Below are 56,098 nucleotides of genomic sequence, written 5' to 3'. Positions count from 1 at the left end.
ATCGGCGCGACCCAGACGCTCGTGACCGCCAGTGCGATGCCCCAGCCGAAGAAGGTGAGGCCGATGCCGATCGCGCTGAAGCCGAGCGGGAACGGCGAGAACGCCAGCAGCACGAAGAAGCCGATGTTGTAGAACAGGGCGGCGACCGCGAGCACGCCCAGTGCGGGCCGCCCGAGCGCCTTGAACGGTGCGGAGAACGGCACGGGCTGGCGCTTCTCGAACGGGCCGCGCAGCAGCGTGAGCACCGCGATGAAGCCGATCGCCATGAGCACGACCACGCCGAAGAACGGACCCTGCCAGGCGACCTCGCCGAGCAGGCCGCCGAGGAGCGGGCCGATCGCGATGCCGAGCCCCAGAGCCGCCTCGTACAGGATGATCGCCGCGCTGGATCCGCCGCTCGCGGCTCCCACGATCGTGGCGAGCGCGGTCGAGATGAACAGCGCGTTGCCCAGGCCCCAGCCGGCCCGGAAGCCGATGATGGCGTCGACGCTTCCGCTGAGCGCGCAGAAGAGCGCGAAGACGACGATGAGGGCAAGGCCGACCAGGAGCGTGGCCTTGGCGCCGATCCGGCTGGAGATCCAACTGGTGAACAGCATCGCCACGCCCGTGACGAGCAGGTAGCTCGTGAACAGCAGCTCGGTCTGCACCGGCGTCGCCTTCAGCGACTCGGCGATCGCGGGCAGGATCGGGTCGACCAGACCGATCCCCATGAACGCGACGACGCAGGCGAAGGCGACGGCCCACACTTGTGCGGGCTGCCTCCAGATCGATGCCGGGGAAGCGGTGGTGCTCAACGTGCTGTCCTTTCCAGAAGCGAGTGGGTGTGCAGGATCTCCGCGGCGCGGGCCAGGTGCTGCCAGTCCGTGTCGTCGAGATCGCTGAATCGCGGGGCGAGGATCCGCTGCAGCTCGTCGCGCCAGGCGTGCAGGGCGCTGCGTCCCGCCGCCGTGATCGTGACCACGGTGGCGCGGGAGTCCTCGGGGTCGGGGGAGCGGAGCACGAGGCCCTCGTGCTCCAGCTGTCCGATCATGCGGGTCATCCCTGGCTGCGTGGTGCGGCTGGCCTTCGCCAGCTCCCCCACGCGCTGTCCATCCCTGCCGTCGAGCAGGCTGAGGGCCCGCCACTGGGCGGCAGGAGCGTCGTTTCCGGCCTCCTGTGCCGCGATGCGGGTGAGCGCGTGCGTCGAGAAGACGATCGACTGCAGGATCTCGCCGTGATTCATAACTGAAGTATATATCTGATGGTATGTAAATGGCAAGCGTCACGCCGTCGACGCACCTGCGTCGCTCAGCGGGAGGCGCGGCCGGCGATGCGTGCGGACAGCTGGTGCGCGTGCGCGAGAAGGGTGCGTCCGAGCGTCGGCAGGCGATCCGGACCGAAGCGGAACTCGACGCCGGTGAGGCTCAGTGCCCACTCCGGGCGCCCGTCGCGGTCGAACACCGCGGCGCCCATGCCCCAGCTGCCCTCGACGATGAGGCCGGGATTGACCGCGTACCCGCGCGCCTTGGTCTCCGCAAGCCGTCGGCGCAGCGGCGTCGCGGCGTGCGTTCGGCCCCAGCGCTCGCCGAGCTCGGGGTGGCGTTCGAGATAGGCATCCACATCGTGGTCGGGGAGGAAGGAGAGGATCGCGAGGCCGGCGCTGGCGACGCCGAGGGGGAACCGCACGCCCTCGCTGAGCACGAAGGAGCGGATGGGGAAGGCGCCCTCCTCGCGCAGCAGGCAGACGGTCTCGTCCGCCCTGCGCACCGAGAGGAACGCGCTCTCCTCGGTCTTCACGGCGAGCGAGCGCACGATGTCGCGCGCGATCTCGGTGATGTCATAGCGCGCCGCGGCCACTGTTCCCATGAGGTACAGCTCGGGACCGGGCATCCACAGGGCGGTGTGCGGATCCTGGTCCACGAGCCCCTCGGCGCGCAGGGCGGAGAGCAGCCGATGTGCGGTCGAGCGGCTGAGGCCCGAGGTCTCTGCGAGTCGCTGCAGAGACGCGCCGTCCGGCGATGCGGTGACGAGGCGGAGCAGTCCGGCGGCGCGCGCGATCGCCTGCGCGCCCGGCACGGTGCGGCGGGACGAGGGCGTCTGTTCCACGATGTGGACGCTACCGAACGCAGCGCCCACATCGCAAGCTCCGGGTTGAGCGGCTCCGCGCCGAAGCGCAGAGTGTGAGGAGGAACACACGAAGGAGTGGCGAGTGATCGACAAGCAATGGGCGTCGGCCGCGGAGGCGGTCGCCGACATCCCCGACGGTGCGTCGCTCGCCGTCGGCGGGTTCGGGCTGTCCGGCAATCCGAGCGCGCTCATCGAGGCCCTGCTCGCACAGGGCACCTCCGGTCTCAGCGTGGTCAGCAACAACTGCGGAGTGGACGACTGGGGCCTCGGCCTGCTGCTGGGTGCGCACCGCATCCGCAAGATGACCTCGTCGTACGTCGGGGAGAACAAGGAGTTCGAGCGCCAGTTCCTCTCCGGGGAGCTCGAGCTCGAACTGACCCCGCAGGGCACGCTCGCCGAGAAGCTGCGCGCCGGCGGATCCGGCATCGCCGCGTTCTTCACGCAGACCGGCGTCGGCACCCAGGTGGCCGAGGGCGGCCTGCCTCGGCGCTATGCCGCCGACGGCTCGGTGGAGGTCGCGTCGCCCGCCAAGGACGTGCGCACCTTCGAGATGCACGGGCAGCCCCGCGAGTTCGTGCTCGAGGAGGCGATCACCACGGACTACGCACTCGTGCACGCGGCGCTCGGCGACCGGCACGGCAACCTGATCTTCAACAAGGCCGCCCGCAACTTCAACCCGCTCGCCGCGATGGCGGGCCGCGTCTGCATCGCGCAGGTCGAACGGCTCGTCGAGCCGGGGGAGCTGGATCCGGATCGCGTGCACCTGCCCGGCGTCTTCGTGCACCGGGTGGTCGAGGTCGGATCCGACATCGAGAAGCGCATCGAGCGGCGCACCGTGCGCCCTTCGACGGGCGCGGGGACCGGATCCGACTCCGGGAACGGGGAGGCCTGACATGGCTCTGACACGGGACGAGATGGCGGCGCGCGCCGCCCGAGAGCTGTCCGACGGCTCGTACGTGAACCTCGGCATCGGGCTGCCCACGCTCGTGCCCAACCACGTGCCCGACGGGGTGACGGTGGTGCTGCAGTCCGAGAACGGCATCCTCGGCGTCGGCCCCTATCCCGAGGAGCAGGCGGTCGACCCCGACCTCATCAATGCGGGCAAGGAGACCGTCACCACCCTGCCCGGTGCGGCGTTCTTCGACTCAGGGCTCAGCTTCGGCATGATCCGCGGCGGCAAGATCGACGCCGCGATCCTCGGCGCGATGCAGGTGAGCGCCACCGGGGATCTGGCCAACTGGATGATCCCCGGGAAGATGGTCAAGGGCCCCGGCGGCGCGATGGATCTCGTGCACGGTGCGGGACGGGTGATCGTGCTGATGGAGCACGTCGCCAGGGACGGGTCGGCGAAGATCGTCGACGAGTGCTCCCTCCCGCTCACCGGCCGCGCGGTCGTGCACCGGATCATCACCGATCTGGCCGTGATCGACGTCACCCCCGAGGGGCTGCGCCTCGTGGAGCTCGCGCCCGGGGTGAGCGTGCAGGATGTGAAGGATGCGACCCAGCCCCCGCTGCTCGTCGCCGAGGGACTGGAGTGATCATGGGTGCAGAGGACATCGTCATCGTGGCTGCGGCGCGCACGCCGCAGGGCCGCTTGAAGGGGCAGCTGGCGTCGTTCACCGCGCCGCAGCTCGGAGCCCTGGCGATCCGGGGCGCGCTGGAGCAGGGCGGGGTGGACGCGGCGGACGTCGACGCGGTCATCGTCGGTCAGGTCCTGGCCGCGGGGTCGGGGCAGAACGCCGCCCGGCAGGCCGCGATCGGAGCCGGCATCGGATGGGACGTGCCGGCGCACTCGGTGAACAAGGTGTGCCTGTCGGGGCTCACCGCGATCATCGACGCCGCCCGCATGATCCGCACCGGCGACGCGCGCACCGTGGTCGCGGCCGGCATGGAGTCGATGACCCGCGCACCGCACCTGCTGATGGGCTCGCGCGACGGCTGGACTTACGGGTCCGTCGAAGTCCTCGACCACATGGCCTACGACGGCCTCACCGATGCCTACGACGCCGAGAGCATGGGCGCGTCGACCGAGCGGCACAACCCGCGCTTCGGCCTCACCCGCGAGGCGCAGGACGAGGTCGCGGCCCGCTCGCACCAGCGCGCCGCCGCAGCACGCGAGGCGGGGGTGTTCGACGCGGAGATCGTGCCGGTCACCGTGCCCCAGCGCCGCGGCGAGCCCCTGGTCCTGACGGCGGACGAGGGCATCAGGCCGGAGACGACCGTCGAGACGCTCGCCGGGCTCCGTCCGGCGTTCGCCGAAGGCGGCTCGATCACCGCGGGCAACTCCTCGCAGATCTCCGACGGCGCTTCGGCGGTCGTCGTCACCACGCGCGCCGAGGCCGAGGCCCACGGCTGGCCGGTGCTCGTCACGGTCGGCGCCAGCGGACAGACCGCGGGCCCCGACAACTCGCTGCAGGAGCAGCCGGCGCACGCCATCCAGCGCGCCCTCGACAAGCAGGGGATCACGGCGGCGGACGTCGACCTGGTCGAGATCAACGAGGCGTTCGGGGCCGTGGTCGCCCGCTCGGAGGCGGTGCTCGGCCTGGATCCGGAGATCGTCAACGTCCACGGCGGCGGCATCGCGATCGGCCACCCGATCGGCGCGAGCGGCAACCGGCTCGCCGTGCACATGGCCCACGAACTGGTGCGTCGCGGATCGGGCACCGCCGTGGTGGCGCTCTGCGGCGGAGGCGGTCAGGGCGAGGCGCTGATCCTCACCCGCTGAGGAACCGCTCCCGTAGGATCGGCGCATGACGACGATCCATGCGCTCACGGCGGCCGACCGGGACGACTGGCTGCCCCTGTGGCAGGCGTACCTGACGTTCTACGAGACCCCGCTCGCGGAGGACGTCACCGCGTCGACCTTCGCTCGGATCGTGGATCCCGCCGGCGACATCCACGGGGCGATCGCGCGCGACGACGACGGCCGCGCGGTGGGCATCGTGCACTGGCTCGCGCACCCCTCGACCTGGTCGACGCGCCACTACACGTATCTCGAGGACCTGTTCGTCGACCCCTCGGTCCGCGGCGGCGGCGTGGGACGCGCCCTGATCGCGCATGTGACCGAGGCGGCGCGTGCGGCCGGCAGCGACAAGGTCTACTGGCTCACCGCCGAGACCAACACGACGGCGCGGGGCCTCTACGACCGGGTCGCCTCCCGCAGCGGGTTCATCCACTACGAGATCGATCTGGTCTGATCGAACCCGGGCCCCTACTTCTGAGCCTTGCGCTCGGCCTTCTCCTCGGCCTTGAGCGCCTTCTTGGCCCGCTTGAACTGCACCGGCGCGACGGGCGAGTCGGCGGACACCATCTCGCCGCGCTCGTCACGACGGAAGTCGACGATGGCGCCGATCGCGAGCGCGATCGTGATGCCCCAGCTCAGCCAGGCGAGGACCGCGCGCCAGGTGATGGGCGCGTCCCGCGTTCCGCGCAGCAGCGCGATGCCACTCGTGATCGCCCCGAAGAGACCGCTCGCGAAGAGGTAGTTGCGCATACGACCACGCTACCCTGGTGACATCACCGTTGTGCATTACCGGCCGCCGGCTCTTCCGGCGGAAAGCGGCGGCACCTGACTGCGTCTCCTCCCGCGGCGACGCCAGAGACCTCTCCCGCCATGACTTCGCACACCTCGTCCACTCCGGTCCACCCGAGCCTCTTCCGCCGGGTCGGGCTGCCGTACTTCCTCATCGCCTTCATCGCCCGGCTTCCCTTCGCGATGATGGTCGTCGGGGTGCTCACCGTCGTCGTCGCCGCCCGCGAGTCGGTGGCGCTCGGCGGACTCACCTCCGCGGCCGTGGGCATCGGCACCGCCTGCTTCGGTCCGCTGCTGGGCGCCGCGGCCGACCGTCGCGGGCAGCGGATCGTGCTCGGCCTCATCGCCGTCGCCAACGCCGCGGCGCTGATCGGGTTCACGTTCGTCGTCTACTCACCGGCGCCCGAGCCGCTCGTGCTGCTCAGCGCGTTCGCGATCGGCGCCACCGCACCGCAGGTCTCGCCGATGTCGCGGTCGCGCCTGGTCACGATCATCGCCGAGCGGGTTCCTGCCGAGCGTCGCGCCCGCACCACGTCGTCGACGATGTCGTACGAGTCGGCCGCCGACGAGACGGTGTTCGTGTTCGGCCCGTTCCTCGTGGGCGTGCTCGCCACGGCCATCGCGCCCTGGATGCCCCTCGTGATCGCCGCCGCCCTCATCCTCGTGTTCGTGGGCGCTTTCGCCCTGCATCCGACCGCCGCACACGTCTCCGCGCAGCGCGGCGCCGACGGGCACGCGACCTCGCGTGTCTCGGAGCTGTTCCGCCCCCGCCTGCTGATCGTGGTGGTGGGCATGCTCGGGGTCGGCGTGTTCTTCGGCGCCATGCTCACCTCGCTCACCGCGTTCATGACGGAGCACGGCCGGGCCGAGGAGGCGGGCCTGCTCTACGGCGCGCTGGGCGTCGGGTCCGCGATCCTCGCGCTCGGCGTCGCGTTCCTGCCGGCACGGTTCACGCTCGCCGCGCGCTGGCTCGTCTTCGCCGGCGTGCTGTTCGGCGGCAGCCTGATGCTGCCCTGGGTGCACGACGTGGGGGCGATGCTGATCGCCCTGACGGTGATGGGCTGCGGGATCGGCCCGACCCTGGTGACCCAGTTCAGCTTGGGCGCGGCGTTCGGCCCCGCCGATCGATCCGCCACCGTGATGACGATGCTCGGCTCGGCGATGGTGGTCGGTCAGGCGATCGGCGCCGTCACCGCCGGCCAGGTCGCCGATGCCGGCGGTGCGCAGACGGCCCTCGTGCTGCCGGTCGCCGCCGCTGCGCTGGTGCTGGTCGCCGGCGTGGCGAACGCGCTGCGGGCGCGCTCGCGCCGCGCCGCGGACTGACGCGCACCGCCGGTCTGCGTCGGTTGGCTAGCCTGGAGATGCAGCCCCCGCTGCCGTGAGGAGCGTTCCATGCCTTCGTCCACACCGACCGCGCCGTTCGTGATCGTCGCCAACCGTCTTCCCGTCGACCGGGTGCACGGTCCTGACGGCTCCGAGGTCTGGCGGCGTTCGCCCGGCGGCCTCGTGGCCGCGCTCGAGCCCGTCATGCAGGCCGTCGACGGGGCGTGGGTGGGGTGGGCCGGACAACCGGATCTGGAGCTCGACCCGTTCACGGAGGACGGGATCCGCCTGCTCCCCGTGTCGCTGTCGGCCCAGGAGGTCGAGGAGTTCTACGAGGGCTTCTCGAACGACACGATCTGGCCGCTGTATCACGACGTCATCGCGCCGCCGCAGTTCCACCGGGAGTGGTGGGACGCCTACGTCCGGGTGAACCGGCGCTTCGCCGAGCGGGCGGCCCAGGCCGTGTCCGAGGGCGGAACGGTCTGGGTGCACGACTATCAGCTCCAGCTGGTGCCCGCGATGCTGCGCGAGCGCCGTCCCGATCTCACCATCGGGTACTTCCACCACATCCCGTTCCCCGCGCACGGCCTGTACGCGCAGCTGCCCTGGCGCGATCAGGTGCTCCAGGGGCTGCTGGGCGCCGATGTCGTGGGCTTCCAGCGGGCGCAGGACGCCACGAACTTCCTGACGGCCGTGCGCCGCAGGCTGAGGCTGGACGTCAAGGGATCCACGGTGTCCGTGCCCTACGGCGGCGCGCGCACGTCCGTCGCCCGGGCGTTCCCGATCTCCATCGACACGACGCCGTACCTCGAACTCGCGGCGCGCCCGGACGTGCGTGCTCGGGCCGCCGAGATCCGCGAGGGACTCGGCAACCCGAAGAAGATCCTGCTCGGGGTGGACCGCCTCGACTACACCAAGGGGATCCGGCACCGGATCAAGGCGTTCGGCGAGCTGCTGGATCAGGGGCGCATCTCCGTCGAGGACGTCACTCTCGTGCAGGTCGCCAGCCCCAGTCGGGAGCGGGTCGACGCCTATGTGCAGCTGCGGGACGAGATCGAGCTCGCCGTCGCGCGGATCAACGGCGACCACGACACGATCGACCACACGGCGATCCGCTACCTGCACCAGGGCTTCCCGCGCGAGGAGATGGTCGCGCTCTACCTCGCCGCCGACGCGATGCTCGTCACCGCCCTCCGCGACGGCATGAACCTCGTCGCCAAGGAGTACGTCGCCACCCGCGGCGACCACCGCGGGGTGCTCGTGCTCAGCGAGTTCACGGGTGCCGCCGACGAGCTGCGCCAGGCGGTGCTGGTCAACCCGCACGACATCGAGGGGCTCAAGGACGCGATCATGCAGGCCGTCGAGATGCCTCCGCGCGAGCAGGCGCGCCGCATGCGGGCGCTGCGCAAACGGGTGCTGGAGAACGACGTGAACGCCTGGTCGCAGGAGTTCCTCACCGCCCTCGAGGACGTACGGAGCACGCGATGACCCGCGACTGGACCCCCGGAGACCTCGATCCCGCCCTCGCGGCGATCGCGCGCACGCCGCGCCTGCTGGTCGCGCTCGACTTCGACGGCACCGTCTCGCCGCACGTCGCGGACCCGATGTCGGCGCGGGCGCTGCCGGCGGCCGTCGCCGCCGTGGGGCGTCTCGCCGCACTGCCGCAGACCTTCGTCGCCTACGCGTCAGGGCGCAGCCTGCACGACCTCCGCGAGATCACCGAGCACGAGGACGGCTCGCCGATCCTGCTCGCCGGATCCCACGGCGCGCAGTTCTGGTTCCCGGACACGGGGGAGGAGACGGACCTCTCCTCCGAGCCCGCCGATCAGGCGGAGGTCGTCGCCGAGCTGCGCGCGCTGATCGCCGATCTCGACGGCGTGGTCCACGAGCCGAAGACCTTCGGCTTCGGCGTGCACACGCGCACGGCGGCGCCCGGGCAGGAGGAGATCGCGTTCCTCCGCGTGGAGAAGTGGGCCTCCGAGCGCATCCCCTCGTGGCGCCGTCGCACGGGGCACCATCTGCGCGAGTTCTCCTGGCGGGCCGAGGGCAAGGACGCGGCGCTCGCGCGCCTTCGGACGCACGTGCAGGCGACCGGCGTGCTCTTCGCCGGCGACGACGTCACCGACGAGGACGGGATGCGCACGCTCGGCAGTGAGGACCTGGGCGTGCGGATCGGCGCGGGCGAGACGGCCGCGGGACTGCGCGTCGCCGATCCCGCCGCGTTCGCGGGTCTCCTCGACGCCCTGGCCGACGCCAGGGCGAGCGCGCAATAGACTTCTTCCATGCGCGCGCAGGACGAACACGGTCGTCCGTTCGTCGTGCGCATCCGCGTCCTGGACCGCGAGGATCATGCGTTAGGCTTGACGCACGTTCGATGCGTGATCGGCACAACCGGATCACGGATCGGACGCAGAGCTCCGGCGGTCTCGCAGTCCGTCGGGCGCGATGGTGATCTGATTCGGGTCGATATCGCGGCTCGTGCTCTCGGCCCACTCGCCGGGACGCCTGAGCCGGGCTCCTACCGCGACGATGTTCGTCGCGACGTCGAGCCGACTTCCCCGCGCTGCACCCGAGGCGTTCCAGCCCAGCATTCCCGACCCCTGCGGCCCGCTCCCCGCGGACCGGGTCGGAGAGTCGTCCGCGACGGGGCATCGTCCCGCCGCTTCCGCCGATCGTTCATCACCGCAAGGAACCTTCATGACCGCTGATACCGCTCCAGCCGTCCCTCGTCCGCCTGCCCGCCCGGCGGCGGCCCCTGTTCTCACCGGCGCGCAGGCCGTCGTCCGCTCCCTCGAGCTCCTCGGGGTCACGGATGTGTTCGGCATCCCCGGCGGCGCGATCATGGAGGTCTACGACCCGCTGATGGCGTCGACCGAGCTGCGCCACATCCTCGTGCGTCACGAGCAGGGCGGCGGTCACGCCGCCGAGGGCTACGCCACCGCCTCCGGGAAGGTCGGCGTCACCATCGCGACCTCCGGTCCCGGGGCGACCAACCTCGTCACCGCGATCGCGGACGCCTACATGGACTCCATCCCGATCGTCGCGATCACCGGACAGGTGTTCTCCCGGCTGATGGGCACGGACGCGTTCCAGGAGGCGGACATCGTCGGCATCACCATGCCGATCACCAAGCACTCGATCCTCGTCAAGCGTCCGGAGGACATCCCGGGCGCCATCGCCGCGGCGTTCGAGATCGCCGCGACCGGTCGTCCCGGGCCCGTCCTGGTGGACATCACCAAGGACGCGCAGCAGGCGACGGCGCCCTTCGTGTGGCCGCCGAAGTACGACCTGCCCGGCTACCGTCCCGTGACGAAGGCGCACGGCAAGCAGATCCAGGCCGCGGCGACCCTGCTCGCAGAGGCCAAGAAGCCGGTGCTCTACGTCGGCGGCGGCATCATCCGGGGCAACGCCTCGGAGGAGCTGCTGACCCTCGCCGAGCTCACCGGCGCTCCCGTCGTGACCACGCTGATGGCGCGCGGCGCGTTCCCCGACTCGCACCCGCAGCACGTCGGCATGCCCGGCATGCACGGCACGGTGCCGGCGGTGCTCGCGCTGCAGGAGGCCGATCTGCTCGTGGCCCTCGGCACCCGGTTCGACGACCGCGTGACGGGCAAGGCCGAGCTGTTCGCCCCGAACGCGAAGGTCGTTCACGTCGACATCGACCCGGCCGAGATCTCCAAGATCCGCACCGCCGACGTGCCCATCGTGGGCGGCGTGCGCGAGGTCATCACGGATCTCGAGGCCGCGTTCCGCGGGCTCACCGGTGGCGCCAAGGGCGACATCGAGGAGTGGTGGGCCTACCTCGACGGGCTGCGTGCCGAGTTCCCGCTCGGCTACACGCCGCCCGAGGACGGCCTGATGTCCCCGCAGCACGTGATCCAGCGGATCGGCGAGCTCACCGGCCCCGAGGCGGTCTACGCCGCAGGCGTCGGCCAGCATCAGATGTGGGCGGCGCAGTTCATCAAGTACGAGCGCCCCAACTCCTGGCTGAACTCCGGCGGTGCCGGCACCATGGGCTACGCCGTGCCGGCGGCCATGGGCGCCAAGGTCGCCGAGCCCGACCGCGTGGTCTGGGCGATCGACGGCGACGGCTGCTTCCAGATGACCAACCAGGAGCTCGCGACCTGCGTCATCAACGACATCCCGATCAAGGTCGCGATCATCAACAACTCCTCCCTGGGCATGGTCCGCCAGTGGCAGACCCTGTTCTACGAGGGCCGGCACTCGAACACCGACCTGAACACCGGGCACGGGACGATCCGCATCCCCGACTTCGTCAAGCTCGCCGAGGCCTACGGCTGCCTCGCGATCCGGGTGGAGAAGGAGGAGGAGATCGACGCCGCCATCAAGCTCGCCCTCGAGACGAACGATCGCCCCGTCGTGATCGACTTCGTCGTCAGCGCGGATGCCATGGTGTGGCCGATGGTGCCGCAGGGCGTCAGCAACAGCTACATCCAGTACGCGCGCGACCACGCGCCCGCTTTCGACGAGGAGGACTGATCCATGTCCACGCATGTGCTGAGCCTCCTGGTGGAGGACACCCCGGGTATCCTGACCCGCGTCGCCGGACTGTTCGCGCGCCGCGGCTTCAACATCGAGTCGCTCGCCGTGGGCGTGACGGAGGTGCCGGGCATCTCCCGGATCACGGTCGTCGTCGACGTCGAGGAGTTCCCGCTCGAGCAGGTGACCAAGCAGCTGAACAAGCTGATCAACGTCATCAAGATCGTCGAGCTGGAGCAGAGCGCCTCCGTGCAGCGTGAGCACATGCTCATCAAGGTGCGCACGGACAACAACAGCCGTTCGAACGTGCTCGAGGTCGTGAACCTCTTCCGCGCGTCCGTCGTCGACTACGCGCCCGAGGCGCTCGTGGTCGAGGTCACGGGCGACAAGGGCAAGGTCGACGCGCTGCTGCGCGCACTCGAGCCGTTCGGCATCAAGGAGCTCGCCCAGTCGGGCCTGCTCGCGATCGGCCGCGGCGGCAAGAGCATCACGGAGCGCGTGCTGCGCAGCTGACCCCCGCCGGCCCCTGAGCCCGTCGACGGGGCCGGCAGCAGAACTTCCCAGAACCCCAACAAGGAGAAACACACAGTGAGCACCGAGATCTTCTACGACGCAGACGCGGACCTGTCGATCATCCAGAACAAGAAGGTCGCGATCGTCGGCTACGGCTCCCAGGGCCACGCGCACGCGATGAACCTGCGCGACAGCGGCGTCGAGGTCGCGATCGCCCTCAAGGAGGGCTCGCGCTCGATCGCCAAGGCCGAGGAGGCCGGCTTCCCCGTCAAGACCGTCGCCGAGGCGACCCAGTGGGCCGACCTCATCATGATCCTCGCGCCGGACCAGCACCAGCGCGGCATCTACAGCGAGTCGATCGCGCCGAACCTCACCGCGGGCAAGACCCTCGCGTTCGCGCACGGGTTCAACATCCGCTTCGGCTACATCGACGCTCCCGAGGGCGTCGACGTGATCCTCATCGCCCCGAAGGCCCCGGGTCACACCGTGCGCCGCGAGTTCGTCGCCGGCCGCGGCATCCCGGACATCATCGCCGTGGAGCGCGACGCGTCGGGCAACGCCTGGGCGACCGCCCTCTCGTACGCGAAGGCGATCGGCGGCACCCGCGCCGGCGTCATCAAGACCACCTTCACCGAGGAGACCGAGACCGACCTGTTCGGCGAGCAGGCCGTGCTCTGCGGTGGCATGAGCCACCTCGTGCAGGCGGGCTTCGAGACCCTCACCGAGGCGGGCTACCAGCCGCAGATCGCCTACTTCGAGGTGCTGCACGAGCTCAAGCTCATCGTCGACCTGATGTGGGAGGGCGGCATCGCCAAGCAGCGCTGGTCGATCTCCGACACCGCCGAGTTCGGCGACTACGTCTCCGGTCCGCGCATCATCGACGCCGGTGTGAAGGAGCGCATGAAGGAGGTCCTCGCGGACATCCAGTCCGGCGCCTTCGCGACCCGCTTCATCGAGGACCAGGACAACGGCGCGACCGAGTTCCTCGCCCTTCGCGAGAAGGAGCAGGGGCACCCGATCGAGGCCACCGGCAAGGAGCTGCGTGCGCTCTTCGCCTGGAAGTCGCAGGACGAGGACTACGTCGAGGGCAGCGCCGCGCGCTGACCCACGGCTGACGAGAGAACGGGCGTCCCTTCGGGGGCGCCCGTTCTCTCTTCTGTTCCGAGGACGCCGAGCCCGGTCGCGCTGCGCGCGTCCTCGCTCGACGACCCCGGGGCGCGCTACGTCGGGAAGACCACGCCCTCGCCGATCACGCGCAGGGCGATGCGCTGACCGGGGCGGGTGAGGGCCGGGTTGGCGTGCCGGATGACGATCACCGGCGGCTCCGCATCGAGGCGGGGATCCGCGCCGGCGCGGGGCTCCAGCCGGATCCGCGCCGACGTCTCCGACCCGAAGTAGACGCCCGACTCGACGGTCGCCCGGATCGGAGAGTCGGCGACGAGCTGCACCTGCTCCGGGCGCAGCATGAGCTGCACATGCCCCTGGACCGGTGGATTCCGCACCGGCACGTAGCCCAGCGCGCAGGACGCGAGGGATCCGTCCAGCCAGGCGTCCAGCACGATCGCCTCGCCGAGGAACTCCGCCACCCCGCGGTCCGCGGGACGCGTGTACACGACGAACGGGTGCCCCGTCTGCACGAGGCGGCCGTCGCGCATCACGGCCACCTGGTCGGAGAAGCTCAACGCCTCGGACTGGTCGTGCGTGACGAGGATGGTCGTCGTGCCGGCATCGGTCAGGATCCGGGCCACCGCCTCCCGCGTCGCGGCGCGCAGTCCGGTGTCGAGGGCGGAGAACGGCTCGTCCAGCAGCATCAGCTCGGGCTCGCGGGCGAGCGCCCGGGCGATCGCGACGCGCTGCTGCTGTCCGCCGGAGAGCTGGTCCGGGCGGCGATCCGCCACGTCCTGCGGCAGGGCGACGAGAGCCAGCAGCTCGGCCACCCGCCGATCCCGGGCGGCGCGGCCGAGGTCGTCGAGGCCGAAGGAGATGTTGCGCGCGACCGAGAGATGCGGGAACAGGCCGCCGTCCTGCGTCACGTAGCCGATGTCGCGGCGATGGACGGGAACCCAGGTATCGGGACCCGCGACGGAGCGGGATCCCAGCACGACCTCGCCCTGCTCCGGGCGCTCGAAACCGGCGATGATGCGCAGCAGGGTGGTCTTGCCCGACCCCGAGGCGCCGACGATCGCGGTGATCCCGCCCTTCTGCACGGCGAGGTCGACGCCGTGCAGTACGCGATGCCCGCCGTACGACGCAGTGACGCCGGCCACCTGCAGGTGCGCGGTGGGCAGGGGGCCGGTCCCGGGCGAGGGCACGGCGCCGAGCGATCCGAGGTTGCGTGCAGTCATGCGTTCTCCGCGGTCGAGGGGGCGGGCGTCGTCGAGGTGCCGGGGGAGGCGTCGGCGGTGGAGAGCACCGCGGACTGCCGGAAGAGCAGATAGGTCATGGGGGCGGAGAGCAGGATCAGGAGCGTCGCGTACGGCGCGGCACCCGCGAAGTCGATCTCGCTGGACAGGCTCCAGAACCGTGTGGCGAGCGTCTGCACGCCGATCGGCGAGAGCAGCAGGGTCGCGGTCAGTTCCCCGGCCACCGCGAGGAACACCATCGCCAGGGCGGCGGCCGTCGCGGGCGCCACCAGGCGCAGCGTGACCCCGAAGAAGGCCCGCAGCGGCCGGCGGCCGAGCGCCTGCGCGGCTTCCTCGAGGCTCTGCGGCGCCTGTGCGATGCCCGCCTGAAGCGGCACCAGTGCGCGGGGAAGGAACAGCAGGGCATAGGCGAGGAGCAGCAGCGCCGTCGTCTGGTACAGCGCCGGCACGAAGAAGAGCGAGACCGTGACGAGTGCGAGCGCGAGCACGATGCCTGGCATGGAGCTGGTGATGTAGTTCGTGCGCTCGAGCAGCCGGCTGAGCGCGCCGGGACGGCGCACGGCGAGCCAGGACAGCGGGAACGCGGCGACGACGGTGACCACGCCGCCGCCGAGCGCGAGAGCGAGCGTCTGCAGCAGGGTCGGCAGCAGATCGGGCGCCGTCCAGACCGCGGTGCCGCCGTAGGCCAGCCAGCCGCCGATGACGACCGCGGGCACGCCGAGCGCGGCGACGCCGAGGGCGAGCAGGGCGACCTGGGCCGGGAGCTGCCATCCGCGCAGCCGGATCCGGCGGGGCGGCGCTGCCGTACCCGATCCGATCCGTGCGTAGCGGGCGCGTCCGCGGGCGCGGCTCTCCAGCAGCAGCAGCGCGAAGCAGAGCAGCATGAGCACGCCGGACAGCATGCTCCCCGCCGATCCGTTGAACGTGGAGCGGTACTGATCCATGATCGCGGTCGTGAACGTGTCGAAGCGGATCAGGGCGAACGCGCCGTACTCGCTGAGCAGGTGCAGCCCCACGAGCAGCGCGCCGCCGAGCAGCGCGAGTCGCAGCTGGGGCAGCACGGTCCCGAAGAACACGCGCACCGGACCGCGGCCGAGGTTCGCCGCGGCCTGCTCGAGCGAGGGATCCAGGCGCGCGAGCGCGGCGCGCACCGGGAGGTACACGAGCGGGAAGTAGGACAGCGTCGCCAGCAGCACGCCGGATCCGAGTCCGGCGAGCGAGGGGACCGCGGAGACCCAGGCGTAGGAGTTCACGAACGCGGGGATCGCGAGCGGCATCGCGAGCACCGCGCCCCACGCCCCGGCGCCGGCGAGCGACGTCCGTTCGACGAGCCACGCGCCGCCGACCCCGATCACGGCGCAGAGCGGCACGGTGATCGCGACGAGCAGCACGGTGTTCGTCAGCAGCTCGCCGACCCGTGGGCGGAAGATCAGCGCCGCCGACTCGGCCCAGCCGATCTGGGCCGCGGTCGTGACGACGAAGAGCAGCGGAAGCAGCGAGAGCGCCGCGACCACGACGCCGGCGGCGATCACGACCCAGGATCCGGCTCCCCGGGAGACGCCGCGGGGCGGCCGGAGCCGTTGCGCTCCGACCGCCCGTCGGGAAGTGGTCGTGGTGGTGATGTCTGCGCCCTAGAGCAGGCCCGCCTGGGTCATCAGATCGGTGACCTGCTTGGAGTTCAGCGTAGCCGGGTCGATGGTCGGCGCCTGCAGATCCTCGAGGGGAACGAGCTTCGGGTTCGCGGCGACCCCTGATCCGACCGGGTACTCGAACGAGGTTCCGGTCTGCAGGATCTTCTGGCCCTCGGCGCCCGTCACGAACGCGAGGAACTTCTGCGCCGCGGCCCGGTGCTTGCTCGACTTCAGCACGCCGCCCCCGGACACCGAGACGAACGCACCCGGATCCTGGTTCTTGAAGTAGTGCAGCTGCACGTTCTTCGAGTTCTCTCCGGTCGCCGCCTGATCGCCGAACCAGTAGTAGTGGTAGATCACGGCGCCGTCGATCTCACCGGCGTTGACCGCCTTCATCGCGGTGGAGTTGCCCTTGTAGGCGACCGAGTTGGTCTTCATGGCCTTCAGCCACTCCTCGGCGGCGTCGGCGCCCTTGAGCTGCACGAGCGCCGAGACGATGGCCTGGAAGTCGGCGCCGGAGGGCGATGCGGCCCAGCGGCCCTTCCAGGACGGGTCGGCGAGATCCATCAGCGACTTCGGCAGCTGCGCCTCGGTGAGCTTCGACGTGTTGTAGGCGAACACGGTCGAGCGGGCCGCGATGCCGACCCACTTGCCGGAGGACGGGCGGTACTCCGTCGGGACGTTCTTCAGCGCCTCGTCGCCCGGCGACGCGAACAGGCCCGCCTTCTCGACGGCCGACATCGACGGCGAGTTCTCGGTGAGGAACACGTCGGCGGGGGAGCGGTCGCCCTCCTGGATGAGCTGCTGGGACATCTCGGTGTCGTCGCCGTTGCGCACCTGGACCTTGATGCCGGTCGCCTTCGTGAACGCATCGGTCCACGACTTCGTGAGCTCTTCGTGCTGCGCGTTGTAGATCGTGATGGTCTGCCCGGCGAGGTCATCGCCGCCGGTGCTCGCGGCGGGCGTGGAGCCGCCGCCGCTGCAGGCGGTCAAGGCCAGGGCGACGGCGGAGGCTGCTGCCGCAGCGGAGAGCAGGCGGAGGGAACGGTTCACGGAGAGTCCTTCGTGGCGGGGGTGATGCGGAGGTCGCGAATCACATCGTAGGTAAGGCAAGCCTCACTCACCAACCTGATGACATTCCTGAGAACCGTGCGAGGGCTGCCTGAACGGGCGACAGGGCGATCAGCCCACGCCGTAGAACCTCGCCGCGTTGCCCCAGAGGACGGCGTCGGCGTCGATGCCTCGGGCCGCCGCCCACTCCACCACCGTCTCGGCCCAGAGCCCGCGGCTCTCCGGCCGGTACTCGCACGCCTCGCCGGTGATCGCCGAGACGGGCCAGTCGCTGCCCCAGAGCAGGCGGTCGGATCCGAACGCGTCGGCGGCCGCATCGAGGAAGGGGATCACCTGGGCCGGGCTCCAGAGGCCTCCGGCTTCCGCGGGCAGCCCGGAGAGCTTCACGGCGACCCGTGGATGCGCCGCCAGTGCGCGCAGGTCGCGCAGCCAGCCGGCGTCGGGGCGGAGCGGATCCGCGGCGGTGCCGACGGACGGCTTCCCGAGATGGTCCAGCACGATCGGCAGCGCAGGCACCGCCCCGGCGAGATCGGAGACGTCGGGGAGCTGGTGGGCGCGCACGCAGGCGTCGAAGCGGAGCCCGCGCGCGGCCACGGCGGCGGCACCCGCACGGAAGGCGTCGTGGCGGGCGGTGCCGTCGGGCTCGTCCTGGAGGTTGTGCCGCACGCCGACGACCCCGGTGAGGCCGACGAGCGCGTCGAGATGCGCGGTCGTCTGCTCGCCCCGGTCGAGCCGTGCCCCCGCCACGATGCCGATCACGCCGGTGCGCGCGGCGGTCTCGGAGATCCAGCGCACCTCGTCGAGGAACTCCGCCTCGACGCACTCCGCCTGCACGAAGATCGCCGCAGCCCGCTCGGCGCCGGTGACGGACGCCTTGGCGAGCTCCTCGGCGGCGTATCGCTGAGCCAGCGGTCCGTCGAGCCAGGTGTAGTCGAGGCGGGAGGGATCCCACAGGTGCAGGTGGGAGTCGAGGAGACGCATGCTGACATCCTTTCGCAGATCGCGGCCCGTGTGGCGCAGACATCCGATGTTCGCTCCAGCGCCTAGGATGACGCCATGGCAGTCACCGACGAGGCGATCGAGAAGATCAAGGCGATGATCGTGTCGGGCGAGCTCGGCCCCGGCGATCGGCTGCCGCCGGAGAAGGAACTCGCCGAGCGCCTCGGCCTGAGCCGCAACTCGATGCGCGAGGCGGTCAAGGCGCTCGAGGTGATCCGCGTCCTCGACGTGCGCCGCGGGGACGGCACCTATGTGACGAGTCTCGAGCCGCACCTCCTCCTCGAGGCGATCAGCTTCGTCGTCGACATGCACGACGACGACTCCCTGCTCGAGCTGTTCGCGGTGCGTCGCATGCTGGAGTCCCAGGCGACCGGCCTCGCTGCGACCCACGGCGATGATGAGGCGATCGCGACGCTGCAGGCGGAGATCGACGGGATCGACGCCGCCGTCTCGATCGACGACCTCGTGGCTCACGACATCCGCTTCCACCGCGAGATCGTGCAGATGACCGGCAACGGCTATCTCGCCAGCCTCATCGACAGCCTGTCGAGCCAGACCATCCGTGCCCGGGTCTGGCGCGGGCTCACCGAGCAGGGGGCGGTCGAGCGCACGCTGTCAGAGCATCGCGCGATCGCCGATGCGATCGCGCAGCACGACCCCGCCCTCGCGACCTCGCTCGCCACCGCGCACATCGCGGGCGTCGAGCGCTGGCTGCGCCAGGCTGCCCAGGCCTGAGTCCGTTCCCACCGCTCGCGGCGGCTCGAACCGCTCCCGTCGCAGAAGATGTCGTTCTGAACGCCGGTCAGCGACATCTTCTGCGACGGGAGCAGCTCTTCTGCGACGGGAGCAGCGGAAGCCGGTGGGGGAGAGCCGGTCGAAGCGGCCCCGGAGCCCGGCTACTCGGCGCGCAGGCGGAGCTGGGCCATGCCGCCGTCGACCTCGATGGAGGTGCCGGTGGTGGATCCGGAGGTCGGGCTGACGAGGTACAGCACGGCGCCGGCGACCTCGTCCGGCGACACCAGGCGACCGTGCGGCTGGCGGGCGTTGAGCGCGGCGCGCTCCGCGGCGGGGTCGGAGGCGGCGTCGAGCAGCCGTCCCACCCACGGGGTGTCGGCGGTGCCAGGGTTGACCGCGTTGACGCGGATCCCCTCGCGGAGGTGATCCGCCGCCATCGCCCGGGTGAGCGCGGACACGGCGCCCTTCGAGGCGGAGTAGAGCGCGCGCTGCGGCAGCCCCGTGGTCGAGGCGATCGAGGCGGTGTTGCAGATCGCGGCGGCCGGGGACTTCCGCAGCCAGGGCAGTGCCGCGGCGGAGACGCGGGCGATTCCCGTCACGTTGATCGAGAGCACGCGCGCCCACTCGTCGTCGCCGTTCGCGGCGACGTCGCCCTGTGCGCCGATCCCGGCGTTGTTCACCACGATGTCGATGCGGCCGAAGCGCTCGCCGATGGCGGCGACGGCCGCGTCCACGCTCGCGCGGTCCGACACGTCGGCCGTGAAGGCGGCGAAGCGCGGATCCGCGCCGGTCACGTCGCGGTCGAGCACCGCGACCTCGGCGCCCTGCTCGTGCAGCTGCGCGGCGATCGCCGCGCCGATCCCCGATGCGCCGCCCGTGACGATCGCGACGAGCCCTTCCACCTGACCGGTCATGCCTGTGCCTCCCATGCGATGAATTCCTGACGCTGGCTCCCCAGCCCCTCGATGTCGATCTCGACGACGTCCCCGGCGCGGAGGTACGGGAACTTCCCGCCGAACGCGACGCCCTGCGGGGTGCCCGTGAGGATGAGGTCCCCGGGCTCGAGGGTCATGTACTGCGAGATGTGGTGCACGATCTCCGCGACGGGGAAGATCATGTCGTTCGTGTTCGAGTCCTGCCGCGGCTCGCCGTTCACGAAGCTGCGCAGCCGCAGGTTCTGCACGTCGACCTCGTCGGGGGTCACGAGCCACGGCCCGGTCGGGTTGAACCCGAAGGCCGCCTTGCCCTTGGACCACTGCCCGCCGGAGACCTCCATCTGGAAGGCCCGCTCCGAGACGTCGTTGCACACCACGTATCCGGCGATGTGCGCCGCGGAGTCGGCGGGGGAGTCGAGGTAGGCGGCGCGGGATCCGATCACGACGCCGAGCTCCACCTCCCAGTCCGTCTTCTCGCTGCCGCGCGGGATCGTCACCGCGTCGTCGGGACCCACGACGGTGTTCGGCGTCTTCAGGAACAGGATCGGCACGGTGGGCGGCTCCGCGCCCGACTCGCGGGCGTGGGCGGCGTAGTTCTGCCCGACGCAGATCACGGCGCTGGGGCGCGCGATCGGCGCTCCGATGCGCTGCGCGGCGGCGTCGGCCAGTTCGGGGAGGGCTCCGGCATCCAGGGCGGCACGCGTGCGGCCCACCGGGTCGGCGGCGAGGAAGTCGCCGTTCACATCGGAGGTCACGGACCGAAGATCGTAGGTACGGCCCTCGGCGATGACGACCGGGATCTCGGATCCGGGGTCGCCCAGACGCGCGAACTTCATGATTCTCCTGCCTTCTCAGAGGGATGGGTGGATCCGCCGCCGGAACGACGTGAGCGGATGCATCCCGCGTTGACAGTATAGACATCCGATGTTTACACTCCAACTGTCGGGGCCCATCACGGCCTTCCGCGCCACCGCCCCGACTTCGGCCCAGAACAGGAGAACCGTGAGCCGCATCGTCGCGCTGGAGACCAGCGACATCCGATTCCCCACCTCGCTCAGCCTCGACGGCTCCGACGCGATGAACCCCGACCCCGACTACTCCGCGGCCTACGTGATCGTGCGCACCGACGCGGCCGACGGCATCGACGGGCACGCGTTCGTGTTCACGATCGGCCGCGGCAACGACGTGCAGGTCGCGGGCATCGACGCGCTCGCCGGGCATCTCGTGGGCCGCGAGCTGGAGCCGCTGCTCGACGACATGGGCGGCACGTTCCGGGAGATCATCGGCGACTCGCAGCTGCGCTGGCTCGGCCCGGAGAAGGGCGTCATGCACATGGCGATCGGCGCCGTGATCAACGCACTGTGGGACATCAAGGCGAAGCGCGCCGGGCTTCCGCTCTGGCAGCTCCTCTCCCGGATGACGCCGGAGCAGCTCGTCGATCTCGTCGACTTCCGCTACCTCACCAACGCGCTCACCCGCGAGGACGCCCTGGCGATCCTGCGCGCCGCCGAGCCCGGCCGCGCCGAGCGGGAGCAGCAGCTGCTCGCGACCGGGTACCCGGGCTACACGACGAGTCCCGGCTGGCTGGGCTACTCGGACGAGAAGCTCGAGCGCCTCGCCCGGGAGGCGATGGCCGACGGGTTCACGCAGATCAAGCTCAAGGTCGGCGCCGACCTCGACGACGACATCCGGCGGTTCCGCAAGGCCCGCGAGGTGTGCGGCCCCGACTTCCCGATCGCGATCGACGCCAACCAGCGCTGGGAGGTCTCCGAGGCGATCGCCTGGGTGAACGCGCTCGCCGAGTTCCGTCCCGCGTGGATCGAGGAGCCGACGAGCCCCGACGACGTGCTCGGGCACGCCGAGATCGCCCGTGGCGTGGCGCCGATCCGCGTCGCGACCGGCGAGCACGCGCAGAACCGGATGATCTTCAAGCAGCTGCTGCAGGCCGAGGCCATCCAGGTCATGCAGATCGACGCGGTGCGCGTGGCCGGCGTGAACGAGAACATCGCGAACCTGCTGCTCGCCGCGAAGTTCGGCGTGCCGGTGTGCCCGCACGCCGGCGGCGTCGGCCTGTGCGAGGCCGTGCAGCACCTCTCCATGTTCGACTTCGTCGCCGTCTCCGGAAGCCGCGAAGGGCGCATGATCGAGTACGTGGACCACCTGCACGAGCACTTCACGGTGCCGACCGACATCCGCGGCGGTTCCTACACGGCTCCGACGGAGCCCGGCAACGGCATGGAGATGAAGGCGGCGAGCCGCGCGGAGTTCACCTGGACCGGCGAGCACCGGGAGGCGGGCGCTCATGTCTGAGTCCGTCGACGCCACGACGCGGCCCGGCGTCCCGGCTCTGGGATACGGCGCCGCGAACGTCGGCAACCTGTTCCGCGCGCTGACCGACGACGAGGCCTGGGCCGTGCTGGACGCGGCCTGGGAGAACGGGATCCGCCTCTACGACACGGCTCCGCACTACGGGCTCGGGCTCTCGGAGCGACGTCTCGGCGCCTTCCTGCAGACCAAGCCGCGTGACGAGTACGTGCTCTCCACCAAGGCGGGCCGCCTGCTCCGCCCGAATCCCGGCCACGTCGCGGGCGGTCTCGACACCGACAACGACTTCTTCGTGCCGGACGATCTGCAGCGCGTCTGGGACTTCTCGGACGCGGGGATCCGCGCGAGCCTCGACGAGTCGCGCGAGCGCCTCGGGATCGAGCGCATCGACATCCTCTACCTGCACGACCCGGAACGGCACGACCTGGATCTGGCGCTCTCCGAGGCGTTCCCCGCGCTCGAGGCGCTGCGTGCCGAGGGGGAGGTCGGCCGGATCGGCATCGGATCCATGACGGCCGCGGCCCTGACCGCCGCGGTGCGCTCCGCCGACCTCGACACGATCATGGTCGCCGGGCGCTACACCCTGCTCGAGCAGCCTGCGGCGGCGGACGTGATCCCGGCCTGCGCCGAGCGCGGGACCGACATCGTCGCCGCCTCGGTCTTCAACTCGGGCCTGCTCGCGCAGAGCGAGCCGCGCCGTGACGGTCGCTACGAGTACGGGGCGCTGCCGGAGGAGCTCTGGCAGCGTCTCACCCGGATCGCGGACATCTGCCGCGCGCACGGGGTCCCGCTGCCCGCGGCCGCGATACAGTACCCGCTGCAGTCCCCGGTCGTGACGTCGGTCGTGGTGGGCGGGAGCCGTCCGGAGCAGCTGCGCCAGAACGCGCAGCTCGCCGCCCTCGACATCCCCGCGGACCTCTGGCGCGAACTCGCGGCCGAAGCTCTCATCCCTTCCTGAACAGGAGTCCTCATGCTCGAAGGAATCGACCCCCTGCTCACCGGTGAGCTGCTGCTGCACCTCGACCGGATGGGACACTCCGACGCGGTCGTCGTGGCCGACGCGCACTTCCCGGCGTGGGCGCTCGGCGCGCGCGTGGTCGATCTGCCCGGCACCACGACGCCGGCCGTGGTCGCCGCGATCCGCTCGGTGCTGCCCCTCGACGACGCCCCGGGCATGGATCTCATGGAGTCGGCCGACGCGACGGTGCTCGACGTGCAGCGGGAGCTCATGGCGGCCGCCGGCACGGACGAGGAGACCACGCGCTTCGTGGAGCGCTTCGCGTACTACGACGTCGCGCAGGGCGCCTACCTCATGGTGCGCACGGGGGAGACCCGCAAGTACGGCAACGCGCTGCTGCGCAAGGGCGTCGTCGGGCACCCCTCCGCCTGAACCGCACCCACCCGAGGATCGAGGAAGAGGCAGAGATGCGACAGCAGTGGTTCGATGAGGCCCGGTTCGGGATGTTCGTGCATTTCGGCCTCTACAGCGGGGCCGCCCGGCACGAATGGGTGCAGAACTACGAGCGCCTGACGGCGGAGGAGTATCGCGCCTACTTCGACCACTTCGACCCCGACCTGTTCGACGCGACCGCGCTCGCGCGTCGTGCGAAGGCGACGGGGATGGGCTACGTCGTGCTCACCACGAAGCACCACGACGGGTTCTGCCTCTGGGACTCGGCGCTCACCGACTACACGTCGATGACGGCGTGCGGGCGTGATCTGGTGCGCGAGTACGTCGACGCCCTGCGCGCCGAGGGACTGCGGGTGGGTCTGTACCACTCGCTCATCGACTGGCATCACCCGGACTTCACGGTGGATGGGAACCACCCTCGCCGTGCCGACGCGATCGAGCACGAGCGCAACCGCGCGCGGGACATGGATCGCTACCGCGCGTACCTGCACGGGCAGGTGCGCGAGCTGCTCACCCGGTACGGCGACATCGACTACCTGTTCTTCGACTTCACCTACCCTGAGGAGAAGGACGGCTGGGCGGGGAAGGGGCCGGCGGATTGGGACGCGGAGACGCTCCTGGCGCTCTGCCGCGAGCTGCAGCCGCAGATGCTCGTGAACGACCGGCTCGGGATCCCCGCCGACTTCGTGACGCCGGAGCAGTACCAGCCGACCGCCCCGATCGTCGTGGAGGGCGTCCCCCAGGTGTGGGAGGCGTGCCAGACGATCAACGGATCCTGGGGCTATCACCGCGACAACCACGATCAGAAGTCCGCCGTTCTGCTGGCCCAGATGCTCGCGGACTCTGTGGCGATGGACGGCAACATGCTGCTCAACGTCGGCCCGGACGGCCGGGGGAGCATCGCGCCGCGCGACGAGGCCGTGCTCGCCGAGCTGGGCGAGTGGATGCGCCTGCACCGCGACGCGATCGTCGGCGCGGGCCATGCGCCCTTCGCCGCGCCGCGCGAGGGCGTCTACACGCGGCGGGGCGACCGCCTCTACCTGCACCTGTTCTCCTGGCCGCTCGGCTACGTGCACCTCGAGGGGCTCGCGGACCGCGTCACGTACGCGCGTCTGCTGAACGACGGATCCTGGCTGAAGACCTCGGTGACGGATCCGCACCAGCAGGCGTCGCTCATGACTCCGGCGGGGGAGCAGGAGGGCACGCTCACCGTGCACCTGCCCGTGCGGCGCCCCGACGTGCTCATCCCGGTCATCGAGCTGACCCTCGCGCCCGACGCCTGACCGCGGCGGCGCGTCTCAGGCGACGGGGTCGACCAGCTCCATGGCCAGGCGCGCCGCGCCGTAGAGCGCCGCATCGGGGCCCGTGCGGGCGGACTCGATGCGCAGGGTCTGGGTGGCGAGCGGATGGCACGCCTCGTACACGCGGCTGCGGACCGCGGCGAGGAAGGGCTCGCTCGCGCTCATGCTCCCGGTGAGGAACACGGCGTGCGGGTTGAAGAAGTTGACCACGCCGGACAGCACCTGACCGAGGTGCGTGCCGGCCGTGCGCACCAGCGTCGTGGCGATCGGATCGCCGTTGCGCGCCAGCTCCAGCACGTCGGCGGCACCCGCGACGGCGACGCCGCGCTCGCGCATCTGCCGGACGAGGCCCGCACCGCTCGCGATGGTCTCCAGGCAGCCGTGGTTGCCGCAGGAGCAGGGGATGTCCGCGGCCTCGGCGACGCGCGTGTGCGTGATGTCCCCGGCCGCGGACGTGGCGCCGCGGTGCACGGAACCCGCCACGATGATGCCGCTTCCGATCGCGGTCCCCGCCTTGACCGTGATGCTGTGCTGGTCGCGCGTGAGGCTGCGGTGATGCTCGCCCAGGGCCATGAGGTTCGCGTCGTTGTCGACCACGGCCGGAACGCCGAAGCGCCCGGCCAGCGCCTCGCCGACGCGGAATCCGGGCCAGCCCGGCATACGGGAGGGCTGGTCTACGCTGCCGGACTCGAAGTCCACCGGCCCCGGGAGCGCGATGCCCACCGCTCGGATGTCTGCCTCGGCGGCGAGGGCGCGGAGCCCCGCCTCGACGAGGGCGAGCGTCGCCTCGGGGCCGTCCGCGATCGTGATCGGGATCGTCGCGGTCCGGTCGAGGTGACCGCCGAGATCGAGCAGCCCGAGCCGGGCGTGCTCGCCGCCGAGTTCCGCGGCCAGCACGCGATGCGGTGTGCCGCCCAGGGAGAGGCGGCGTGCGCGGCGTCCGCCGGACGACTGCGCCTGACCGTTCTCCCGCAGGATTCCGGCGTCCACGAGCTCCTGCACGCGGAGGGAGACGGTGGACGGGGCGATGCCGAGCAGCCGGGCGAGGTCGGAGCGCGACAGCGCTTCACCGCGCGTCACCAGCTCCACGATCTGCCGGGCGTGGTCGCCGGACGCCGGGGGTTCGCGACGGTCCGGGGACCGGTCTGCGGGATGTGCCATGACACTTCCTTCGAGGTCGAATGAAGATTACTCTAGTGGCGAACGACCAACCAGTTCGGATAAATCACGGAATTCTCACGATCTGAGCCAGACATCCGATGTTCGACTGGAGTTTCGCGTGTCGCTCTGACAGGATGAGGGCATAACCCCGAATTACTTCGTTCGAACTCAAACGAAGCCTGGATCTGTTCGTGCCTGAGGAGGCATTTCAATGAAGAAGACTCACCTCGTCCCCGTGGCGGCGTTCACGGTGGGCGCCGCCCTCGTCCTCACCGGCTGCGGAGGCTCCAGCAGCAGCGCCGGTGGCGACGACAAGACCGTCGTGGTCGACATGTGGGCCGGATCCGCCGACGACACCAAGGCGCTGCAGGCTCAGATCGACGTCGCCAAGAAGCAGAACCCGGACCTCAAGATCGAGCTGCGCACCGCGCCGTGGAACGACTTCTTCACGAAGCTCACCACGAACATGGCCTCGGGCAACATGGCCTGCGTCACGGGCATGAACAGCGGCATGCTCTCCAGCTACACCGCAGGCTTCCAGAAGCTCACCGCGGACGACCTGAAGACCGCGGGCCTCAAGGAGGGCGACTTCGCCTCCGGCACCACCGAGATCCTGAAGAACAAGGGCGAGCTCTACGGCCTGCCGTTCGACACCGCGACCATGCTCGTCTACTACAACGCGGATCAGCTCAAGGCCGCGGGCGCGGCCGACCCGAAGCCGGGCTGGACCTTCGACGACTTCGAGAAGACCGCGAAGGCGGCCACGCGCGACAGCAAGCAGGGCTTCGCCGTCGGTATGGGCGACTTCCAGTGGCAGGCGCTGCCGATCGCCAAGGCGGGCGTGCAGCCGGCGACGCAGGACGGCAAGCTCCAGCTCACCGACAAGAAGTTCTCCGACGCCGCGACCTGGTACGCGGGCCTGGTCACCGACCAGAAGGTGGCGCTCCCCGTCGCCAGCGCCTCGGACGGCGGCTGGGGCGAGGACCAGTACTCCAACGGCAACGCGGCCATGGCCGTCGACGGCACGTGGAACGCGGTCAGCTACCTGAAGAACGAGGCGGGCTTCACCGCGGGCATGGCGCCGCTGCCGGGCGACGGCAAGGACTCGCTGAGCCTCATCCTCGGCTCGGGCTACGGCATCTCCAAGACCTGCAAGAACAAGGACGCCGCGCTCAAGGTGCTCGGATCCCTGCTCAGCAAGGACTCGCAGGACTACATCGCCTCCTCGGGCCGCAGCTACCCGGCGCGCACCGAGAGCCAGCCGCTGTACTTCGAGTCGATCGACGAGAAGTACCGCGCACAGGTCGAGGAGGTCTTCAAGGCCGCGTTCGCGAACGTGCAGGGTCAGTACGTCACCGACAACTGGTCGAAGGTCGGCAGCTACATCCAGCCGCAGCTCGTGAGCGTCTACAACGGTCAGACCCCCATGGCCGACGTGCTCAAGAGCGCGCAGGAGCAGTTCGGCAAGTGATCCCCTCCCGGCCCGGCGGATCCGTCCGCCGGGCCGGGACACCATCCTGGAAGAAGGAGGAACGGTGACCATCGCCGCATCCCGCCGTCGCGCGCCGCAGGACCGCCGCGGCGTCCCGGCCCGCCGCGGATCCCTCGCGCGGACAGAGGGCCGTCAGGCGCTCGGCTTCGCGAGCCCCGCCCTGATCGGCCTCGCCGTGTTCACCGTCGTGCCGGTCGTGCTCTCGATCGTGATGAGCTTCTACAATTGGCCCACGTTCGGCGACAAGACGTTCAACGGCGTCGGGAACTACATCAAGCTCTTCACGTCGAGCCCGGACTTCTGGCCCGCGATGCGCAACACCGCCGTCTTCACGGTCGTCTACGTGCCGCTGAGCATCGTCTGCTCCCTGATCCTGGCGATGTCCCTCGGGCCGCGGATCCGCGGACGCGGCGCGCTGCGCGTGCTCTTCTTCATCCCGGTCGTGACGCCCATGGTCGCGAGCGTCCTGGTGTGGAAGATGATGCTGCAGCCGCAGGGCCTCTTCAACGGGATCGCCCAGGGCTGGTTCGGCATCAAGCTCCCCAACTTCCTCGCCGACCCGTTCTGGGCGATGGCGATGGTCATCATCATGAGCGTCTGGCAGGGGCTCGGCTACAACATGCTCATCTTCTCGGCCGCCCTCGAGCAGCTGCCGGAATCGGTCATCGAGGCGGCGCGGATCGACGGGGCCTCCGGTTTCCGGATGCAGTGGAGCGTCGTGGTCCCGATGATCTCGCCGTCGATCTTCTTCGCGACGATCATGACCATGATCACGTCCCTGCAGGTCTTCGCGCAGCCGCAGCTGCTCACCGGCGGCGGTCCGGGCAACGCGACCCAGCCGCTCGTGCAGTTCATCTACAACCAGGGCTTCAAGTTCCAGGATCTCGGCATCGCCGCCGCCGGCGCGTGGATCCTGTTCGCGCTCATCATCATCATCACCGCGCTGCAGTTCGGAGCGCAGAAGAAGTGGGTGCACTATGAGCACTGATCTGCAGCAGAGCGCCCTCATCGCCTCGGACGAGTCGATCGAGGTCGCGGCCGAGGACCGCACCAAGCGCACCAAGGCGCCGCTCTCCGGCGCCGAGCGGACGCGCCTCATCATCGCCCACGTCTTCGTCTACCTCGCCGCGCTGATCTTCGTGTCGCCGCTGATCTACTCGTTCTTCTCGGCGCTCAAGCCGAACAACGAGATGTTCTCGATGCCGCCGAAGCTCATCGGCTCCGAGCTGCGCTGGTCCAACTTCGCCGACGTGTTCGCGTACGGTCCGTTCCTCACCTACATCGGCAACTCGTTCTTCGTGGCGATCGCCGGAACACTCGTCGTCCTCATCGTCTCCACGACCGCGGGCTACGCCTTCGGGCGTCTGCGCTGGAAGGGTCGCGACGCCGTGTTCGTGCTCTTCCTCGCGACCCTCATGGTCCCCGCCGAGGTGCTCGTCATCCCGATGTTCCAGGTCATGCAGTGGCTGAACTGGGTGGACACCTACCAGGCGCTGATCTTCCCGTTCGCGTTCACCGCCTTCGGCACGTTCCTCATGCGGCAGTTCTTCCGGGGGATCCCCTACGAGCTCGAAGAGGCCGCGCGCGTCGACGGCGCGGGGCCCGTGCGCTCGTTCCTGCAGATCATCCTCCCGCTCGCGAAGTCGGCGGTCGCGGTGCTCTCCGTGTTCACCTTCCTGTCGTTCTGGAACAGCTACCTCTGGCCGCTCATCGTCACGGTCGACTACAACGCGCACGGCACGCTCCCCGTGGGACTCGCGACCTTCTCCGGTCTCACCGGCACGCGCTGGGACCTGCAGATGGCGGCGGCGATCATCTCGATGGTGCCCACGACGATCCTCGTGATCGTGCTGCAGAAGCACCTGGTCAAGGGCATCGCGATGGCGGGGCTCGGCGGACGATGACCCACGACGCACACTCCGGTGCCGAGCCGCACCGGCACACGAGCGCGCCCGTGATCGCGGGCATCGACATCGGCGGGACGAAGATCTCCGCCGTGCTGACCGACGAGTCCGGATCCGTCCTGGCCCGAGGCGTCGTACCGGCGCCGGCCGCGGAGGGCGGTCCCGCGATGGCGGACGCCGCAGCGGGCCTCGTGCTCCGGCTGTGCGGCGTGATCGGAGCGCCCCTGGCCGGCGCCGGCGTCGGCGCGGCCGGTGTGATCGACCAGGAGCGCGGCGTCGTGGTCGCCGCCTCCGCCACGTTCACGGACTGGAGCGGCTTCCCCCTGGCGGAGGAGCTCGAAGGCCGGCTCGGCGCACCCGTGTGGGTCGAGAACGACGTGAACGCGTTCCTCCTCGGCGAGCTGCGCTGGGGTGCGGCCCGCGGCGAGAGCGACGTGCTCGGCATCATGCTCGGCACCGGAGTGGGAGGCGCGATCGCCCTCGGCGGCGCCGTACACCACGGCGTGCACGGCGCGGCGGGGGAGATCGGGCACACGCCGGGATTCAGCGAGCTCGTCTGCACCTGCGGGCAGACTGGGCATCTCGAGACGCTCGCCTCCGGCACCTCGATCACGCGCCGCTATCGCGCGGCCACGGGATCCGACGCCTCCGCTCCGGAGATCGCCGATCGTGCCAGGGACGGCGAGGCCGCTGCGCTCGCCGTCTTCGAAGACGCGGCGCGGGCGACCGCGCTCGCCGCGTCCATCACGGCGTCACTGCTCGACCTCGGCATGGTCGTGGTCGGCGGCGGAGTCCGCGAGGCCTGGGACCTGCTCGAACCCGGCATCCTCGAGACGCTGCGCACCGACGCCCCGGTCTCCGGGTTCCCGCTGCGCATCGTGCCCGCCGAGATCTCGGCCGACGCTGTCGCCCGGGGAGCAGCGGCGCTCGCGTCCGCGCGGCTCGCCGATTCCGTCCCCGCCACCGTCTGAACCGTCCGCACCCCTGAGAAGGAACCCACGCCGTCATGACAGCGCCCACCCCGCACCTCCGCCCCGAGGCCGACACGGTCTGGATGGGGCCGCTCCCGCCCGTCGAGGACGGAGGGCTCGTCCGTCCGCGGATCGGCATCGCCGGGATCTCGATCGAGTCCAGCACCTTCTCGCCGCACATCTCCGGCGACGAGGCCTTCACGATCCGCGAGGGCGCCGAGCTCGTCGGCTACTACCCGTTCCTCGACGAGGAGCGTGAGCTGCGAGCGGCGGCGGAGTGGGTCCCGATCCATCACGGCCGCTCGCTTCCGGGAGGTGCCGTGGCGCCGGCCACCTACCTGCGGATGAAGGAGGCGATCGTTCACGGCATCCGCGCCGAGATCGCCGCGGGCGGTCCGTTCGACGGCTTCTTCTTCGACATCCACGGCGCCATGAGCGTCGTCGGGATGCAGGACGCGGAGGGGGACCTCGCGGCAGCCGTGCGCGCCGAGCTCGGCGACGACGTGCTCGTGTCGACCTCGATGGACCTGCACGGCAACGTGTCGGAGGTGCTGCGCGACGCCCTGGATCTGCTCACCTGCTATCGGATGGCGCCGCACGAGGACTGGATGAACACCAAGGAGCGCGCGGTGTGGAACCTGCTCGCGCGCCTGCGCGGTCCGCACGGATCCGATCCGCTGCTCCGACGCCCCTTCAAGGCATGGGTCCCCGTTCCCGTGCTGCTGCCGGGGGAGAAGACGAGCACCCGACTGGAGCCGGCGCGCGGCATCTACGCGCAGGTGCCGGACGTCGAGGAGCTCGACGGCGTCGTGGACGCGGCGATCTGGGTCGGCTACGCGTGGGCCGACGAGCCGCGCAACATGGCGATCGTGATGGTGACCGGCGACGACCGCGCCGTGATCGCCCGTGAGGCGGAGCGGCTGGCCCGGGAGTACTGGGACGCCCGCGCCGACTTCGTCTTCGTGGGCCCGACCGCGGGCCTCGGCGAGGCGCTCGATCGCGCGCTCGCACCGGGAGCCGCTCGCCCGTACGTGATCTCCGACTCCGGCGACAACCCCACGGCGGGCGGCGCCGGCGACGTGTCCTGGACGCTCGGCGAGCTGCTCGCGCGCCCGGAGCTCGCAGAACCGGGGCGCGTCGTCGTGCACGCCTCCGTCTTCGATCCCGCGGCGGTCGCGCAGGCCGTGGCCGCGGGCGTCGGCGCCGCCGTCGCCCTCGAGGTGGGCGGCCGGGTGGATCCGGGCCCGCGCGGCCCCGTGCCGATCGCGGGCGAGGTCTTCTCGATCACCGAGGGCGATCCCGAGGCGGGCACGCAGGTCGTGATCCGCGCCGGCAGCGTGCACGCGATCGTCACAGAACGCCGCAAGCCCTTCCACCACCTCGACGACTTCCGCATGCTGGGACTGGATCCCGAGGCCGCCGACATCGTGATCGTGAAGATCGGCTACCTCGAGCCCGAGCTGTACGACCTCGCCGCCGACTGGACGCTCGCGCTCACGCCGGGTGGCGTGGACCAGGATCTGCTCCGCCTGGGGCACCACCGGCTCGCACCCGGTGTCTTCCCGTTCGACACCGACGGTGAGCCGGCCCTGACGGCGCACGTGAGCCGTCGCGGAGAGGAGCTGCCCGCATGATGAACTTCGAGAAGCGCACCGGACCCGACTTCGGATCCGCCGCACCCGCCTACCCGGATGCCGCCGTGCCGGACTGGTACCGCGACGCCAAACTCGGCTTCTTCGTGCACTGGGGCCTGTACTCCGTGCCCGCCTGGGCCGTGCAGCACGGCGAGGGCGTGAACATCCCCACCGAGGACGCCTACGCCTGGCACCAGTACGCGGAGTGGTACGGCAACACCGTGCGGATCGCGGGAAGCCCGACCTGGCAGCGGCATCAGGAGCTCTACGGACCCGGGACGTCCTACGAGGACCTCGCCGACCTCTGGGACGCATCGTCCTTCGACGCGGACGCGTTCGTCGGCGAGCTCGTGGATGCGGGGGCACGCTACGTCATCCCCACCACCAAGCACCACGAGGGCTTCTGCCTGTGGGGGACCGGCACGACCGGATTCAACGCGGTGGCCCGCGGACCCCGGCGCGACCTGATCGCGGAGCTCCACGACGCCACGCGCCGTGCGGGCGCGCGGTTCGGCGTGTACTTCTCCGGCGCGCTGGACTGGCATGCGAGCGACTTCCCGGCGATCGAGTCCGACACCGACCTGTTCCGCTACCGCCGCAACGACGAGCACTTCTCGCGCTACGCCGCCGCGCAGCTCGACGAGCTCGTCGAGCGCTTCTCACCCGACGTGCTCTGGAACGACATCGAGTGGCCGGACGGCGGCAAGGGGAACGACGACTTCGCGGTCGCGGCACTCCTGCGCCGCTACTTCGCACGGGTGCCGGACGGCGTCGTGAACGACCGCTGGGGTGTGCCGTACCACGGCTTCCTCACGCGGGAGTACACGCACATCCCCGGGATCCTCGACGCTCCGTGGGAGTCCACGCGCGGCCTCGGCTACTCGTTCGGGTACAACCAGGCGGAGGACGAGCGCCAGACGCTGTCCGGCCCGGACCTGATCCGGATGCTCGTCGACGTCGTCTCCAAGAACGGCAACCTGCTCATCAACGTCGGTCCCGATGCGGCCGGGCGGATCCCCGAGCTGCAGCGCCGGACGATGCGCGACCTCGGCGCCTGGATGCGCACGAACGGCGAGACGATCCATGGCACGCGCCCCTGGGTGCGCTTCGGCGAGGAGACCGGCGAGCCGCGCCGCTATACCCAGTCGGCTGCCGGCGTGCACGTGCACGCGCTCGACCCCAGCGCCGGGGAGCTCCGTCTCCCGACCGAGCTGACCGACGGCACGGCGCGCTGGGCGGACGGCTCCGCCGCGGAGTCGGAGACCGCGACGGACGGTGCGCGGATCGTGCGCATCCCCGCCGGGCTGCGCGACGAGCCCGTCGCCACCCTCACGGTCGCACCGTGACGCGGATCGTGCTCGAGATCGCGGTCGACGGGCCGGCGGGGGCGCGGACCGCGTTCGAGAGCGGCGCCGATCGGGTGGAGCTCTGCCAGGCGCTCGCCGCGACCGGGGGCCTGACGCCCTCGGGCGCCACGGTCGACGCGGTGCTCGCCGTCGCCGGCGATCCTGCGCGCGTCGCCGTGCTCGTGCGGCCCCGCGGGGGCGGATTCGTCTACACCGCCGAGGAGGTCGACCTCGTGGCGGCCGACATCGCCGACGTCGTCCGCCGGGGCGCCGGGGCGGTCGTGGTCGGCGCCCTGACCGCCGCGGGAGCGGTCGACCGACGCGCGCTGGACGCGTGGCGGCAGGCGGCCGGCGCCGCGGACCTCGTCTTCCACCGCGCGATCGACGCGGTGCCGGAGCCTGCGGGGATCGTCGACGACCTCATCGCGGGCGGGGTGCGGCGCGTGCTCAGCAGCGGTCGCGCGACGCGCAGCATCGACGGGGTCGAGACCCTGCGCGGGCTCGTCGCCGCGGCGGACGGCGGACTCGAGATCATGGCCGGGGGAGGAGTGCGCGTGCAAGACGTCGCCGGGCTCCTGGCCGTCGGGGTCGACGCGGTCCATCTGTCGGCGCGCCGGCCCTCCGGGGACACGACGCCGAGCGGACCCGGCGGCGGGGATCCCGGTTTCGACGTGACCGACGCAGAGATCGTGCGGCGGGCCGCCGCCGCGCTGCGGGGCTGATCCCGGGCCGCGCTCTCCTGCTCGGAGAGAGGGGGCCCTGGAGGACGAACGAGCGCGACGCCCCGAGAGGGACGTCGCGCTCGTCTTTTCGCCGGTGCGCGGGTCAGGGTGTGCTGGTCGGCGCGGGCGTCGAGCCCGACGACGAGGCGTCCGGAACCGTGAGCGGTGCTTCGACGCCGGCGCCCCAGACCGGCGCGGGGAGCGTGGTGTCGGTCTTGCCGTCGCGGATGGCGCGCAGGGCATCGGCGATCGCGGGCGCGTTCTCCGGCACGGGGAGGCCGCACTTGCGCAGCTCGGACGCGAACTCCAGCGTCAGCCGGGTCTTGCCCGCCTCGACCGCCTGTGCGGTGGTGCCGGTGCGCTTGTCGCTGCCGGTCTGGATGGCCGAGACCTCCTCGCACACGTGGTAGACGGTGCCGCCGTCCACCCAGACGACCTGGTCCTTGCCGAGCAGCTGGATCACGGTGGACTGGTCCGCCGTGTACTGCTCGACGGACGGCGGGTTGAAGTCGATCCCGAGCACGACGGCGAGAGCCGCGAGCGCGATGCCCACGATGCCCGCGATCGTCTTCTGCCCCTTGTCCATGTCCTTGTTCAGGAACACGAGGATGATGAGCGGCACGAACGCGATGATCGCGATGATCGCGCCCAGCTGGTTCTGCACGAAGAACCGCACGGTGTCCGAGCGACGGGCCGGATCCAGGCGGTTCGCCTTCTTCCAGAGGAACGATCCGGTGATCGACAGCGCCGCGATCACGACGAACAGCACGATGAGCGTGATGAACGCCCACTGCGGGAAGGTCGCGGTCGCGCCCTGCTGCTCGAGGAGTCCCGTGTCGGGGTTGCGGACGAGCTCGCCGTCGCCGCCGGTGACCTGGCGCTGCCGGAGCAGCCAGAAGATGCCGAACGCCTCGGCGGCGATCGCGACGACCCAGAGCACCACGGCGATCCAGCGGAACCGGGTCGCCTTCGCCTTGGCCTCGGGGGTGGGGGTCCAGCCGGCGGGAGGATCCGCCGGCGCGTCGGTGGAGGCCGCGGCGCTGGTCGACGCGGGTGCTGCGGGCTTGCTCGCCGCGCGGGCGGGCTTCTTGCTGCTGTTCTCGGGCACGGTGGTCCTTTCCGCCTGGTGCAGGACCGAGCCTAGCGGCGGGGGCCCGCTGATCCGGGGAAATCGGTCGCTACGCTGGACGCATGACGACCGATCCGGACGACGCGCTGCGCTGGGAGGGCGACGAGCCCGCCGCGCCGGACGCCCCCGCGAAGCAGGAGCGCCCGACCGACGCCGCGCCGCCTCAGGCCCCGCAGGAGGATCCCGGGGCGGTGCACACCTCTGCCGCCGGCATCGAGGCGCCCGCCTCCGCCGCGGCCCCCGCGGCGGAGGCGTCGCCGGCCGAAGTCGATGTCGAGGACGAGGACGAGCCCGAGGGGATCGGCAACGTCGCCCTGGTGTTCTACGGGATCATCGGCGGCGTGTACCTGCTCTTCGCGGTGGGCTGGATCGTGGGCGGCTTCCGTCTGCGGCCGCGAGCCTCGCTCCTGCTCGGGGACTGGACGTACTTCCCGTGGATGTGGCTCGCGGCGCTCGCGCCGGTGCTGTGGTTCGCGGCGACCTGGGTGCTCACCCGAGGCACCGCGACCTGGATCCGGATCGTGGCGCTGATCGGCGGCGCGGTGCTGCTCGTGCCGTGGCCCTTCGTGATGTTCGGGACGGTGGGGGCATGAGCGCAGAAGTCAGGACGACCGTGGATCCGCGGCGCCCCCGCTGGATCCTGTACACGCTGCTCGGCCTGTTCGGGCTCCTCTACGCCTACGCGGTGTGGAACGCGATCGCCTACACGATCCCGCTCGCCGGGCTCGCGATCGGTGCGACCACGTGGGTGGCGCTGATCCTCGCGATCATCCTGCCCGTGGTGGTCTATGTGCTCGCGATCGCGATCACCCGCCGACGCGGACTCGGCACGGTCGCCCTCGTGCTCTTCGCCGGGCTCGGGGTGGTCGCGGTGTTCTGGCTGGACGTGGTCGGCTACACGCTGTCCGGCGCGCACTGACCCGCGGCGTCACACGGTCCGGAGGGCACGGCGCGCTCCGGTAGAGTGTTCGCACCATCGCGCCCCGACGGTGCGGCGCATCCGGATCCCCCTTCCCAGCCCCGAAGGATCTCTCTGTGCCCGAGAACGCCGTGAACACGTCCGCCCGCAAGCCCGTCGTCCTGCTCGCCGAGACGCTGTCTCCGGCCACGGTCGACGCACTCGGCCCCGACTTCGACGTCCGCTCGGTGGACGGCACCGACCGGGAGGCGCTGTTCGCCGCCCTCGCGGACGCCGACGCCGTGCTCATCCGCTCGGCCACGAAGATCGACGCGGAAGCGCTCTCGCACGCCCCCGTGCTGAAGGTCGTCGCGCGTGCCGGCGTGGGCCTGGACAACGTCGACATCAAGGCGGCGACCGCAGCCGGCGTCATGGTCGTGAACGCGCCCACGTCGAACATCGTCTCGGCCGCCGAGCTCACGGTCGGCCACATCCTCAGCCTCGCCCGCCGCATCCCGGCGGCGCACGCCTCGCTCTCGGCCGGTGCGTGGAAGCGCAGCTCCTACACCGGCGCCGAGCTCTTCGAGAAGACGGTCGGCATCGTCGGCCTCGGCCGGATCGGCGCGCTGGTCGCCGCGCGTCTGGCCGCATTCGACATGCGCGTCGTCGCCTACGACCCCTATGTCACGAGCGCCCGTGCTCAGCAGCTCGGCGTGCAGCTGCTGAGCCTCGACGAGCTCGTCGCGGAGAGCGACTTCCTCACGATCCACATGCCCAAGACGCCGGAGACGACCGGCATGATCGGCGCGGAGCAGTTCCGTGCGATGAAGCCCACCGCGTACGTCGTGAACGTCGCCCGTGGCGGTCTCATCGACGAGGAGGCGCTGCTCGTCGCCCTGCAGAACGGCGAGATCGCGGGTGCGGGCCTGGACGTCTTCACCTCCGAGCCGCCGGTCGAGGGAAGCGCGGCGCGCGCCCTCACCGCGCAGCCGAACGTCGTCGTCACCCCGCACCTCGGCGCGTCGACGGACGAGGCGCAGGAGAAGGCCGGCGTCTCGGTGGCGCGCTCCGTGCGGCTCGCCCTCGGCGGCGACCTGGTCCCGGACGCGGTCAACGTCGCCGGTGGCGTGATCGACCCGTACGTGCGTCCGGGCATCCCGCTCACCGAGAAGCTCGGCCAGATCCTGTCCGGTCTTGCGCAGTCGCCGCTGACCAGCCTCGACGTCGAGGTGCACGGCGAGCTCAACGGGTACGAGGTCGGCGTGCTGCGACTCGCCGCGCTCAAGGGCGTGTTCACCCCGATCGTCAGCGAGACGGTCTCGTACGTGAACGCGCCGCTGCTCGCCGAGCAGCGCGGCGTCGCCGTGCGCCTGGTGCAGGACGACATCAGCGAGGAATACCGCAACGTCATCACGCTGCGCGGCGCTCTCGCCGACGGCAGCCAGGTCTCCGTGTCGGGCACCCTCACGGGCCCCAAGCAGATCGAGAAGCTCGTCGCGATCAACGGTCACGCCGTCGAGCTGCCGATCGAGAAGCACCACGTCGTCATGCTGTACACGGACCGTCCCGGCATCGTCGCGGTCTACGGCCAGCGCTTCGGCGAGGCCGGGATCAACATCGCCGGCATGCAGATCGCCCGCGAGAACGCCGGTGGCCAGGCCCTGTCGGTGCTCACGCTCGACTCGCCGATCCCCGAGGTGCTGCTGGACGAGGTGCGCGAGGCGATCGACGCCGACCTGTTCCGTCAGATCGAGCTCGTCGAGGCGTGATCCTCGCCCTTCGGGGCCGCTGAGCGCGCCGGCCGAACCCCCTCGGGGGTCGTTGAGCGAGCCGGTCGAACCCCCTCGGGGTCGTTGAGCGAGCGCAGCGAGACGAAACGCGGTGCCCTTGCGAGGGCGCCGCGTTTCGTCTCGGTCGCCTGCGGCGTCCTCGCTCAACGACCCCGAGGGGACGGTCGCCTGCGCATCCTCGCCGCCGATGTGCGTCGGGCGCGGTCTCAGCCTTCGACGGTGCGGAGCACGAGAGCGACCAGCGCGTCGAAGTCCGCCCCGGTGGGGAGGACGCCGTCCGCGTCGTCTGCGGGACCGTGCGAGTCCAGGGCGTTGTTGAAGAACAGCCCGTCGCTGAGCAGCATGACGAGGTCGAGCGCCGCCTGATCGCGCACGTGCGGGCGGATCGCCTCGGCCGACTCCTCGCGCATGCGGTGCAGCACGTCCGTGGCGGCCCTGCTGCCGCTCTGGGCCAGGCAGGACGCCGCGATGATCGCCCGGTCGAGGGCGTCGTCCATCATGACCGAGGTGCGCAGGTAGTACTCGACCGGTCCCTCGGACGCGGAGCGGATCCGCTCGATGTCCTCGGCCGCGAGGGCGTCGAGACGTGCGATCATCGCGGTCGCGAGCTCGTCCTTCGAGGCGAAGTGGTAGAGCAGTCCGCCTTTGGAGACTCCCGCCGCCCGGGCGACGGCGTCGAGGGTCGCGGCGCGCTCGCCGTCGGAGATCAGCAGCGCCTCATAGGCGTCGAGGACGCGCTCACGGGCATGCGGAGGTCTGGCCATGTCTGTTACTATACCATCCGGACGGTTTAGTAATTCGTCCCTCATTGACAGATCCGAGAGGTGCACCATGTCCGCAACAGCGTCGATCTCCCTGCCGGGGACCGAGGACGGCCCCCGCGTCGGCGCGCGCGGATGGGCGGCGCTGGTCGTGCTCATGCTGCCGGTGCTGCTCGTCTCCGTCGACAACACCGTGCTGTCGTTCGCGCTGCCGGAGATCTCCACGGCGCTGAGCCCCAGCGGCGTCGAGCAGCTGTGGATCATCGACGTCTACCCGCTCGTGCTCGCCGGCCTGCTGGTGACGATGGGCACGCTCGGCGACCGCTTCGGGCGGCGGAAGATGCTGCTCATCGGCGCCACCGGCTTCGCGCTCGTCTCCGCGCTCGCCGCATTCGCCCCGACCGCGGGCCTGCTGATCGCGGCTCGTGCCCTGCTCGGGTTCTTCGGCGCGATGCTGATGCCGTCGACGCTCTCGCTGTTGCGCTCGGTGTTCCAGAACCGCGAGCAGCGCCGTCTCGCGATCGCGGTGTGGGCGGCGGCGTTCTCCGCCGGATCCGCGCTCGGACCGATCGTCGGGGGAGTGCTGCTCGAGCACTTCGCGTGGGGATCCGTGTTCCTCGTCGCCGTCCCGGTGCTCATCCCGCTGCTGATCCTCGCGCCGATCCTGGTGCCGGAGAGCCGGGATCCGAACCCGGGGCGGATCGACCTGCTCAGCATCCTGATGTCGATGGCCACCATGGTCCCCGTGGTGTATGCGATCAAGGAGTTCGCCGTCGACGGCGTCTCGCCGCTCGTCGTGATCCTGATCGTCCTCGGCGTGGGCATGGGCGTGCTCTTCGTGCGCCGCCAGCTGCGTGCCGAGGTCCCGATGCTCGACATGGGGTTGTTCCGGCGCGGGATGTTCAGCGGCGCGATCCTGGTGAACCTGCTCAGCGTCGTGGCGCTCGTCGGCTTCCTGTACTACGTGTCGCAGCATCTGCAGCTCGTGCTCGGGTTGAAGCCCGTCGACGCCGGCCTCGCGCTCATCCCGGGCATGGCCATGATGATCGTCTCGGGTCTCGTCGTCGTGCCGATCGCGCGTCGGGTGCGCCCCGAGGTCCTCGTGCCGTCGGCCCTGGTGTTCTCGCTCGCCGGCTATCTCGTCGTCGCGTTCACCACGCACGCGCACGGCGTCGCCCCGCTGATGGTCGCGTTCGTGCTGCTCGGCATCGGCATCGGCGCCGCGGAGACCGTCTCGAACGAGCTCATCCTCGCGGCTGCGCCCCCGGAGAAGGCCGGTGCCGCGAGCGCCGTCTCCGAGACCGCGTACGAGCTGGGCGCCGTGCTCGGCACGACGATCCTGGGCGGCATCATCACCGCGTTCTACCGCAGCTCCCTGATCGTGCCCGCGGGCGTGCCGGATGCCGTGGCCGACCGCGCCAGGGAGACGCTGGCCGGAGCGTTCTCCGCGGCCGAGAAGCTCCCGGACGCCCTGGGCACCGCGCTGCAGCAGGCGGCCGCCGACGCCTTCGGCACCGGTGTGATGGTCACGTCGCTCATCGGCGGCGGGCTCGTCGTCGTCGCGGCCGTGATCGCCGCGCTGACCCTGGGCCGCCGCCTCCGCTGACCGCCATTCTCGAGTCGTCCCCCTCAGCACGGTCTATGGGTCGTGCTGAGGGGGACGACTCGTTGTCTTGAGGGGCTCCGGCTGCCGATAGCCTGGGATCCTCCACCCGCAACAATTGAGGAGCGCCTGTGTCTGTCGCCTCGTCCCGTGTCGTGAAGCTCGCCGTCATCCCCGGGGACGGCATCGGTCCCGAGGTCGTCGCCGAGGCCGAGAAGGTCCTCGACGCGGTGACCGCGGACAGCGGCGTGACCTTCGAGAAGACGCGCTTCTCGCTCGGCGCCGCACGCTTCCTGGAGACCGGCGACACGCTCACCGACACGGACCTCGACGCGATCCGCACCCATGACGCGATCCTGCTCGGCGCCGTCGGCGGACAGCCGGGGGATCCGCGCCTCAAGGACGCGAACATCGAGCGCGGCCTGCTGCTGAAGCTCCGCTTCGAGCTCGACCACTACGTGAACCTGCGGCCCTCCCGGCTGTACCCCGGATCGACCGGCCCGCTGGCGGACCCGGGCGAGATCGACTTCGTCGTGGTCCGCGAGGGCACCGAGGGCCCCTACGTCGGCAACGGCGGCGCCATCCGCAAGGGCACGCCGCACGAGGTCGCGAACGAGACCAGCGTCAACACGGCGTTCGGCGTCGAGCGGGTCGTCCGCTACGCCTTCGCCCTCGCCGAGAAGCGCCGCAAGAGGCTCACGCTCGTGCACAAGACCAACGTGCTCGTGCACGCCGGCGCGATCTGGAAGCGGATCGTCGACGAGGTGGCGCTCGAGCACCCCGACGTGGCCGTAGACTACCTGCACGTCGACGCGGCCACGATCTTCCTGGTCACCCACCCTTCGCGCTTCGACGTGATCGTCACCGACAACCTCTTCGGGGACATCCTCACGGATCTGGCCGGCGCCGTCACCGGTGGCATCGGCCTCGCCGCCTCGGGCAACATCAACCCCGACGGCGCGTTCCCGTCGATGTTCGAGCCCGTGCACGGCTCGGCACCCGACATCGCGGGTCAGCAGAAGGCCGACCCCACCGCAGCGATCCTCTCGGTCGCCCTGCTCCTGGACCACCTGGGGCTCGTCGACGAGGCCGCACGCGTGCAGCGCGCGGTTGAGGAGGACGTCGCATCGCGGGAACGCACCCGCACCACCGAACAGACCGGCGCGGCGATCATCGCGCGACTCCAGGCGTAACCTGAAGTCACGCGCACGACGCCGTCCCCTTCGACCTGTCAGGACACACTCATGACCATCGAACTCCCTCTTCAGGCTCCGTCTCCCGCCGGCCTCATCTGGCGGGTCACCCGCAACGAGGAGCCGCGCTCGGACGCCGAGCGCGAGACGATCTTGCAGAACCCCGGATTCGGGCAGTACTTCACCGACCACATGGTCGACCTGTGCTGGTCGGAGAAGGGCGGGTGGCACCGCCCCCGCGTCTCGCCCTACGGCCCGATCGAGCTCGACCCGGCTGCGGCCGTGCTGCACTACTCGCAGGAGATCTTCGAGGGCCTCAAGGCCTATCGGCACGCGGACGGATCGGTCTGGACCTTCCGTCCCGACCGCAACGCCGCCCGCCTGCAGCGCTCCGCGGCGCGCCTCGCACTGCCCCCGCTGCCCACCGAGCTCTTCATCGAGTCGCTCAAGCAGCTGGTCGCCGTCGACTCGTCCTGGGTGCCCAGCAACCCGGAGGAGAGCCTGTACTTGCGCCCCTTCATGTTCGCGAAGGAGGCGTTCCTCGGCGTGCGCGCGGCGAAGAAGGTCGCCTATTACCTGATCGCGAGCCCGGCCGGCGCCTACTTCCCGGGAGGCGTGCAGCCGGTCAACATCTGGCTCTCGCGCGACTACGCGCGCGCTGGACGAGGCGGCACCGGCGCGGCCAAGACCGGCGGCAACTACGCCTCGAGCCTGCTCCCGCAGGAAGAGGCGTACAAGAAGGGCTGCCAGCAGGTGCTCTTCCTCGACGGTGAGTACATCGAGGAGCTCGGCGGCATGAACCTCGTGCTCGTCACCCGCGACAACAAGCTGATCACCCCCGAGTCCGACTCGATCCTCGAGGGCATCACCCTCGCGTCGATCCTGCAGCTCGCGAAGGATCGCGGACTCGAGGTCGAGCAGCGCAAGCTGTCGATCCAGGAGTGGCGCGACGGCGCCGCGTCCGGTGAGATCGTCGGCGCGTTCGCGTGCGGCACCGCCGCGGTCGTCGTGCCGATCGGAAAGCTGCAGGCCGCCGACTTCGAGATCGTCCACGACGGCCCGCAGGCGACCGAGCTGGCCATGTCGCTGCGTGAGGAGCTCACCGACATCCAGTACGGCCGTCGTGAGGACACCCACGGCTGGCTCGTCCGCCTGGACGGCTGACCCGCCGCACGAGCAACGCCGCCTCCGGCGCGGAGGCGGCGCACGAACTGCGATCCCTGAGGGAGAGGACCCCGCTATGAAGCTGGCCATGGTCGGACTCGGACGGATGGGGGCGAACATCGTGCGCCGCCTCATGCGCGGAGGCCACGAGTGCGTCGTCTACGACGTCAACAAGGACGCCGTCGACGCCCTCGTGGCGGAGGGGGCGATCGGTGCGACCGACTACGCCGACCTCGCCGCGAAGCTCGACGGCCCGCGCGTCGTCTGGCTGATGATCCCGGCCGGTCTTACCGGACGGGTCGTCGAGGAGCTCAGCACGGTGCTGCAGCCCGGCGACATCCTCATCGACGGCGGCAACTCCAACTACCGCGACGACGTGCGCCGCGCCAAGGCGCTGCGCGAGAAGGGCCTGAGCTACGTCGACGTGGGCACGAGCGGCGGCGTCTTCGGCCTCGACCGCGGATACTGCCTCATGGTCGGCGGACCCGATGAGGCGTTCGCGACGATCACGCCGATCCTGAAGACGATCGCTCCGGGCGTCGGCGACATCGAGCGCACGCCGGGACGGACGGGGGAGCTCACCGATGAGGAGCTCGGCTTCCTGCACTGCGGTCCTTCGGGGGCGGGGCACTTCGTGAAGATGGTGCACAACGGCATCGAGTACGGCGTCATGGCCGCCCTCGCCGAAGGGCTGAACCTGCTCGAGAACGCCGATGCGGGAATCCGCGAGGCCGAGCACTCCGCCGAGGTCGCCCCGCTCGAGGAGCCCGAGTACTACCAGTTCGACATCGACACCCCGAAGGTCGCCGAGCTGTGGCGCCGCGGATCCGTGATCTCGTCGTGGTTGCTCGACCTCACGGCGGCGGCGCTCCAGGGCAACCCCACGCTCGACGGCCTCGCCGGCCGGGTGTCCGACTCCGGCGAGGGCCGCTGGACGGTCAAGGCCGCGGTCGACGTGGGCGTGCCGGTGCCCGTGCTCGCCGCCTCGCTGTTCGAGCGTTTCGCGTCGCGTGACGAGGACCTGTACGCGAACAAGGTGCTCTCGGCGATGCGCCTGCAGTTCGGCGGGCACAAGGAGCTCCCCGCGGGCGACGTGCTCGAGGCCGGCGGCAACAAGGCCGACCACGCCTGAGTCGCGACCGCGACGAAACATCGGATCCTCGTGGCTAGGCTGAACGTGTGAAGATCGCTCGGTTCAGCCACAACGACGGCATCAAGTACGGAATCCTCGACGAGGGTGAGCTGGTCGTGCTCGCCGGCGACCCGATGTTCGCGGGCTACGAGACGACGGGGGAGCGCGTTCCGCTCGCGGACGCCGCCCTGCTGGCGCCCGTGATCCCGAGGTCGAAGGTGGTCTGCGTCGGCAAGAACTACCACGATCACGCCGCGGAGATGGGCGGCGAGGCGCCGGCGGAGCCGCTGCTGTTCCTCAAGCCGAACACCGCGGTGATCGGCCCGGGCGACACCATCGTTCGTCCGACCGCGCTCTCGGAGCGGACCGAGTACGAGGGCGAGCTCGTCGTCGTGATCGGGCGCATCGCGAAGAACGTCGCCGCGGAGAACGCACACCAGTACGTCTTCGGCTACACCGTCGGCAACGACGTGACGGCGCGCGATCTGCAGCGCAGGGACGGCCAGTGGGCGCGTGCCAAGGGCTTCGACACGTTCTGCCCGCTGGGTCCGTGGATCGAGACCGAGGTGGATCTCGGCAGCGCGGAGCTCACCACCCGCGTCAACGGCGAGGTCCGCCAGCACGCGCCGCTGACCGACATGATCCATTCCGTCGCGGACATCATCGCCTACGCGTCCGCCGTGTTCACGCTCCTTCCCGGCGACGTCATCATGACCGGCACGCCGGCGGGCGTCGGCCCCTTCGAGGCCGGCGACACCGTCGAGGTGGAGATCAGCGGCATCGGAACCCTGCGCAACGCCGTGCGCGACGCTCTGCCCGCCTCGTGAGCGCGGCGGTCCTGACGCCCGACCAGCGGAACCGGATCCAGCGGCGCACGGTCGGCATCCTTTCGCTCGGCCAGGTGCTCGGCGGCGTCGCGTTCGGCGCGACGGTCTCGCTCGGAGCACTCCTGGCGAAGGACATCTCCGGCAGCGATGCCCTGTCGGGGCTCGCCACGGCGTCGGTCACCCTGGGCGCTGCGATCGCGGCCATCCCGCTCGCCCGCCTCGCCGGAACGCGCGGACGGCGTCTCGCCCTGACCGCCGGAAACCTGCTCGCCCTCGTCGGCATCGCGATCGTGATCACGGCCGCCGCCGTGCGCTCGTTCCCGCTGCTGCTGACGGGGATCGTGCTCATCGGCATGGGAAACGCGGGCAACCTCCAGTCCCGCTTCGCCGCGACCGATCTCGCCGCCCCGGCGCACCGCGGTCGCGACCTCTCGATCGTGGTCTGGGCGACGACGATCGGAGGGGTGGCGGGTCCGCTGCTCCTCGGCGCGGGCGAGCAGGTGGGACGAGCGATCGGGATGCCGCCGCACACCGGCTCCTATCTCTTCTCCCTCGTCGCCCAGATCGCCGCCTTCACGCTGTATCTCGTGGCGCTGCGGCCGGATCCGCTCCTCCTGTCCCGGGATCTGCCCGAGACGGGTTCCTTCGTCGGGGCGGTGGAACGGGTGGACCGTCCCGTGGCCGCGCGCTATGCGATCTTCGCGATCGCCGGATCCCACGTCACGATGGCCTCGGTCATGGCCATGACTCCCGTGCATCTCGTGAACATGACGATGGCCGGCATGCACCACTCCGGCTCCATGAGCGGCAGCGGATCGGCCGGCATGTCGGAGGTGGACGTGACCGTGCTGGTCGGCGTGACCATCGCCCTGCACGTCGCCGGGATGTACGGCCTCTCGCCCGTGTTCGGCATCCTCGCCGACCGGTGGGGGCGGCTGCGCACCGTGCTGCTCGGCCAGGTCGTGCTCGTCGCCTCGCTGTGCTTCGCGATGTTCGCGGGGGAGACCCCGTGGGGCGTCATGGTCGCCCTGATCCTGCTGGGACTCGGCTGGAGCGCGGCGACCGTCGCCGGGGCCGCCCTGCTCACCGAGGCGTCGGCGCCCGCGCTGCGCACGCGCAGGCAGGGGCGCAGCGACTCGCTGATGAGCCTGAGCGCAGCGGGCTGGGCGGTGCTCGCCGGGGTGATCCTGCAGACCTTCTCCTACGCGGGGCTCGCGATCGCCGCGCTGATCGTGGTCGTCGCGATCGTCGTGCTGTCGCCCCTCGGGAAGCGATGAGAGGACGCCCCGGATCCTGGAGCGGCGTCGGCGCGGCCTACGCGTCCTCCTACGCGGAGCTCTGCCGGGGGACCTTCCCCGCACTGCAAGCTCTCCTCGGTACTGGGGACGGGCGGACCCTCCTCGACGTCGGGGCCGGGACCGGTGAGCTCGCGGCGGCGTTCGCCGCCGACGGCTGGGCCGTCATGGCGCGGGAGCCCGAGCCGAGCATGCGGGAGGTCGCCGCGCGCCGTCATCCCGGGCTGCGTGCGGAGGGAGGGACCCTTCCTGCGCTTCCCGAGCGCGACGGCGCCTATGACGCGGTGGTCGCCAACTTCGTGCTCAATCATGTCCCCGATCCGCGGGCCGCAGCCGCGGAGCTGCGACGGGTCGCGCGCGGGGCGGCTGCCGCCACGATCTGGACCTCTTCGCCGTCGTGGCTGTGGGCCGAGGTGTGCGATCGGGCGGGCCTCGTCGCCGCGTCCGGCGGCCGGCTCCCGGCGGAGCTGGACTTCGAGCGGAGCGTCGACGGGTTCGCGGCGATGCTCGACGAGGGCGGATGGCCCGATCCTCGGGTGCGGGAGCTGCGCTGGATCTGGCGGGCCTCGCCGGAAGCGCTGTGGAGCTCGGTCGAGGGCGGGATCGCCGGCGCCGGCGCCTACTACCGTGCGCTCGGCACGCGTGATCGCGAGCGATTCCGGGCCGGCTTCGAGGAGGTGGTCGCGGCACGCTCGGTCGACGGTGTCCTGCCGCTGGAGCATGTGGCCGCCGTGGGCGTGGCGTACCTCGATCCGTCCCGGTGAGGCGGTGGGCGGCGAATGCGGTCGTCGGGGAGCGTGCGGCCCGCCAACTAGAATCGAAGGGCTATGGCTACTCCCGATCCCCGCACCACGACCGCGTCCGGTGCCGATGTCCGCGTCCGCTTCTGCCCCTCGCCGACCGGTCTGCCGCACGTCGGCATGGTCCGCACCGCGCTCTACAACTGGGCCTATGCCCGGCACACCGGCGGGAAGCTGGTGTTCCGCATCGAGGACACCGACGCGGCCCGCGACAGCGAGGAGAGCTTCCGTCAGCTCGTCGACGCTCTGACCTGGCTCAAGATCGACTGGGACGAGGGCGTCGAGGTCGGCGGCCCGCACGCGCCGTACCGGCAGTCGCAGCGCGGCGAGATCTATCAGGAGGTGATCGAGAAGCTCAAGGCATCGGGCGCGGTGTACGAGAGCTACTCGACGGCCGAGGAGATCGACGCCCGCAATGAGGCGAACGGGCGCGCCAAGCAGCTCGGGTACGACAACTTCGACCGCGACCTCACCGAGGAGCAGCGGGCGGCGTTCCGCGCCGAGGGGCGTCAGCCCGCGCTGCGCCTGCGCGTCCCGGACGAGGACGTCACATACGTCGACCTCATCCGCGGCGAGGTGACCTTCCCCGCCGGATCCTTCCCGGACTTCGTGGTCGTGCGTCCGAACGGCGCCCCGCTGTACACGCTGGTGAACCCCGTCGACGATGCGCTGATGGGCATCACGCACGTGCTCCGCGGCGAGGACCTCATGCCCTCCACCGCGCGCCAGCTCGCCCTCTACGGTGCCCTCATCGACGCCGGCGTCACGACGTTCGTGCCGCGCTTCGCGCACATGCCGCTCGTGCTGGGGGAGACCGGCAACAAGAAGCTGAGCAAGCGCGACCCGCAGGCCGACCTGTTCCTGCACCGCGAGCGCGGCTTCATCCACGAGGGCCTGCTGAACTACCTGGCCCTGCTGGGCTGGTCGATCGGCCCCGACCGCGACGTCTTCTCGCTCGAGGAGTTCACCGCGGCCTTCGACATCGTCAACGTCAACCCGAACCCGGCCCGCTTCGACCAGAAGAAGGCCGAGTCGATCAACGGCGACCACATCCGCACGCTGGAGCCGAAGGACTTCGCCGAGCGGATCCTGCCGTACCTGGCCGCCGCCGACGTATTCGACGGCGAGCCGACCCACGAGCAGATCGTGCTCGCGTTCCGCGCCGCTCCGCTCGTGCAGGAGCGGGTGCAGCTCCTCGGCGAGGTGCCCGGCATGCTCGGCTTCCTCTTCACCGACTCCGTGTCGTACGACGAGGACGCGCTCAAGGGGCTGCCCGCGAACGCCGCCGAGGTGCTGACGGCCTCCGCCGCCGCACTCGAACCCCTCGAGACCTTCACGCCGGACGCGATCCAGGGGGCGCTCTCCGCCGCGCTCGTCGACGAGCTGGGGCTCAAGCCCCGCGTCGCCTACGGACCGCCGCGCGTCGCGCTCACCGGCCGCCGGGTGTCGCCGCCGCTGTTCGAGTCGATGGAGCTGCTCGGCAAGGACGAGACCCTGCGCCGCCTGCACGCCCTGGCGGACTTCCTGGGCTGACCCTCGTCGGACGTCCTGCCATGCGCCGCGCATCGGGGCAAGCCCCTTGGCTTGTTCGCGACGCTCGGGTGGAATGGGCGTCGACGACGGAGGAGGATCCAATGGACGTGGAGGAAGTGAGGTCGGTGCCCGGGCTGCAGCTCGACCGCTATCTCGGGCTCTGGTTCGAGCAGGGGCGGCTGCCGTTGCGGTACGAGGACGACGACGCGACCGACGTGACCGCCGAGTACGCGCTGGCCGACGACGGCACGGTGCGGGTGGACAACCGCTGTCTGGATGGCGACGGCGAGCCGACGCAGGCGGTGGGGGAGGCGGAGCTCGACACCGAGCATGCGGGCCGGCTGCGCGTCACGTTCCTCCCCGAGGGGCTGCGGTGGATCCCGTTCACCCACGCCGACTACTGGGTGCTGCGCGTGGACGCCGAGTACCGGCACGCTCTCGTCGGAACCCCGGATCGCAAGCACCTCTGGCTCCTGGCACGTGAGCCCCGGGGCGACGAGGCCGTCCGGCGCGATTTCCTGGAGACTGCACGGGCACAGGGCTTCGATCTGTCCGACTGGATCGAGACCTCCCAGTCCGGCGAAGTGGTCGAGATCTGAGTGCGACGCGCGCGGGATCCGGCGCCGGTTTGGATCCCGTCGCGGGCTCGGGTAAGCTTGACTCTCGGTGCGAGGCCCTGGTTTCGCCCTTGGGGTATGGTGTAATTGGCAACACGGCTGATTCTGGTTCAGTTGTTCTTGGTTCGAGTCCAGGTACCCCAGCCAACAGAAGAAGCCCGGAAACACTGAGCAAAATCAGTGATCCGGGCTTCTGTCGTGTGAGGCGGCGGAACGGCGATCCCCTCCGAAACCCCTCCGCGTCTCGGCGGGGATGTCCGTTGTCTCGGCCATTATGGATCTCATGACGAACATCGACGGATTCTGGTCCTACGTGCATGCGGATGATGATGCGGAGTCCGGAAGGATCGCGCAGTTGGCGCGTGATGTCGTCGCGCAGTTTGAGATGTTGACAGGCGAATCGATCAGTCTGTTTCTCGACCGGGATCGGCTGCAGTGGGGTGATGACTGGAGACCCAAGGTTGACGCCAGCTTGTCCTCAATCGCCTTCTTCGTTCCGGTCATCACGCCGAGGTACTTCATGAGCAAGGAGTGTCGGCGCGAGCTGAACTACTTTGCTCGTCAAGCTCAGCGGCTGGGTATCGAAGAGCTTGTGCTCCCGGTGCTTTGGATCGATGTACCGGGATTGCACGACGATGAACCGACTGATGAGCTTCTGGCGCTGGTCAAACGGTTCCAGTGGTCAGACTGGACAACCTTGAGATTCTCTGATGTGGGTAGCGGCGAGTATCGCAAGGCAGTAGCGGAACTTGCCGCGCGGCTCGTTCAGGCGAACAGTGCTGCGGAAGCCGCGGCCAAGACCTTGGACATCGACAAGGTCGAAACGGAACCGGACGATGATGATCTCGGAACCCTCGACAAGCTCGGCGTGATGGAGGAATCGCTGCCGCAGATGACCGAGATTCTCAATCAGGTAGGCAGCACCATTGAAGAAATCGGTCTCGCGATGCAGGGCGCGACTGGCGAGATCCAAGCGAACACGAACCCCAATGCTGCTCTCGCAACGCGACTTCGCATCGCTCGCAAGTTGGCGGCTGAACTCGCCACCCCCGCCGCCTCCATCCGGAGTCTAGGAAACGACTTCTCGTCGGCGCTCAATGACGTAGATGAGGGCGTTCGCATCATCATTGGTCGTGCTCCCGAGGAAGTGGAGGACAACCCTCAGTCGCGCTCGGAGTTTGAGGGGTTCTTTGATGCGATCCGTGGGATGGTGGCGCAATCAGAGGTTGGGCTCGGGGCGGTCTCCAACATGATCGCGCAGCTTGAGCCGATCGAGAAAATGTCCCGAGACCTGCGCCAACCGTTGAGGACGTTGCGCGAGGGTTTGACCCTGTTCGTGGATGGTTTGACGGTGATGAGAGGGTGGGTCGCTCTCATCGACGAGATCGAGCCGTTGCCCGGTGCCGAGGCTTGAACTAGCCGCCGATCTGCGCCACGGGCGCGACCGCGGGGCTACTGGCGAGGGCTGCGAGGCGGGCCATGTCGTCGGTGTGGTCGTCGCTGAACAGGTGCAGGTAGTGCTTGTACATGGTGCCGATGTCGGCGTGGCCCATGTACTTGGCGACGCGCTCAATCGGGATGCCCGCGGAGGCGCACGCGCTCGCGTAGAAGTGGCGGAGGTCGTGCCAACGCACGGCGGGGATGCGTAGCTCCTTCAGCGTGGCGAGGAAGTGCTTCCGGTAGAAGTTGTCCAGGTTGAACTGGATGTCGTAGTCGAGGGTGCCGCGCCCTCCGCTCCTGCCTCCGCGGCGACGTCCTGGCCAGAACATCGCGTCGGGGTCGTTGCCGTGAGGGTGCTGGGCGACGTGCTCTCGTAGACGCTCCACGAGTACGCGGTTCAGCGGCACCTTGCGGATGGAGTTCTTCGACTTCGGGGTGATGTACTGCCATCCGAGCTTCGGCTCGTACTGTGCCTGCCGTTGGACGTGGACATACGGCTGCCGCGCGAACAGGTTCACGTCGCGAATGCGCATGCCCATGAGCTCTCCGGCGCGGAGCCCCGTGTACGCGGCGAACTGCACCACGAGCTCATCCGGCTCCTCAACGTCCATGTACTCGACCACGGCGTTGACCTGTCCCGGCGTCAGGAGTGTCAGTTCATCGTGCTGGACCTTCGGAATCCGCACCGGTGCGCAGGGGGCCGCGGCTATGAGCCGGAGTTGGCTCGCTGATCTCCCTCGCGCTCATGGCGGAGTTAGGGATATCCGCGGAAGTTCAGCAGCGGCCGGCGTGGGACATTCTGCGACCGCCTTGTTGATGCGCAACCGATGCTGGTCGCCTCTCGCAATTGCCCTTCCATAGATGAAACCCCCGCTCCGTCGGGGGTTGTCTTGTGTGCGGAGGGATGGTCGCGCTCCGGACGCGCACAACGCGACAGGGGCGTCGCAGGAAGCGACGTCTTGCGGGATCCGCGGGAAAGCCGCGTGATGATCGAGGGGGATCGGGCTCTCTTCCACTGCACGGCTCGTGACACCGGGCACCACCTCGACGGCGGGTTCCAGATTCCTCGCCGTCGTGTCCCATCTCGCGTCGGTGTCCCTTCGGAGCCGCTGTGCGCGTCCCCCAGGGTGCGCGGGGGTGCGGTCGGATCAGCTGCCGGCCGCACCCCTCTTCGCAGCCGACCGCGTTCGTCGGGGCCGCAGCCGACATCTCGGCTGGAAGCACGTCGGCGGACGGATACGCTCGTCTCATGCCGTCTCGACGTCCTCTGATCGCCGCCGTGCCGGTGCTGCTTGCCGCGGCAGGGGTCCTCACGGCATGCGCACCGGCCTCGGCGCCACAGGCCTCAGTAGTGTCCGCCTCGACATCGCCCGCCGCGGCACCGGTCGAGGTCGCGAGCGCCGGCGGCGACGGGTGGGTGGTCGTGATGTTCGAGGATCGACCCGCGGAGTTCGACACGGGGCTCATGGACGCACTCCTGGAGACGGAGCTGGCCGCCGATGAGGCGCTCGGCCTGGCGAATGCCGGAGCGATCGACGGCAACGACGTGGGAGCAAACGGCTACGAGCTCTACTTCATCGGTGACGATCCGATGGTGATGTGGCGGGTGCTGGAGCCCGTCTTCGCGGCCGCGCCGGTGGCCTGGACGCGCGTGGAGCTGCGGAACGGCCTCGACGACACCTCACCCACGGTCCTCGTCCACGACTGAGTCTCGGCCGGCGCGGGCCTCGTCGACAGTCGAGAGCCGACCGATCGTGTTCCCGGTCTTGTTCGTGAACCAGACGGATGCTCCGTCAGGCCCGGGCTTGATGTCGAAGGGGCCGTCGACCTGCGGGGCCGTGCCCGCCGTCGTCCATGAGCCGTCCGCCGGATCGAATCGTACGATCGTGTTCGCGGCGGTGTCCGCGATCCACAGGGCGCCGTCGGGGCCGAGGCAGACGCCGTCGGGCTCCTGCAGCGAGGCCGTCTCGCATCGCTCCAGCGAGCCTTCGGGATCGGAGGGATCGAAGGAGAGCAATCCCGCGGGCGCCCGGGCGGTGAACCAGACCCGGCCGTCGGCGCCCGGGAAGATGCGGCGGGGAGCCGGTGCGCGAGGGACCTGGGCCTACGGACGATCCGGATCCGCGCGTGAGGCGCTCAGGAAGAGATCCGGATCCACGGGACGCTGCGCGCGGGGGAGCTTCGCGACCACGAGACGGTACGCCTCGGTGACGAGCTCCTCCACGAGATCCTGCTCGAGCGTGCCGTCCGCCTGCAGCGTGATCCAGTGCCGCTTGTTCATGTGATACCCCGGGACGATGGCCTCGAACGTCTCGCGCAGAGCCTCCGCGTCCTCCGGCGCGGACTTGAGCGTCACCGAGGTGCGGCCGGTGGAGGACATCGCCATGAACATCCGCTCGCGCACCCGGTAGACGTCGACTTCGGGGCCGAACGGCTGGTCGACGGTCGTGTCGGGGAGCTCGTCGGCGCGCGCGGCCGCCCACAGCCGCAGCTCCTCGCCGCTCATGGGCGCGTGCGTGCGTCGATGAGATCCGACACGCGCTTCACCTCGGCCGGGTCGGCATCCCGTGCGAGGGCGACGCAGTGATCCATGACCGCCGGACGGTAGCGCACGGGGAAGGTCTGCCCCGGTGCGAGCCGGGCGAGCTCGGTGATCGTGAAGTCCTCGTCGGCGATGCCGCGGAAGGCGGCGCCCTCCGCGGTCCGCACATCCAGCATCAGCACGAGACGCGGATTGCTGTTCACCTCGCGCCAGCCGACGAGGACGCCGATCGCGAGCGCGCCCGTGCGCAGCTCCGCGGTGCGCCGGCGCGCGTCGCGGCTCAGCAGCGGGTTCGGCGCGACACCGGGGAAGTCCGGACCGACGCCGAGCGCTTCCCGTGTGAGATCGGGGCGCAGCCGCTCCATCATGTCGTCCATCCGCTGCTTCTTCGCGTTCTTCCGTCTGAACACCGGCCCCTCCTTCCACGCCACTGCCTCGGAGGACGGCGGTCGTCGTTGCCGTGAGTCTACGGGGCGGCTCGCCGCCGATCCGTTGCCCTCGGTCCAGAAACCGTGCCATTCTCGTTTGCACGTCAGCGCCGATGCCCGGAGCCGCGATGCGACCCGCCCACCGGCGATCCACGGTGATGAGGGGGAACGCATGTCACGGACGGAAGCCACGAATCTCACGCACGACCAGGATCACGGGGCCGAGCACGACGCCGAGCAGGAGGGCTACAAGAAGAGCCTGAACCGGCGCCAGGTGCAGATGATCGCGATCGGAGGCGCGATCGGAACGGGCCTGTTCCTCGGATCCGCATCCCGCCTGCACAGCAACGGACCCGCGCTGGTGCTCAGCTACGCCTTCGTCGGCGTGATCGCCTACTTCTTGATGCGGGCGCTCGGCGAGCTGGTGCTGTACCGGACGACCTCCGGGGCGTTCGTGTCCTGGATGCGCGAGTTCTTCGGCGAGAAGGCGGCCTACTACACGGGCTGGATGTACTGGACGAACTGGGCGCTCACCGGCATCGCCGAGCTCAGTGCCGTCGGCCTCTACATCCAGTACTGGTGGCCGCAGATGCCCACCTGGGCTACGGTGCTCATCGCCCTCGCCGTGGTGCTCGTGGTCAATCTGCTGTCGGCGAAGGCCTTCGGCGAGTTCGAGTTCTGGGCCTCGGTGCTCAAGGTCACCGCGATCATCGTCTTCCTCGTGGTGGGCCTCGTCGTGGTCGTGCTGAGCCTCGATGTCGGCGGACATCGCGCCGGCGTGCAGAACCTCTGGTCGAACCCCGGCGGCTTCTGGCCGACCGGCGACGGTTTCGCCTGGTACGGCCCGATCATCGTGATGTCCGGCGTCGTCTTCGCCTACGCCGCGATCGAGATGGTCGGCATCGCGGCCGGCGAGATGGAGGATCCGAAGCGCGAGGTGCCGAAGGCGGTCAACGCGGTCATCGTGCGCATCGCGGTCTTCTACTGCGGTGCACTGCTGCTGCTCGTGTGCATCCTGCCGACGAGCGAGTTCACGCCCGGCATCAGCCCGTTCGTGACCGTGTTCGGCCGGATGGGGATGCCGTGGATGGCGAACGTGATCCAGGCGATCCTCATCGTCGCCGCCATGTCGTCGCTGAACTCAGGGCTGTACACGACCGGCCGTGTGCTGCGCAGCCTCGGCATGGCGAAGCAGGCTCCGGGATTCACGCTGAAGATGAGCCAGTCCGGGGTGCCGTGGGCCGGCATCGTGATGACCGCGGTCGTGTACGTGTTCGGGTCCATCCTCAACGCCGTGAGCCCCGACGCCTTCGAGATCGCGCTGGAGGCCGCCTCCATCGCTGTCGTCTTCACCTGGGGCACGATCTTCGTCTGCCAGCTGCGTCTGCGCAGGCTCAGCGATCGAGGGGTTCTCCCCGCCAGCACGTTCCGTGCGCCGGGCACGCCGTGGACGAGCTATCTGGGGCTGGCGTTCCTCGTGTTCGTGATCGTGGGCATGGCGATCTCGGGCTGGCAGGCCTCGCCGTACTTCTGGCACAAGACCGGGTTCGTCGTGGTGGTCGTGGGGATCCCGGTGCTCTTCGTGATCTTCGAGATCGGCTGGCTCATCGTGAAGGGCCGGGTGTCGGCGCATACCGATGGCCGGATGCTCAGCAAATGGACCGACACCGGTCTGCGCTACCCGCCCCAGCCCGCCGGGCCGCGCACGGAGTCGATCGCGGCCATCGGCACGGTCCAGTTCGACGTGCACGAGCGGGATGACGACCCCGACGACGGGGGCATCGAGATCGGGCCCGTGGAGATCGACGTGCACGAGTGGGACAACCTCGACGAGCCGGACAGGAATCCGCCTGACGGCACGGGCAAGAGTGAAGGGGGACGGTGACATGCGCCGTCACGCGATCGCCGCGGCCGTCCTCGTCGCATCGGCCGTGCTCGTCTCCGGCTGCTCGTCGACGCCGCCGAAGAGCACCGGCGACAACAACGCCACCGGATCCGCCACGGTGACGATCGGCATCGCCGACGACCTCCCCGGAGTCAGCCTCAAGACCGACGCCGGCTACGCGGGGTTCGACATCGACACCGCCAACTACGTCGCGGGGAAGCTCGGGGTGCCGACGAAGAACATCACCTGGCAGCGCATCGAGCAGTCGGAGCGGGTGAGTGCGCTGACGTCGGGCAAGGTGGACCTCGTCGTCTCGACGTTCTCGATCACCGCGGAGCGGGAGAAGGAGATCGCCTTCGCAGGACCGTACTTCGTCGCGCATCAGGATCTGCTCATCCGTCGCAACGACGACACGATCTCGGGCCCGCAGACGCTGGACGGCAAGAAGGTCTGCGCGGCCGCGGGCACCACCTCGATCGACTACCTCACCGCGCACTACGAGGGCAGGATCACCGTTGTGAAGGTGCCCTCCTGGTCGGAGTGCGTGCGCGACCTCGCAGCGGGGACGGTCGATGCGGTGTCGACGGACGACCTGATCCTGGCCGGATTCGCGGCGCTTCCCGAGTACAAGGGCGTGCTGCGCGTGATCGGCAAGGGGTTCACCGACGAGAACTACGGCATCGGCATGGCGCAGGGCGACAGTCGCCTCGGCACCGTGCGGTCCGCCCTGAAGGAGTACATCTCGTCCGGAGCCTGGAAGGCGTCGCTCGATGCGAACATCGCGCCATCCGGGTACGCGATCCCCGCTCCGCCGACGGTGAAGTAGCGCGGACGCGACGACGCCCCTCCGAAGCGGAGGGGCGTCGCCTGCGGCTCAGAAGACCGGGACGCCGGCGCGCGTGAGCTGCCAGTTCACGACGTGGAACTCGGCCGGGTCGATGACCCCGGCGGCCGAGGCGTAGGCCACGATCGCCTCGCGGATGGCGACCTGCGCGTTGTACACGACGGGTGCGGTGGCGATGTGCGGGAAGCCGCCGCCGCCGGACTGACGGTAGTTGTTCACCGCGACGACGAACTTCTGCGCGG

The 56,098-nt window shown here is 70.3% G+C and carries 56 protein-coding genes and 1 tRNA gene (2 of these 57 only partly in view); 39 read left to right on the top strand and 18 right to left on the bottom strand.

From position 1 onward, the window contains the following. The 3 genes from WFJ01_RS16355 to WFJ01_RS16345 all read right to left on the bottom strand — a co-directional run. Positions 1-794 carry the 5' portion of an MFS transporter gene (locus WFJ01_RS16355; RefSeq protein ID WP_251444436.1) on the bottom strand. It extends 436 nt beyond the left edge of the window, so only the first 794 of its 1,230 coding nucleotides appear in the window; the start codon lies at positions 792-794; its stop codon lies beyond the left edge, outside the window. After that, entirely contained in the window at positions 791-1,222 is a 432-nt protein-coding gene (locus tag WFJ01_RS16350) for a MarR family winged helix-turn-helix transcriptional regulator (RefSeq protein WP_251444434.1), read from the bottom strand. Before WFJ01_RS16350 ends, WFJ01_RS16355 begins: the two co-directional genes overlap by 4 nt. Before the next feature lie 65 nt (positions 1,223-1,287). Next, positions 1,288-2,085 carry an IclR family transcriptional regulator gene (locus tag WFJ01_RS16345; protein ID WP_336629660.1) on the bottom strand — a complete coding sequence of 266 codons (798 nt, stop codon included), beginning with the start codon at positions 2,083-2,085 and terminating at the stop codon, positions 1,288-1,290. Positions 2,086-2,188: 103 nt separating this feature from the next. On the opposite strand from WFJ01_RS16345, the gene WFJ01_RS16340 reads away from it, so the two are divergent. Genes WFJ01_RS16340 through WFJ01_RS16325 form a run of 4 tightly spaced genes read left to right on the top strand, consistent with a single transcriptional unit; the run spans position 2,189 to position 5,303 of the window. Further along, complete coding sequence (locus WFJ01_RS16340) at positions 2,189-2,998, top strand: CoA transferase subunit A (protein ID WP_336629659.1); 810 nt, start codon at positions 2,189-2,191, stop codon at positions 2,996-2,998. Between the two features lies 1 nt (position 2,999). Beyond that, on the top strand, positions 3,000-3,644 hold the full coding sequence (locus WFJ01_RS16335; RefSeq protein ID WP_251444430.1) for a 3-oxoacid CoA-transferase subunit B: 645 nt from the start codon (positions 3,000-3,002) through the stop codon (positions 3,642-3,644). Positions 3,645-3,646: 2 nt separating this feature from the next. Then, positions 3,647-4,831 (top strand): acetyl-CoA C-acetyltransferase, encoded by a 1,185-nt coding sequence (locus WFJ01_RS16330; protein WP_336629658.1) that lies wholly within the window; start codon positions 3,647-3,649, stop codon positions 4,829-4,831. A gap of 25 nt (positions 4,832-4,856) precedes the next feature. Continuing rightward, the gene (locus WFJ01_RS16325; RefSeq protein ID WP_336629657.1) at positions 4,857-5,303 is read left to right on the top strand and encodes a GNAT family N-acetyltransferase; all 447 of its coding nucleotides are present in this window, start codon (positions 4,857-4,859) and stop codon (positions 5,301-5,303) included. Positions 5,304-5,317: 14 nt separating this feature from the next. Here WFJ01_RS16325 and WFJ01_RS16320 read toward each other — a convergent pair whose 3' ends face one another. Then, positions 5,318-5,599, bottom strand: a complete 282-nt coding sequence (locus WFJ01_RS16320) for a hypothetical protein (RefSeq protein WP_251444405.1) — start codon at positions 5,597-5,599, stop codon at positions 5,318-5,320. Positions 5,600-5,719: 120 nt separating this feature from the next. Here WFJ01_RS16320 and WFJ01_RS16315 point away from each other — a divergent pair, with 120 nt between their 5' ends. The 6 genes from WFJ01_RS16315 (at position 5,720) to ilvC (ending at position 13,078) form a co-directional block, all read left to right on the top strand. Continuing rightward, positions 5,720-6,961 carry an MFS transporter gene (locus WFJ01_RS16315; RefSeq protein ID WP_336629656.1) on the top strand — a complete coding sequence of 414 codons (1,242 nt, stop codon included), beginning with the start codon at positions 5,720-5,722 and terminating at the stop codon, positions 6,959-6,961. Between the two features lie 69 nt (positions 6,962-7,030). Next, positions 7,031-8,449, top strand: a complete 1,419-nt coding sequence (locus WFJ01_RS16310; protein ID WP_336629655.1) for an alpha,alpha-trehalose-phosphate synthase (UDP-forming) — start codon at positions 7,031-7,033, stop codon at positions 8,447-8,449. Further along, the gene (gene otsB, locus WFJ01_RS16305) at positions 8,446-9,234 is read left to right on the top strand and encodes a trehalose-phosphatase (protein WP_251444399.1); all 789 of its coding nucleotides are present in this window, start codon (positions 8,446-8,448) and stop codon (positions 9,232-9,234) included. Before WFJ01_RS16310 ends, otsB begins: the two co-directional genes overlap by 4 nt. 424 nt (positions 9,235-9,658) lie before the next feature. Continuing rightward, positions 9,659-11,461, top strand: a complete 1,803-nt coding sequence (locus tag WFJ01_RS16300; protein ID WP_251444391.1) for an acetolactate synthase large subunit — start codon at positions 9,659-9,661, stop codon at positions 11,459-11,461. Between the two features lie 3 nt (positions 11,462-11,464). Further along, positions 11,465-11,974 (top strand): acetolactate synthase small subunit, encoded by a 510-nt coding sequence (gene ilvN / locus WFJ01_RS16295; protein WP_251444389.1) that lies wholly within the window; start codon positions 11,465-11,467, stop codon positions 11,972-11,974. A gap of 75 nt (positions 11,975-12,049) precedes the next feature. Continuing rightward, positions 12,050-13,078: a ketol-acid reductoisomerase gene (ilvC, locus tag WFJ01_RS16290; protein ID WP_251444382.1), complete on the top strand. Its 1,029-nt coding sequence runs from the start codon at positions 12,050-12,052 to the stop codon at positions 13,076-13,078. A 116-nt stretch (positions 13,079-13,194) separates the two neighbouring features. On the opposite strand, the gene WFJ01_RS16285 is transcribed toward ilvC, so the two are convergent. The 4 genes from WFJ01_RS16285 to WFJ01_RS16270 form a co-directional block, all read right to left on the bottom strand. Continuing rightward, a complete protein-coding gene (locus WFJ01_RS16285; protein WP_336629654.1) occupies positions 13,195-14,319 on the bottom strand; it encodes an ABC transporter ATP-binding protein in 1,125 nt (374 codons plus the stop codon). Further along, a complete protein-coding gene (locus tag WFJ01_RS16280) occupies positions 14,316-15,869 on the bottom strand; it encodes an ABC transporter permease (RefSeq protein WP_336629653.1) in 1,554 nt (517 codons plus the stop codon). Before WFJ01_RS16280 ends, WFJ01_RS16285 begins: the two co-directional genes overlap by 4 nt. Positions 15,870-15,968: 99 nt before the next feature. Continuing rightward, positions 15,969-17,021, bottom strand: coding sequence for an iron ABC transporter substrate-binding protein (locus WFJ01_RS16275; protein ID WP_336629652.1), 1,053 nt, complete (start codon positions 17,019-17,021; stop codon positions 15,969-15,971). 129 nt (positions 17,022-17,150) lie between these two features. Beyond that, positions 17,151-18,020: an amidohydrolase family protein gene (locus WFJ01_RS16270; protein WP_336629651.1), complete on the bottom strand. Its 870-nt coding sequence runs from the start codon at positions 18,018-18,020 to the stop codon at positions 17,151-17,153. Positions 18,021-18,095: 75 nt separating this feature from the next. On the opposite strand from WFJ01_RS16270, the gene WFJ01_RS16265 reads away from it, so the two are divergent. Continuing rightward, the gene (locus tag WFJ01_RS16265) at positions 18,096-18,773 is read left to right on the top strand and encodes a FadR/GntR family transcriptional regulator (RefSeq protein WP_292880678.1); all 678 of its coding nucleotides are present in this window, start codon (positions 18,096-18,098) and stop codon (positions 18,771-18,773) included. Between the two features lie 161 nt (positions 18,774-18,934). On the opposite strand, the gene WFJ01_RS16260 is transcribed toward WFJ01_RS16265, so the two are convergent. Next, positions 18,935-19,687: an SDR family NAD(P)-dependent oxidoreductase gene (locus WFJ01_RS16260; RefSeq protein WP_295032149.1), complete on the bottom strand. Its 753-nt coding sequence runs from the start codon at positions 19,685-19,687 to the stop codon at positions 18,935-18,937. Beyond that, entirely contained in the window at positions 19,684-20,544 is an 861-nt protein-coding gene (locus WFJ01_RS16255; RefSeq protein WP_336629650.1) for a fumarylacetoacetate hydrolase family protein, read from the bottom strand. Before WFJ01_RS16255 ends, WFJ01_RS16260 begins: the two co-directional genes overlap by 4 nt. 166 nt (positions 20,545-20,710) lie before the next feature. On the opposite strand from WFJ01_RS16255, the gene WFJ01_RS16250 reads away from it, so the two are divergent. Genes WFJ01_RS16250 through WFJ01_RS16235 form a run of 4 tightly spaced genes read left to right on the top strand, consistent with a single transcriptional unit; the run spans position 20,711 to position 24,727 of the window. Further along, positions 20,711-22,018, top strand: a complete 1,308-nt coding sequence (locus WFJ01_RS16250; RefSeq protein WP_292880669.1) for an L-fuconate dehydratase — start codon at positions 20,711-20,713, stop codon at positions 22,016-22,018. After that, positions 22,011-22,991 carry an aldo/keto reductase gene (locus WFJ01_RS16245; protein WP_336629649.1) on the top strand — a complete coding sequence of 327 codons (981 nt, stop codon included), beginning with the start codon at positions 22,011-22,013 and terminating at the stop codon, positions 22,989-22,991. The genes WFJ01_RS16250 and WFJ01_RS16245 overlap by 8 nt, the downstream gene beginning before the upstream one ends. 12 nt (positions 22,992-23,003) lie before the next feature. Next, positions 23,004-23,423: an RbsD/FucU family protein gene (locus WFJ01_RS16240; RefSeq protein WP_251444366.1), complete on the top strand. Its 420-nt coding sequence runs from the start codon at positions 23,004-23,006 to the stop codon at positions 23,421-23,423. 35 nt (positions 23,424-23,458) lie between these two features. Then, the gene (locus WFJ01_RS16235) at positions 23,459-24,727 is read left to right on the top strand and encodes an alpha-L-fucosidase (RefSeq protein ID WP_336629648.1); all 1,269 of its coding nucleotides are present in this window, start codon (positions 23,459-23,461) and stop codon (positions 24,725-24,727) included. A gap of 15 nt (positions 24,728-24,742) precedes the next feature. On the opposite strand, the gene WFJ01_RS16230 is transcribed toward WFJ01_RS16235, so the two are convergent. Then, a complete protein-coding gene (locus WFJ01_RS16230; protein WP_292880655.1) occupies positions 24,743-25,906 on the bottom strand; it encodes an ROK family transcriptional regulator in 1,164 nt (387 codons plus the stop codon). Positions 25,907-26,117: 211 nt separating this feature from the next. Between WFJ01_RS16230 and WFJ01_RS16225 the strand changes: the two genes are divergently transcribed. The 7 genes from WFJ01_RS16225 (at position 26,118) to WFJ01_RS16195 (ending at position 33,975) form a co-directional block, all read left to right on the top strand. Continuing rightward, the gene (locus WFJ01_RS16225) at positions 26,118-27,377 is read left to right on the top strand and encodes an ABC transporter substrate-binding protein (RefSeq protein WP_336629647.1); all 1,260 of its coding nucleotides are present in this window, start codon (positions 26,118-26,120) and stop codon (positions 27,375-27,377) included. Positions 27,378-27,441: 64 nt separating this feature from the next. Further along, on the top strand, positions 27,442-28,386 hold the full coding sequence (locus WFJ01_RS16220) for a carbohydrate ABC transporter permease (protein ID WP_251448306.1): 945 nt from the start codon (positions 27,442-27,444) through the stop codon (positions 28,384-28,386). Continuing rightward, on the top strand, positions 28,376-29,302 hold the full coding sequence (locus WFJ01_RS16215; RefSeq protein ID WP_251448309.1) for a carbohydrate ABC transporter permease: 927 nt from the start codon (positions 28,376-28,378) through the stop codon (positions 29,300-29,302). The genes WFJ01_RS16220 and WFJ01_RS16215 overlap by 11 nt, the downstream gene beginning before the upstream one ends. Continuing rightward, positions 29,299-30,273: an ROK family protein gene (locus WFJ01_RS16210; protein ID WP_336629646.1), complete on the top strand. Its 975-nt coding sequence runs from the start codon at positions 29,299-29,301 to the stop codon at positions 30,271-30,273. The genes WFJ01_RS16215 and WFJ01_RS16210 overlap by 4 nt, the downstream gene beginning before the upstream one ends. Before the next feature lie 83 nt (positions 30,274-30,356). Then, positions 30,357-31,907, top strand: coding sequence for a M81 family metallopeptidase (locus WFJ01_RS16205; protein WP_442928059.1), 1,551 nt, complete (start codon positions 30,357-30,359; stop codon positions 31,905-31,907). Further along, positions 31,904-33,253: an alpha-L-fucosidase gene (locus WFJ01_RS16200; RefSeq protein ID WP_336629645.1), complete on the top strand. Its 1,350-nt coding sequence runs from the start codon at positions 31,904-31,906 to the stop codon at positions 33,251-33,253. The genes WFJ01_RS16205 and WFJ01_RS16200 overlap by 4 nt, the downstream gene beginning before the upstream one ends. Further along, the gene (locus WFJ01_RS16195; protein ID WP_336629644.1) at positions 33,250-33,975 is read left to right on the top strand and encodes a copper homeostasis protein CutC; all 726 of its coding nucleotides are present in this window, start codon (positions 33,250-33,252) and stop codon (positions 33,973-33,975) included. Before WFJ01_RS16200 ends, WFJ01_RS16195 begins: the two co-directional genes overlap by 4 nt. A 103-nt stretch (positions 33,976-34,078) precedes the next feature. Here WFJ01_RS16195 and WFJ01_RS16190 read toward each other — a convergent pair whose 3' ends face one another. Continuing rightward, positions 34,079-35,083, bottom strand: a complete 1,005-nt coding sequence (locus WFJ01_RS16190; protein ID WP_336629643.1) for a hypothetical protein — start codon at positions 35,081-35,083, stop codon at positions 34,079-34,081. 83 nt (positions 35,084-35,166) lie between these two features. Between WFJ01_RS16190 and WFJ01_RS16185 the strand changes: the two genes are divergently transcribed. The 3 genes from WFJ01_RS16185 (at position 35,167) to serA (ending at position 37,771) form a co-directional block, all read left to right on the top strand. Then, complete coding sequence (locus WFJ01_RS16185) at positions 35,167-35,697, top strand: hypothetical protein (protein ID WP_336629642.1); 531 nt, start codon at positions 35,167-35,169, stop codon at positions 35,695-35,697. Continuing rightward, the gene (locus WFJ01_RS16180) at positions 35,694-36,023 is read left to right on the top strand and encodes a hypothetical protein (protein WP_292880630.1); all 330 of its coding nucleotides are present in this window, start codon (positions 35,694-35,696) and stop codon (positions 36,021-36,023) included. Before WFJ01_RS16185 ends, WFJ01_RS16180 begins: the two co-directional genes overlap by 4 nt. A 116-nt stretch (positions 36,024-36,139) precedes the next feature. Beyond that, positions 36,140-37,771, top strand: a complete 1,632-nt coding sequence (serA, locus tag WFJ01_RS16175; protein WP_251448334.1) for a phosphoglycerate dehydrogenase — start codon at positions 36,140-36,142, stop codon at positions 37,769-37,771. A 227-nt stretch (positions 37,772-37,998) separates the two neighbouring features. Here serA and WFJ01_RS16170 read toward each other — a convergent pair whose 3' ends face one another. Continuing rightward, on the bottom strand, positions 37,999-38,556 hold the full coding sequence (locus WFJ01_RS16170) for a TetR/AcrR family transcriptional regulator (RefSeq protein ID WP_251448337.1): 558 nt from the start codon (positions 38,554-38,556) through the stop codon (positions 37,999-38,001). Between the two features lie 67 nt (positions 38,557-38,623). Between WFJ01_RS16170 and WFJ01_RS16165 the strand changes: the two genes are divergently transcribed. The 11 genes from WFJ01_RS16165 to WFJ01_RS16115 all read left to right on the top strand — a co-directional run bounded on the left by WFJ01_RS16165 (position 38,624) and on the right by WFJ01_RS16115 (position 50,131). Continuing rightward, the gene (locus tag WFJ01_RS16165; protein ID WP_336629641.1) at positions 38,624-40,159 is read left to right on the top strand and encodes an MFS transporter; all 1,536 of its coding nucleotides are present in this window, start codon (positions 38,624-38,626) and stop codon (positions 40,157-40,159) included. A 128-nt stretch (positions 40,160-40,287) separates the two neighbouring features. Further along, positions 40,288-41,349: a 3-isopropylmalate dehydrogenase gene (locus WFJ01_RS16160; RefSeq protein WP_336629640.1), complete on the top strand. Its 1,062-nt coding sequence runs from the start codon at positions 40,288-40,290 to the stop codon at positions 41,347-41,349. A gap of 51 nt (positions 41,350-41,400) precedes the next feature. After that, entirely contained in the window at positions 41,401-42,513 is a 1,113-nt protein-coding gene (locus tag WFJ01_RS16155; RefSeq protein WP_251448346.1) for a branched-chain amino acid aminotransferase, read from the top strand. Positions 42,514-42,589: 76 nt separating this feature from the next. Next, positions 42,590-43,645, top strand: a complete 1,056-nt coding sequence (gene gnd, locus WFJ01_RS16150) for a phosphogluconate dehydrogenase (NAD(+)-dependent, decarboxylating) (RefSeq protein ID WP_295032717.1) — start codon at positions 42,590-42,592, stop codon at positions 43,643-43,645. Positions 43,646-43,692: 47 nt separating this feature from the next. Continuing rightward, positions 43,693-44,472, top strand: a complete 780-nt coding sequence (locus WFJ01_RS16145) for a fumarylacetoacetate hydrolase family protein (RefSeq protein ID WP_336629639.1) — start codon at positions 43,693-43,695, stop codon at positions 44,470-44,472. Continuing rightward, positions 44,469-45,749 carry an MFS transporter gene (locus WFJ01_RS16140; RefSeq protein ID WP_336629638.1) on the top strand — a complete coding sequence of 427 codons (1,281 nt, stop codon included), beginning with the start codon at positions 44,469-44,471 and terminating at the stop codon, positions 45,747-45,749. Before WFJ01_RS16145 ends, WFJ01_RS16140 begins: the two co-directional genes overlap by 4 nt. After that, a complete protein-coding gene (locus tag WFJ01_RS16135) occupies positions 45,746-46,531 on the top strand; it encodes a class I SAM-dependent methyltransferase (RefSeq protein ID WP_336629637.1) in 786 nt (261 codons plus the stop codon). Before WFJ01_RS16140 ends, WFJ01_RS16135 begins: the two co-directional genes overlap by 4 nt. 63 nt (positions 46,532-46,594) lie before the next feature. Beyond that, entirely contained in the window at positions 46,595-48,100 is a 1,506-nt protein-coding gene (gltX, locus tag WFJ01_RS16130; protein WP_251448360.1) for a glutamate--tRNA ligase, read from the top strand. 101 nt (positions 48,101-48,201) lie between these two features. Further along, entirely contained in the window at positions 48,202-48,699 is a 498-nt protein-coding gene (locus WFJ01_RS16125; protein WP_336629636.1) for a lipocalin family protein, read from the top strand. Positions 48,700-48,789: 90 nt separating this feature from the next. After that, positions 48,790-48,864 (top strand) — tRNA-Gln (locus WFJ01_RS16120). Positions 48,865-49,000: 136 nt separating this feature from the next. Beyond that, positions 49,001-50,131 (top strand): TIR domain-containing protein, encoded by a 1,131-nt coding sequence (locus tag WFJ01_RS16115; RefSeq protein ID WP_336629635.1) that lies wholly within the window; start codon positions 49,001-49,003, stop codon positions 50,129-50,131. Position 50,132: 1 nt separating this feature from the next. Here the strand turns inward: WFJ01_RS16115 and WFJ01_RS16110 are convergent, their stop codons facing one another. After that, positions 50,133-50,843 carry a site-specific integrase gene (locus WFJ01_RS16110; RefSeq protein WP_336629634.1) on the bottom strand — a complete coding sequence of 237 codons (711 nt, stop codon included), beginning with the start codon at positions 50,841-50,843 and terminating at the stop codon, positions 50,133-50,135. Positions 50,844-51,406: 563 nt separating this feature from the next. On the opposite strand from WFJ01_RS16110, the gene WFJ01_RS16105 reads away from it, so the two are divergent. Then, positions 51,407-51,865: a hypothetical protein gene (locus tag WFJ01_RS16105; protein ID WP_336629633.1), complete on the top strand. Its 459-nt coding sequence runs from the start codon at positions 51,407-51,409 to the stop codon at positions 51,863-51,865. Here the strand turns inward: WFJ01_RS16105 and WFJ01_RS16100 are convergent. Genes WFJ01_RS16100 through WFJ01_RS16090 form a run of 3 tightly spaced genes read right to left on the bottom strand, consistent with a single transcriptional unit; the run spans position 51,839 to position 53,109 of the window. Continuing rightward, positions 51,839-52,228 carry a Vgb family protein gene (locus WFJ01_RS16100; RefSeq protein WP_442928060.1) on the bottom strand — a complete coding sequence of 130 codons (390 nt, stop codon included), beginning with the start codon at positions 52,226-52,228 and terminating at the stop codon, positions 51,839-51,841. The genes WFJ01_RS16105 and WFJ01_RS16100 overlap by 27 nt on opposite strands. A gap of 33 nt (positions 52,229-52,261) precedes the next feature. Then, positions 52,262-52,663, bottom strand: a complete 402-nt coding sequence (locus WFJ01_RS16095; RefSeq protein ID WP_336629631.1) for an MmcQ/YjbR family DNA-binding protein — start codon at positions 52,661-52,663, stop codon at positions 52,262-52,264. After that, positions 52,660-53,109, bottom strand: coding sequence for a hypothetical protein (locus WFJ01_RS16090; protein WP_336629630.1), 450 nt, complete (start codon positions 53,107-53,109; stop codon positions 52,660-52,662). The genes WFJ01_RS16095 and WFJ01_RS16090 overlap by 4 nt, the downstream gene beginning before the upstream one ends. A 190-nt stretch (positions 53,110-53,299) precedes the next feature. On the opposite strand from WFJ01_RS16090, the gene WFJ01_RS16085 reads away from it, so the two are divergent. Both WFJ01_RS16085 and WFJ01_RS16080 read left to right on the top strand, forming a co-directional pair. Next, a complete protein-coding gene (locus WFJ01_RS16085; protein WP_251448374.1) occupies positions 53,300-55,012 on the top strand; it encodes an amino acid permease in 1,713 nt (570 codons plus the stop codon). A gap of 1 nt (position 55,013) precedes the next feature. Then, positions 55,014-55,838, top strand: coding sequence for a glutamate ABC transporter substrate-binding protein (locus tag WFJ01_RS16080; protein ID WP_295032711.1), 825 nt, complete (start codon positions 55,014-55,016; stop codon positions 55,836-55,838). Positions 55,839-55,886: 48 nt separating this feature from the next. Here WFJ01_RS16080 and WFJ01_RS16075 read toward each other — a convergent pair whose 3' ends face one another. Next, on the bottom strand, positions 55,887-56,098 hold the end of the coding sequence (locus WFJ01_RS16075; protein ID WP_336629629.1) for a bifunctional metallophosphatase/5'-nucleotidase. 1,672 nt of this gene lie beyond the right edge of the window; 212 of the gene's 1,884 nt are visible here — the last part of the coding sequence; its start codon lies off the right edge, out of view — the gene reads right to left on this strand; its stop codon occupies positions 55,887-55,889.

The sequence above is a fragment of the Microbacterium sp. MMO-35 genome (assembly GCF_037147555.1).
GTDB lineage: Bacteria > Actinomycetota > Actinomycetes > Actinomycetales > Microbacteriaceae > Microbacterium.
Note: the sequence above shows the minus strand (reverse complement) of the source record. Positions and strands in the feature narration are given on the sequence as shown.

Coding starts and splice junctions, on each gene's coding strand:
- WFJ01_RS16210 (WP_336629646.1), top strand. CDS start 29,299: ATGACCCACGACGCACACTCCGGTGCCGAGCCGCACCGGCACACGAGC.
- WFJ01_RS16350 (WP_251444434.1), bottom strand. CDS start 1,222: ATGAATCACGGCGAGATCCTGCAGTCGATCGTCTTCTCGACGCACGCG.
- WFJ01_RS16300 (WP_251444391.1), top strand. CDS start 9,659: ATGACCGCTGATACCGCTCCAGCCGTCCCTCGTCCGCCTGCCCGCCCG.
- WFJ01_RS16200 (WP_336629645.1), top strand. CDS start 31,904: ATGATGAACTTCGAGAAGCGCACCGGACCCGACTTCGGATCCGCCGCA.
- WFJ01_RS16105 (WP_336629633.1), top strand. CDS start 51,407: ATGCCGTCTCGACGTCCTCTGATCGCCGCCGTGCCGGTGCTGCTTGCC.
- WFJ01_RS16155 (WP_251448346.1), top strand. CDS start 41,401: ATGACCATCGAACTCCCTCTTCAGGCTCCGTCTCCCGCCGGCCTCATC.
- WFJ01_RS16095 (WP_336629631.1), bottom strand. CDS start 52,663: ATGAGCGGCGAGGAGCTGCGGCTGTGGGCGGCCGCGCGCGCCGACGAG.
- WFJ01_RS16225 (WP_336629647.1), top strand. CDS start 26,118: ATGAAGAAGACTCACCTCGTCCCCGTGGCGGCGTTCACGGTGGGCGCC.
- ilvN (WP_251444389.1), top strand. CDS start 11,465: ATGTCCACGCATGTGCTGAGCCTCCTGGTGGAGGACACCCCGGGTATC.
- WFJ01_RS16270 (WP_336629651.1), bottom strand. CDS start 18,020: ATGCGTCTCCTCGACTCCCACCTGCACCTGTGGGATCCCTCCCGCCTC.
- WFJ01_RS16205 (WP_442928059.1), top strand. CDS start 30,357: ATGGGGCCGCTCCCGCCCGTCGAGGACGGAGGGCTCGTCCGTCCGCGG.
- WFJ01_RS16165 (WP_336629641.1), top strand. CDS start 38,624: ATGTCCGCAACAGCGTCGATCTCCCTGCCGGGGACCGAGGACGGCCCC.
- WFJ01_RS16325 (WP_336629657.1), top strand. CDS start 4,857: ATGACGACGATCCATGCGCTCACGGCGGCCGACCGGGACGACTGGCTG.
- WFJ01_RS16115 (WP_336629635.1), top strand. CDS start 49,001: ATGACGAACATCGACGGATTCTGGTCCTACGTGCATGCGGATGATGAT.
- WFJ01_RS16125 (WP_336629636.1), top strand. CDS start 48,202: ATGGACGTGGAGGAAGTGAGGTCGGTGCCCGGGCTGCAGCTCGACCGC.
- WFJ01_RS16245 (WP_336629649.1), top strand. CDS start 22,011: ATGTCTGAGTCCGTCGACGCCACGACGCGGCCCGGCGTCCCGGCTCTG.
- gltX (WP_251448360.1), top strand. CDS start 46,595: ATGGCTACTCCCGATCCCCGCACCACGACCGCGTCCGGTGCCGATGTC.
- WFJ01_RS16185 (WP_336629642.1), top strand. CDS start 35,167: ATGACGACCGATCCGGACGACGCGCTGCGCTGGGAGGGCGACGAGCCC.
- WFJ01_RS16330 (WP_336629658.1), top strand. CDS start 3,647: ATGGGTGCAGAGGACATCGTCATCGTGGCTGCGGCGCGCACGCCGCAG.
- WFJ01_RS16310 (WP_336629655.1), top strand. CDS start 7,031: ATGCCTTCGTCCACACCGACCGCGCCGTTCGTGATCGTCGCCAACCGT.
- WFJ01_RS16320 (WP_251444405.1), bottom strand. CDS start 5,599: ATGCGCAACTACCTCTTCGCGAGCGGTCTCTTCGGGGCGATCACGAGT.
- WFJ01_RS16135 (WP_336629637.1), top strand. CDS start 45,746: ATGAGAGGACGCCCCGGATCCTGGAGCGGCGTCGGCGCGGCCTACGCG.
- WFJ01_RS16085 (WP_251448374.1), top strand. CDS start 53,300: ATGTCACGGACGGAAGCCACGAATCTCACGCACGACCAGGATCACGGG.
- WFJ01_RS16080 (WP_295032711.1), top strand. CDS start 55,014: ATGCGCCGTCACGCGATCGCCGCGGCCGTCCTCGTCGCATCGGCCGTG.
- WFJ01_RS16255 (WP_336629650.1), bottom strand. CDS start 20,544: ATGAAGTTCGCGCGTCTGGGCGACCCCGGATCCGAGATCCCGGTCGTC.
- WFJ01_RS16335 (WP_251444430.1), top strand. CDS start 3,000: ATGGCTCTGACACGGGACGAGATGGCGGCGCGCGCCGCCCGAGAGCTG.
- WFJ01_RS16215 (WP_251448309.1), top strand. CDS start 28,376: ATGAGCACTGATCTGCAGCAGAGCGCCCTCATCGCCTCGGACGAGTCG.
- WFJ01_RS16230 (WP_292880655.1), bottom strand. CDS start 25,906: ATGGCACATCCCGCAGACCGGTCCCCGGACCGTCGCGAACCCCCGGCG.
- WFJ01_RS16240 (WP_251444366.1), top strand. CDS start 23,004: ATGCTCGAAGGAATCGACCCCCTGCTCACCGGTGAGCTGCTGCTGCAC.
- WFJ01_RS16285 (WP_336629654.1), bottom strand. CDS start 14,319: ATGACTGCACGCAACCTCGGATCGCTCGGCGCCGTGCCCTCGCCCGGG.
- gnd (WP_295032717.1), top strand. CDS start 42,590: ATGAAGCTGGCCATGGTCGGACTCGGACGGATGGGGGCGAACATCGTG.
- otsB (WP_251444399.1), top strand. CDS start 8,446: ATGACCCGCGACTGGACCCCCGGAGACCTCGATCCCGCCCTCGCGGCG.
- WFJ01_RS16260 (WP_295032149.1), bottom strand. CDS start 19,687: ATGACCGGTCAGGTGGAAGGGCTCGTCGCGATCGTCACGGGCGGCGCA.
- WFJ01_RS16170 (WP_251448337.1), bottom strand. CDS start 38,556: ATGGCCAGACCTCCGCATGCCCGTGAGCGCGTCCTCGACGCCTATGAG.
- WFJ01_RS16235 (WP_336629648.1), top strand. CDS start 23,459: ATGCGACAGCAGTGGTTCGATGAGGCCCGGTTCGGGATGTTCGTGCAT.
- WFJ01_RS16315 (WP_336629656.1), top strand. CDS start 5,720: ATGACTTCGCACACCTCGTCCACTCCGGTCCACCCGAGCCTCTTCCGC.
- WFJ01_RS16180 (WP_292880630.1), top strand. CDS start 35,694: ATGAGCGCAGAAGTCAGGACGACCGTGGATCCGCGGCGCCCCCGCTGG.
- WFJ01_RS16265 (WP_292880678.1), top strand. CDS start 18,096: ATGGCAGTCACCGACGAGGCGATCGAGAAGATCAAGGCGATGATCGTG.